The organism is Rickettsiales endosymbiont of Trichoplax sp. H2 (assembly GCF_009690945.1).
Lineage (GTDB): Bacteria > Pseudomonadota > Alphaproteobacteria > Rickettsiales > Midichloriaceae > Aquirickettsia > Aquirickettsia rohweri.
This window is the reverse complement of the sequence record NZ_NPHZ01000001.1, coordinates 289,358-347,028: the sequence shown is the minus strand read 5'-3', so window position 1 is coordinate 347,028 and position 57,671 is coordinate 289,358. Positions and strand designations below refer to the sequence as shown.

Here is a 57,671-nt window from a genome sequence, read left to right as displayed (position 1 = left end):
TAGATCATCAAAAATGCAATTAATTAGCAGCAATCAATCTAAAATTCCTGTGATGGTTTTGGGTACTGAGTATAGTGGAATTATGAGTGGTGGTAAAAAAGAAGGATATTTAAAGTTATTCTACTTACCTCAACAAGCAAAAATTGATGATAATGCAATAGTTGTGACATCTGGAGAAGGTGGATATATGCCATATGGTATTTATGTAGGTAAAATAAAAAAAATTAATGGACAATTTTTTGTTAAAACATGTTTAAAATGTGAAAATTCTTTTAGATTAGTTAGTGTGTTAAAACCTGAAGAAAATTTTGCTAATGCAAAAATTAAAAACTAAAATAATAATCAGTAAATATGAACTAGAAGTTTTTATTGGCATTTCTCAAGAAGAAAGGACACATAAACAAAAAATCATATTAATAATAGAAATTTTTTTTACAGAGGTGCCACAAGCTATTAATTCTGACAACATTAAAGATACAATATGCTATTATAACTTATGTAATAAATTAAAGCAGTTTAATAACAAGGTTTACTGCACTATAGAGTTTCTTGCTCAACAAATATTTGAATTGCTAAATAATATAATATATCCTAATAGTTTAAGGTTAGAAGTAAAAAAATTTCCAATGATTGAAAATCTTAAAGGAGATATTAGCTTTGTAATTGAAAATTGTGATAAATAACCATTTTATGAAAAGTAAGTTTATAATCATTATAATCATAACAATTTTATTTATTATATTTTTTAAAAAAGATATAGGTCCAATTGCACTAGACAATGATAAATTACTTTATACAATATATACAGTATTAGTTTTATCTGCATTAATAATTGCTATATTTAACTCTAAAACTTTATTTAAACAGCTTATAAAAGCTGCTGAAGCTTGGGTAATTATTATAGGCGTACTATTAATAGGATTTAGTTATAAAAGCGAATTAGTAAGGATTTATAATAGGGTTTATGCTAATTTAATACCAGGTAATTATGTCAAAGACAATAAAAAGACCGTTATTGTTTATGCAAATCAATATGGTCATTATTATGTTAATTCTATAACTCAAGGAGCTAATATTAAATATCTAATTGATACTGGGGCAACCACAGTATCATTAACCAGAGCAGATGCAGAAAAAATAGGAATTGATATTAATAAATTAAACTACACTCAAAAAGTTTCAACAGCAAATGGTATTGTATTATCTGCTCCAGTAAAATTGGATTATATTCAGATTAATGATATTATAGTTGAAGATATTAGGGCTTCAGTTAGCCAAGACAATGGCTTAGAAAAATCACTACTTGGAATGAGTTTTTTGAATAAATTAAATTCTTTTGAAGTTTCTGATGACTCATTAAAAATGATTGGAGAATAAGCATTAATAAATAGCTATTTAGTGGGGGTAACAATGTGTGTAAAAAAATTTAATAGACTTTTAATATATTTACTTTATTTTGCTGTATTATTATTTTTATTTAATTTATTAAGAGTTATGGTAAACGATGATATCCAACCACCAATAGCAAAGAAGGATCAAAGTATTTCTAAAAATTTTAATGATGAAAAAATTGATTTTTATTCTTGGTTAAGGGATGAAAATTACCCTAAAGTTAATAATAATGAAATATTAGACTATCTTAAATTTGAAAATAATTATTCTAAATATGAGTTATCTAGGTATTCAGATTTAATTGATAAAATATACAATGAAGTTAAAGATAGGATAAATGAAGAAGATGAAACAGTACCAATTAAAATAGATGATTATTACTATTATTCATATATTAGTAAGGACATGGATTATTGGGTGCATTCAAGAAAATACAAATCACTAGAAAATAAAGAAGAAATATTAATAGATGAAAATAAATTAGCTCAAGACCATGATTATTGTAATGTTAAAGGTATTAAAATTAGTCCAGATCATAAATTAATTGCATATGCAGTAGATTATAAAGGTAATGAAGAATATGAAATAAAAGTAAAAAATATAAAACAAGATAAATTGTTAAATGATTATATTCCAAATACATTTGGTGAATTGGTTTGGCATGAAAATAATAAAGGATTTTTCTATATTCCAACTGGTGAAAATTGGAGAGCTAAAAAAGTATTATTTCATAAATTAGGAACTAGTTATGAAAAAGATATATTAGTTTATGAGGAAAAAGATATAACTTTTAGTGTTAATATTTACAAAAGTAATAGTAAAAAATATTTAATAATTGTTTCTGGAAATAATGAAGAAAATGAAGATTATTTTATTAATTTATCTAAAAATAATTTAGAACCCAAGCTTTTCTATAAAAGAAAAAGTGGTCATAAATATTTTATTAATGATCATAATAATAAATTCTTTATTATAACGAATGATAAAGGTAAAAATTTCAGAATTGCTGAGATTGATAAAGATAATATGAATAAACCATGGAAAGATTTTGTTGCTTATTCAAAAAGTAGATATATTAGAAACTTTGAACTGTACAATCAAAACATGGTTATTACATCTTCTAATAATCATAATGGCCTGCTAGATATTGAAATAATAAACTTAGAAAATGGATTTTCAAAAAAATTGGCTTTTCCTAATCAAAGCTATCATGTTGATGTTATTTTTACTACCTATGATGCAGATGGTTTTAGATTTAATTATAGTTCGCTATCTACGCCACTTACTATAAAAGAGTATAATTTTAAATCAGGAAAAGAAAAAATATTAAAAGTTGACAAAATTCCTTCAGGATTTGATTTAAATAATTATAAAGTTAAGAGATTATATGCAAAAGCCAGAGATGGCAAAAAAGTTCCCATCTCATTAATTTATAAAAAAGATAAATTTAAATTAGGATCAGATAATCCTTTGTATCTATATGGATATGGGTCATATGGAATATCAATCCCACAGACATTTAGAAAAAATATATTTTCATTAGTTGATAGGGGATTTGTTTATGCCATTGCTCATGTTAGAGGTGGTGATGACTTAGGATATGAATGGTATGAATCTGCTAAATTTCTAAATAAAAAGAATACTTTTTATGATTTTATTGATTCTGCAAAATATTTAATAACTAATAAATACGTAAAAAAAGGAAATATCACTATTATGGGAGGAAGTGCAGGAGGTATATTAGTTGGATTTTGTGCAAATGAAGAACCAGAATTATTTAATACTGTTGTTGCACATGTTCCTTTCGTAGATGTACTTAATACAATGCTTGATGAAAGCTTACCACTTACACCAGGAGAATTTAAAGAATGGGGAAATCCTAAAGAAAAAGAATATTATGATTATATAAAAAGTTATTCTCCATATGATAATGTTAAAAAGCAAAATTATCCCCATTTTTTTATAACAGCAGGATTGAGCGATCCAAGGGTAACATATTGGGAACCTGCAAAATGGGTAGCAAAATTAAGAGAATATAAAACAGATAAAAATAAAATATTGTTTAAAATTAATATGGATGCAGGACATGCTGGCAAAACAGGAAGATATACACATTTAAAAGAAATTGCTGAAGAATATGCTTTTGTAATTGAAAAAGCAAAGTAATTTAATAAAAAATTTTTATTTAGTTGCATGAAGTTAGAGTTTTGTTAGAATCTCTTATTATTATATGAACAACCCGATATTGACTAATAATATCCAATTGCGATGGAAAGTTTTAATAGATACTTTAACAATCTAACAATCATTGACGTTTCAATAGTCCTTATACATTTTTTTATTTGTATAATGATTGGTTTTTATCACTGGAGAAAAATTAAGACAGATGTAGATTTTTATTCACTTAATTTTGGTAAATCATTACCAACAATTTTAATATGTACTATTTTCGCAACAGCAATTGGTGGTGGCACTATTATGGGGTATGTAAATGAAATTTATAAAAATTCTATAATATTAATCTTTATCATTACTCAACCACTTTACTGGATCATTACAAGTAAAGTGCTTTTATCTGGCATTGATAGAATAAAAGATTGCAAAACTTTAACACAAATAATGAATAAAATTTTTGGCAGATCTGGAAAAATGATAGGGCTTTATACTGTTTTACTAGAAAGTATAGGGGCATCATCAATGCAAATTATTGCATTTGGTCTTATATGTGAATATTTTTTTCAACTTAATTTTTTAAGTGGCATTTTAATTGGAATTGTAGTTATTAATATATATTCACTTTTAGGTGGATTAAGAGGTGTTATAACTATAGATATAATGCAATTTTTAATTTTTTTCATAGTAATACCAGCTTCATATGTAGTTATGATTAAAAATTCAAATTTTGATGACAATTTTATAAACACAATTTCATTTTCAAAATTTAATGTAGAATTGAATTTTATTATTATAATTACCTTATTAATTCAATCATTATTACCTGATTTCGCACCACCATTAACTCAGAGATATATGATGCTTGCACATGATAAAAATGCACTTAAGCTTGTTTTTAAAAAACTATTTATGATTGCAACTCCATTTATGTTTTCTTTATGCTTAATAGCATATTTAATTATAATTAATTCTGGAGATAAAATATTATCAGCTAATGTTGTGTTCAATTATATTGATTGGTTACCTTTAGGTATAAAAGGGCTTATGATATCAGGTTTGTTTGCAGTGGTTATGTCTACAGCCGATTCTTTTATTAATGCCACCAGTGATATTATAATTAATGATTTTTTAAAACAGTATTTACCCAAAACAAAACCAAAACATTTGTTATTACTTACAAGAATTATAATTATTTTGCTTTCATTGTTCTCATTTTTATTCATAATATATAAAGATGAATTACTTTATTTGGTGTTTATACTTAAAGGATTTGGAACTAATACACTAATTATTCCATTATCGGCTGTATTATTAGGGTTTAATATAACAAAAAAACAGTTTCTATTAAGTTTTTCTTTAAGTGCTTCTTTTATAATTTGCAATATTTTATTTTTAAAAGAATATGCATATACTATTTCCTTATCAGGATTTTTAGGAAGTTTTTTAGGGTTGTTTCTTAACAAAAAATTCTTTGACTATATTAAAAAAATAAATAAATTACATCTTTGGTTTTATAAAAAGATTGTAAATATGATTTCTAATATTAACGGATTTTATTCAAAATATAAGTTTACTAAAAGCAATAGAGTATACAATCCAATAAAGAATGTTAAATCTGTTATTCCACCAAATTTTAGTATATTTATTTTATCTTACTATTTTGTTTTTTCTCTATATATAGATAGTGATAGTAGTTACTTGCCTTATCTTATGATTATTGGATATGCATTAATATTACTTTTATTAATAAGAGATGTATTATTTACAGAGAAATTTTTAAATAAATATTCACATATATTTTTTTACTTTTGCATTACATTTTGTCTTCCTTTTTTATCTAGTTATATGCTGTTTTATTATGTAGACTCTAAACAAGGTGACTATATATGGGTGATTAACTCATTACTTACTACTTTTTTATTATATCAATTTTTAAATGCTAGTGCATTTTTAATAAGCATGAGCATTGGTTTTCTATGTGGTTGTGCACTTTATATGTATGAACACCAATCAATTAATTTTGGATATCCTGCCAAATTGGTTTTTTATGTATATCTATCTTTTTTGTTTATTTCACAAATTATTGCCAGAGATAAAGAAAAAGAATTAAAAATGAAAGAAGATATTCAAGATGATAAATTTAAGATGGTACAAACTTTTGGTGAAATGATGGCCCATGAATTAAAAAACCCTGTTACGTTATTAAAAACTCAAGCTGAAATGTTTCAGATGATTATAGATAATACAAAAAAAATGAATGATAAAGAAACTGAAAAATATGTTATAAATTCTGATGATTATCAAAGCTTTAATTTTGGTAATAAAATATCTTTAGAAGTTTCTCAACACGGAATTAACACTATAGATAATCTTTTAACTTCACTAAGAGGACCGAGTAAAGGACATACTAGCACTGTAACCTTGATAAGCACTATAATTAATGCAGCAATAAAAGAATGTTCTTTAGCATATCCTGAAGCTCAAGACATACAATTAGACTTAGAAGATTTTCAGATTAAATATAATTTTCATAATTTAAAGCATGTAATAATAAACTTAATTAAAAATGCATATGCTCACAATGGAAGGAATGTAAAAATAGAGATAAAAAGTAATGATAATGTATTATGTTTTATTGATTATGGAATAGGTATTAGTGAAAAGGTTATAAACAAAATTTTTGATAAATTTTTCACTAACAACAGAAATGGCACAGGCCTTGGACTTTCATATTGTAAATTAATTATGTCTGATATTAATGGTTCCATTAAATGTGAATCTATAGAAGGAAAATATACTAAATTTATTCTTAAATTTCCTAAAGTTAATTATTAAGCGTTTTCCTGGATTGCCACGGATGTTTACAACATCCTCGCAATGACTGTTGCTAAATTTGTCATCACGAGGTAGTAATGTAATTCCGACTGTGGTGATCCAGGAATATCGACTCATTCACGTTTGGAGAGGCATGAAGCTATTTCTGATAATCTATAATTATATAAAAAACACTTGAAGTTGACGTTGTATAGGGTTACCTATACAGTTAAGGCGTTTTTAAAACGTTATTTAACAAAAACGGAGGTTATCATGACAAAATTTTATACTACAGCTTTAATAGCTTTAACATTAACTGTTCTTACTTTTAGCAATGTATTTGCAACTGGTGGATGGTAAAATAATTTAACAAAAAACGGAGGTTATCATGACAAAATTTTATACTACAGCTTTAATAGCTTTAACATTAACTGTTCTTACTTTTAGCAATGTATTTGCGACTGGTGGATGGTAAAATAATTTAACAAAAAACGGAGGTTATTATGATAAAATCTAGTTTTTTGTTGTTTATAAATAAGAATTCTGCTTGTACTTTAAGTTTGTGAAGAAAATTGAGTTAAGTGATAAACTATAATAATTTCGTGAGGGGTAATTTTATACTATAGGTTATCACTAAAGTTTTCTTAATCTTTGCAAAATTGTAGAAGTATTAATGGATTATGGGATTAAGTCGCTTAAAATAGCACTTATTAATGGTGAGAAAAAATATCATGTTCTAACCAACCTAATAAATCAAGTTTTGTTTTAGTTGGTAAAAACTTAAAACATTCATCAGCTATTTCCATTTTATTTTCTCTAAGCAATAAAATAGACATTTTATCTCGTAATTGATGTAAATATTTAACATCTTGTGCAGCATAGTTAAGCTGCTTTTTATTTAAATTTAAAGCACCCCAATCTGATGATTGTTGCTGTTTTGAAATTTTAACTTCAAGTAATTCACTGCATAATTCCAATAAACTATGATGGTGAGTGTAAGTTCTACAAAGTTTGGATGCTATTTTTGTACAAAAAATATTTTCAATTTCTATTTCTAGATATTTTTGAATTATGGCTACATCAAATCTTGCATAATGAAAAATTTTAACTCTTGTTTTATCAGTTAAAAATTTTTTTAAATTTGGAGAATTAAAATTTCTATTTTTAAAATGAATTAAATGTATTGCATTTAACTCATCAGCTAATTGTAATACGCATAGCCTATCCCTATGGTTATTTAAGCCCATAGCTTCTGTATCAATTGCAAGGTCGCCTTTTAAATCTAAATCACTTGGAATATCATCAATATGATATTTGTAATTATATTGCATTTTAACCTTGTTTAGCCTTAAATTTTGGATTTTTCTTATTTATAACGTATAGCTTACCTTTTCTTTTGATAAGCTTGCAATTTAAATCTCTTTTCTTTGCTGATTTTAATGATGACAATACTTTCATTTTACTTTTTTTAAACTTCTATTTTGAAATAAATAATATTTTTTAGCATTATTTACAAGCTTTTTATAGACAAAAAGCTTTTATAATTATAAAAAATTAACTTAATTAGGTTTTATTTTAATATACTTTTTATTTTTTAAATGAATTTAGGGGTTTTTCATAAAAAGGCCGGTTCCTTTAAGTTAAAGGATTTAATAAAAGATGTAGAGGTTGTTGATGAAGTTATTGGAGACGATAATATATTAGTTTCTAATATCACAACACTTAAAAAAGCAACAAATAAAGATATTACATTTTTTCATAATTCAAAATATATTAATGACTTAAAAGAAACAAAAGCCGCTTTTTGTATTCTTAGAGAAGATCATAAATCGTATGCTCCAAAATCAATGGGATTAATTATAACAAAAAACCCACAATTAGTTTTTGCAAAAATTATTGATAAATTTTATCCTGAGCCTAAAATTCAACCCTGTATTTCACAATCAGCTTTTATTGCATCATCTGCTAAAATTGGTAAAAATTGTTGCATTTGTCATGGAGCAGTAATTGGTGAAGGAGCTATTATTGGTGATGAAGTTTATATTGGTTATAACTCAGTGATTGGTGATGGAGTAATCGTAGAAGATAATTCTTCTATTCAATCTGGTTGCACTATCGCTTTTACAAAAATTGGCAAAAATTGTAAAGTATATACTGGAGTTAAGATTGGTCAAGATGGATTTGGTTTTGTGCCAGGAGGCCCAAAAGTTAGACAAGTTGGTGCTATTGAAATTGGTGATAATGTCGAAATTGGTGCAAATAGCTGTATTGATAGAGGCACATTAGAAAATACAGTTATAAAAGATAATTGCAAAATTGATAACTTAGTTCAAATTGGACATAATGTTATTATTGGTGAAAATACTATCATTGCAGCTCAAACCGGAATTTCTGGTAGTACAAAAATAGGTGATAATGTTTTAATTGGTGGTCAAGCAGGGATAGCAGGACACTTAAATATAGAAAACAAGGTAATGATTGCAGGCAAATCTGGGGTGATAAATGATCTTGAAGAAGGAGAAATAGTAGGTGGTTACCCTGCAATAAAAATAAATAATTGGCATAGGCAAAATATTTTTTTAAAAAATCAAATAATAAAAAGAAAAATATAAATCATGAAAACTATTTTAGATATTTCAGAAATAAAAAAGATAATTCCTCATAGATATCCTTTTTTATTATTAGATAAAGTTTTAGAATTAAACCCTAATAAAAACCTCATTGCTTTAAAAAATGTTACTGTAAATGAAGATTTTTTCAATGGTCACTTTCCCCAAAAACCTGTTATGCCTGGAGTTTTAATCGTTGAATCTATGGCACAAGCAGCAGCAGTTTTTGCAGCAAAAAGTGTTAATCAAAATAGTGAAGCTACCAATCAGATAATATATTTAATATCTATTGAAAAAGCACATTTTAGAAAACCTGTTGTTCCAGGTGATAGTATGTATATTCATATTAAACAAGTTCAAGCAAGAAGAAATATTTGGAAAATGTCTGGCGAAGCTAAAGTTGATAATGATAAAGTTGCAGATGCTATTTTTTCTGCAATGTTAGTTAAAGAATAAAAATAAATAAGATGATTCATAAAACAGCTATCATTCAAAAAGGAGCTAAAATTCATTCTAATGTAGAAATAGGCCCATATTGTTGTATAGGGCATAATGTAGAATTAGCCGAAGGAGTAAAATTGCATGCTCATGTATGTATTGATGGAATCACATATATTGGAGAAAACACTGAAATTTTTCCTTTTGCATCTATAGGATATAACCCTCAAGATCTTAAATATAGCGGTGAAAATTCTAAAGTAATAATTGGGAAAAATAATATTATTAGAGAGTATTGCACCATTAATACAGGTACAAAGCATGGAAATATGAAAACAGTTATAGGAAATAACTGCTTATTAATGATTAGCTCACATATTGCTCATGACTGTATAGTAGGTGATAATGTTATACTTGCTAATAATGCAACCCTTGGCGGACATGTTATAATTGATGATAACGCTATTATTGGAGGACTTTCTGCTATTCACCAGTTTGTTAGAGTTGGAAAATTTGCAATTGTTGGTGGAGTTAGTGCGGTTGTTGAAAATGTTGTACCATTTGCAAGTGTTTCAGGGGACAGAGCAAAAATAATTGGAATTAATATAATTGGTATGAAAAGAAATAATTATAGCAAATCCTCTATTATTAAGGTCAAAAAAGTTTTTAAAGAAATTTTTAGCAAAAATAATAATATAAATTTTAATGAAAAAATTAAAGCAGTAGAAAATAATCATATAGATAATGAATCGTTAGAAATAATTAAATTTTTAAAAGATGATAATAAAAGGGGATTCTGTATGCCAAATAAAAATTGGTTATTAGATGAATAAAATAAACTCAATAGGAATTATCGCTGGACAAGGCTTATTGCCTAAAATAATTTATGATGAATGCTTAAATAAAGGAATAAAAGTAAAAATTATAGGTTTAAAAGGTGAAACAAATGAAAAAATCTTTAAAGGAATTAATTACGATTTATTCCATCCCTATAGCATAAGTAATATTTTTAATTACTTACAATCTAATAATTTAAAAAATATAGTAATTGCCGGAAAAGTTAAAAGAATTCATTTATCTAAATTAATTTTTGATAAAATTGGTTTTAAAATATTTACACAAATAATAAAAAGTGGATTTAATGATAATAGTATATATTCAATAATTATAAAATTTTTTGAAAATCATGGATTTAAAATTATATCTCCCAATACTATAGCAAAAGATATTTTAGTAAAAAGTGGAGTAATGACAAATTGTGAAATTCCTAAAAAACAAAAAGAAGATATTGAAAAGGGTGTGGACATTTTAAAAGGAATTATAAAATATGATATAGGACAAGCTATGATTATTAATAATGGTTTGGTCTTAGGTGTAGAAGCTGTTGAAGGTACTAATGAATTAATTAAAAGATGTTTCAAGTATAAAGATCAAGAGATTGGGGGTATTTTGATAAAATTATGCAAACCTCATCAAGATAAAAGACTAGATTTACCATGTATTGGGCCGGATACAATAAAAAATATTGCAAAATACTCTTATAAGGGTATAGTCGTTGAAGCAAAAAAATCAATTATTATTGCAAGCGAAACTACAATAAAGCTTGCTAATGAAAACAAAATTTTTATTTATGGAGTTTAAAGTATGTTTGATTCAATTGATGAAATAATTGAAGAAGCTAAATTAGGTAAGCCCTTTATTATTACAGATGATGAAGATAGAGAAAATGAAGGAGATATCATTTTTCCTGCACAGTTTATTACAGAAGAACTAATTAGATTAATGATAATGCATGCAAGAGGCTTAATTTGTGTTGCAATAAACCAAAATATTGCTGATAAATTTGATTTAAAGTTACATCCACGAAGAAATGTAGCTAAATTTGAAACAGCTTTTACATATTCTATTGATTCTAAAAAAGGTGGTTCTACAGGAATGTCAGCATATGATAAAACAAATACAATACGAAATTTAGTAAATGAAGGTTCTACAGTTGATGATTTTAAAGTTCCTGGACATGTATTTCCAGTCATTGCCAGAGATAAAGGCGTACTTGAAAGAAGGGGACATACTGAAGCTGCTATTGACATTGCAAAACTAGCAAATCTAAAACCAATAATGGTTATTTGTGAAATTATAAATGATGATGGAACTATGGCTAGACAAAATGATTTAATAAAATTTTCAAAAAAGCATGGTATGAAAATTTCTAGTGTAGAAAAGTTAGTTGATTATATTCAAAATAAAAATTAATGAATAAAAAATCAAAAAGTATTATAATAGCATTTGATGGAACTGCAGCATCTGGAAAAGGTACAGTTGCCAAATCACTTGCTGAAAAGCTTAGATATGATTATCTCGATACAGGTTTAATGTTTAGAAAAGTAGCATATTTTTCTATTAAAAATAAAGTTAATTTATCAAATATAGAAAAAATTTGTGAATTAATTTATAGAATTGATTTTGCAAAGCCAATCCCATTATCTGAAATTTATTCTGATGAAGTTAGCGATTTAAGCTCTAAAATAGCAGAATTTAACATTATTAGAGAAAAATTATTAAATATTCAAAGAGAATTTGCTAAAGGTAAAAATGGGATTGTAGTTGATGGGCGGGATATTGGTACTGTTGTTTTTCCAAATGCAGATTTTAAGTTTTTTTTTGATGCAAATATTGAAGAAAGAGCTAGAAGACGCTATAAACAGTTGCAAAAAATGGGAAAAAGTATTAAACTGCAAAAAGTACTTGAGTATCTTAAAATTAGAGACAAAAGGGATATAGAGCGTAAAAGTGCTCCATTGCTTAAAGCTGACGATTCGATGCTAATTGATACTACCCAAATGACCATCGAAGAAAGTTTAAATATAATATTAAATAAATTAAAATTTAAATAACCATATGAATATAGAAAATATACCAAATTTTTCACAAGAAGATTTTTCTCAACTTTTAGAACAAAGTTTGCATAATCAACCAAAAGAAGGTGCGATTGTTAAAGGTAAAATAGTTAATGTATCTGGTGATACCGTTTATATTGATGTAGGTCTTAAAAGCGAGGGTAGAGTATCAATTAATGAATTTACTAATAAGGATTTAAAAATAGGTGATGAAGTTGATATATACATTGACAGATTTGAAGGTAAAAATGGATGTACACAATTAAGTAGAGAAAAAGTAGCTAAAGAATTAGCATGGAATAAATTTGAAGAATTAAATGCAAGTGACAGTAGTATCAATGGTAAAATTATTGGCAAAGTTAATAAAGGAGGATTTGCGGTTGACATTGAAGGTATTTTAGCATTTTTACCAGGTAGTCAGTTAGATATTAGACCTGTAAAAGATCCCTCTATATTAATGAATGTAGATCAACCTTTTAAAATTTTAAAAATTGATAGAGAACAAGGTAATGTTGTCGTTTCTAGGAGAGCTATACTTGAAGAATCAAGGAAAGAAGCAAAAAATGAATTATTGTCTGGAATAAAAGAAGGAATGACATTTAATGGAGTTGTTAAAAATATAACAAACTATGGTGCTTTTATTGACTTAGGTGATATTGATGGACTATTACATATAACAGATATTTCATGGGATAAAATATCTCATCCTTCTGAAAAGATATCTCTTGGACAAGAACTTAAGGTAGTGGTTACAAAATATAACCCTGAAGCACAAAGAGTATCTTTAGGATTAAAACAACTTACAGAGAATCCTTGGGAAGGTTTAGAAAAAAAATATGCAGTTGGAACTAAACATAAAGGTAAAGTCTTAAGTATTTCAGATTATGGTGCTTTTATTGAATTAGAAAAATCTATTGAAGGATTGGTTTATTTAAATGAAATTGATTGGAATACAAAAAACACTCACCCAATTAAATTAGTTAATATTGGTGATGAAGTTGAAACTATAGTTTTAGATATAGATATTAATAAACACAGGATAAGTTTAAGTATTAAACAATGTACCAACAATCCATGGAAAAGTTTTGCTGATAATTATCCTATTGGAACAAAAGTTAAAGCAATAGTAAAAAAGATTGTGGACTTTGGTTTATTTGTTAACATTATAGAAAATGGTAAAGAAAACGATTTAGATTTATTAGTGCCAGCTGTTGAGATTAATTGGGACGATAATCCTAAAAACGCTTTAAAAAGCTTTAAAATTGGTGATGAAATACAAGGTGTAGTTTTAAATTCTGATTTAGAAAGAGAAAGAGTAACCATAAGTATTAAACAATTTGAAGAAAATAATTATAAAGAAGTTACTGATAAGCTAATAAAGGCCGAAGTTGTAACTTGTAAAGTTACAGAAGTTACAGATGAAGGACTTTATGTTGAAGCACCTGAAAATGTCAAAGGTTTTATAAAGAAATTTGATTTATCAAAGCATAAAGATCAACAAAAACCAGATAGATTTACTGTAGGTGATAAAATTGATGCTAAAGTTATATCATATGATAAAAATAAAAAAATATTAAATTTTTCTGTGAAAGTTCTTGAAATTGCTGAAGAGAAAAAAGCAATTGCAGAATATGGTTCTGTTGATAGTGGTGCTAGTTTAGGTGATATACTAGGTGCTGCAATTGAAAAACAAGAAAAAGATAATAAAAAAGATAATAAATAACAATACTTCAATATGTTTAAATTTATATTTTTAACGCTTTGGAACATATTGATATCCACATTAGTATGTCTTGTTATTATTAAATTTTTACTTCATTCAGCTGTACAAAATGAATTTAATAATTTTAAAGAAAATTTAGAAACTAAAGCTCAAAACAAGTATAAAGAAATTAAACAAAAGCACCTATCTAAAAGTAATTTTAAAAGTTTAAAGAAAAAAATCTTTGATTAAAATCAAATATGTTTAATATATAGTGCTAATATTTTAAAAATTAATCATATAAAACTATTAAAAAAAATTATTTAGTGCTATTATTCCTTTCTAAATTTTTAAATATTATTAGTAATGCAAAGTAAGTTACTTAACAATAATAATATAAGGGTTAAAGTTTCCGATGATGAAGCAAAAAAAGCCGTAAAAACCTTGCTAGAATGGATTGGTGAAAATCCAGATAGAGAGGGTTTATCTGATACTCCTCAAAGAGTCATTGATAGTTATAAAGAATATTTTTCAGGTTATCTAGAAGATCCTGCAAATATTTTAAAAAAAACATTTACTGAAACTTCTGGATATCAAGATATGGTGCTTTTAAAAGATATTAATTTTTACTCTCATTGTGAGCATCATATTGCTCCTATAAAAGGAGTTGCACATATTGCTTATTATCCTAATACTAAAGTAGTTGGAATAAGTAAATTAGCTAGAATAGTTGAAATTTATTCAAAACGTCTTCAGATACAAGAAAGACTTACTTCAGAAATTGCTAATACAATTAATTATACTCTTAAACCAAAGGGTGTTGCTGTAATAATAGAAGCAAGTCATAGCTGTATTAATAATAGAGGAATTAATCAAAAATTAGCTAAAATGAAGACTCATGCTTTAATTGGTTGCTTTAGAAATGATCCTGAAATAAGTAGAAGATTCTTTCAATTAATCTCATAATTAACATTGCATAACCGATATTTGTTATTGTATTGAAATCTAGTTTTATTATGATAGACTTATACCTGTGGGTGTAATAAATAATACTGTAAAATTTATCAGTTATTTACATAAACAAACAAAAATAACAGACTAAATAAAGAGGTAATATGCCAGTAGAATTGGACAATTTCAAAGCAAGCTTTCATGAGAAGCCAATATCTCAAGGTTTAGACGAGGCAGAGGTATCAAAATTTTTAGGTGAGTTATATTCAAGTAGTAAATCAGTGCAACTTCATAAAGATTCATCAAAAGAAGAAATAAGAATATTTAGACAACAAGCAAAAGAGTTATATAAAAAAGGAAGAGACTTAGGTTTAGTAAATTTAATTGAGTTAAAAGGAAAATTTGATGCACTCAAGGATGGTGATGTGCAACAAGATGGATTTCATAATATTCAAGTTGCATTAGATAGTGAAAAAGGCAAACCACTTGACTCCAAGTTTAATGATTATCCTTTTTTATGTGGAGAGGGTACTCTTACAAACATGCAGAGTATACTGCAACAACTTGTACTTAATTCCGCTACTGTTGATGACATGCTAACATTAACAAAAAAGCAGATGATTGAACAATTTGTTACTGAATTTTACATAAAAAATAAAGATTTTCTTGAAAAAATGGAAGGTATGCATAGTCATGAAATTTATGAAGTACACAACATAAGTTCTCTTTTAAATAAAGTTGCAGATGATTATGGATTAATAAAAAAAACAAAACAAGATGACCAATATTTGCAAGAATATATAAATGATGATGTACAAGCATTTCTTAAAAGCTATGTAGAAAGGCAATTAAACTCTGAACATTCTGGAGAAATTTTAATTGATCTTACAGCAGATAGAATTATGTCTGATTTGCCTAAATTTAAAGTTGGCAATGATGCAGCATTTACTCAAAGAATAGATGAATTTATTCAAAATCTTGACTTATTAGATATTGATGAAGATACATATCAGATAAAAGGATATAAAGAAGATGCATTACAAATTATCAAAGATACATTAGCAATACATTTGCACGACAAAGGAACAATATTAAATCCAGAAATTGATTTTTTGAGAGCCAAAGTTGGTTTTTTTGATTCACAATCACAAGAAGTACAAGGACAGAAAATATTAGATTATGTAAAAAGTAAAGGTATTGAGGAAAAAATTCTACTATATGCTTTAGATAAAGGCCATGAAATAGGTGGAATAGATCCAGTTAAATGGGCAATTGATAATGATCTTAGAATAAATGGTCAAAAAGCTATTGAATGGGCATTAGAAAATGACTTACAAATTGATGGAAAACCTGCTTTTTCATATGCAATTGAAGATCTTAATGTAAATCAAAATCGACTTTTAAAACATATGCTTGATAACGATTTAAAAATATCAAATAAACCAGCTTTTCTTTGTGCTATTGAAGATTTTAGCAAATCTAAACAAGAAGTTTTTGATTATCTAGTAAATAATAACCTAAATATAAATGGAGTAAATCCAGTATTGTGGGCTGCAGAACAAGATTTAAAAATAGATGGAATGGACCCAGTATTATACTGCCTGCAAAATGATTTAAAAATAGACGGTCAAAAAGCTATTGAATGGGCTGTTAAAAATGATTTAGAAATTGATGGAAAGCCTGCATTTTTATATGCAATTAAAGATTTAGGACAAAATAAAGATAAATTAGTTAAATGGGCTGTTAAAAATGATATTAAAATTCGAGGTGAATCTGCTATAAAATTAACAGTAAAACATGATGAAATAATTGATGGAAAGCCTGCATTTTTATATGCAGTTGAAGATTTGGGAAAAAATGAAGAAAGTGTTTTAAAATATGCTATTAAAAATGATGTAACTATAGGTGGGGTGCCAGCTTTAGAATGGGCTTTTATAAATGATAAAACTATTGGTGGCAAACAGGCAATGGAATTTGCAACAACAAATAATGTTAATGTTAGTGGTGCAAGTGTTATGGATTGGATTGATAAAAATGCCGATAGATTACTTGCTGCAAAAGATGGCATAAATAGAGAAGTAGTTGGTAAGCATACTAGAAGAATATCAGAACAAAGCAACACAACTAAAACAATTTCAGTAAGCATGTAGCGTTAGTTATTTTTATTATCATTCCTCCACTTACATCCATTAGCTAAAGCTTTTTTTATCTTTACTAACACATTCTTATAGTCTAAATCTGCTAAATTGCATACCATTTTAAATTCATCAACATATAAATCATCTAATAACCACCTTATGGCATCAATTTTTTGCTTTTTAGCAAATTTCTTTTTTGAATTGCTTGATGCATCCATAAGTGCTTGAGTGATAACAGCTCTCCAAATACTCTTATAGGCATATATTTCTTTTAAGTGATATAAATGTATTTCATTGTTTTCTAGAGTACAATTATTTAAAATGTTATGAAAAATGCTCATGTCTTATATATCGTAATATTAATTATTTAATTTAATTTATCTAATCATAATAAATATATAATATTCTGTATTTTGTGCAAGTATCAAACATCAAAATAATAGAAAAATAGCAATAATTAAGTAATGAAAATACAATATTGTAAAATTATATATTCATCATTAAGTTGTAATAATTTTATATTTTATTTAACAAGTATATAAGTATTTTTATACAATTACATACTAACTGCAATTTATAGTGGCATTACGATTAAGTATTTAAGCGCAATCTTATTTTTAAGTTTATTGTAAAATAAAATGTGTTATCATTTTGTTAATGATAAATATACGCTCTTAATTATATGCAAAAAGATCACATAAAACAAAATTCAATAATATTGCAAGATATTATTAAAACTATTAAAGATAAGTATATTATTAACTTTACGAAGAAATTTTTAGAAGAGCTTTCGGATGAAAATTTATCTACTGTAAAACCAGATATAATAAGTAAAGCATGTAAAGATGCATATAAAATTATAAAAGAAAAATTTAAAGGTAAATTTATTGTAGATATTGATGTTGAAAATGAAGATTCTGATTATGCGATTTTAACTATTGTCTGCTATGATGCTCCATTTATAATTGATTCAATTAATAATGAACTACAAACTCACGATATAGACATTAATCTTCTTACTCATAAAGTTATTGATCAGAAAAATTATGTTGATTACAAATTTACACATTTAAAAAAAGATAAAGTTGCTGCATTACAATTTTATATTTCCAACTGGTTTGATAATAATTTTTATAAATCATTAAAAACAAAGATTATAGCTATACTTGAATGCACATATATAGCTGTTAATGATTGGAAAGAAATGAAAAAATCATTATCGTGTTGCATTAAAAATTTAAAAGATAATCTCAAATTAAATAAAATTGGCGAATTAAATCAAGAACATATAAATTTTCTAGAATTTCTTATAGACGATAATTTTATCTTTTTAGGTTATTGTTATTCAAAATTAGATAAAAATAATACTTTAAAAGTTGATGAGATTAATAATTTAGGCTTAATAAAGCAAGATAAATATTATCCTGAAATAAATATTTTAAATAATTATAAATTTGGCAATTGTGTAATAACTATCCGCAAATCAGATATTAAAACTAAGGTTCATAGGCGTGCTTTTATGCTCTGTATATCGGTCAAAAATTATGATTCTAATGGGAAATGTAATTCCGTTCATACACTTTTTGGATTTTTAATAACAAAAGTTTATTACATGAGTGTTTTAAATATCCCACTCATACGGGATAAAATTCATTTTGTTATTAACAAATACGGATATCCACATGATAGTTATAATGCAAAAGAGCTAGTTACTGCACTTGAAGATTTTCCAAGAAGTGAATTATTACAAATAAGCAAAAAAGATTTATATGAAATTGCTTCAGGAATAGTATCTTTAACTATTAATCCTAGAATTAAATTATTTCTTAGAGAAGATAAGGGAAAAAGATATATTAGTGCATTAATATTTATACCAAAAACAAAATTTAATACCCAAATAAGAAAAAGAATTGAGAATATTTTATGTAGTCAGTTTAACGGATTTATTGCAAAGCATTATGTCAAAATTGGAGAAGGTTCACTTACTAGATTACAGTTAATAATTAATTTGCCAGAGAGGAAAATACCAGATTATAATATCAATAGGATAGAAAAGCTTATTACTAGTGCTATCAATGTTTGGGAAGATGATTTAAAGGATTCTTTAAATCTTAATTTAAGTAGAAAGGAAGCTGATAAACTATTTAAAAAATATCAAGATGCATTTGACGTAAAATATACCAATAGCTTTTCAATAGAGCAATCTATACATGATATTAGGGCTATTGAGGAAGCTTTATTAAAAAACAAAGTTACTTTTAAAATCTACAATTCAGCGAAAAGTAGTAAAAGCTTAATTCAAATTAAGATTTTTTCACTAGATAATGAACTTCATCTATCAACAATCTTTCCAATAATTGATAATTTAGGATTACACATAATTGATGTAGAAACTTTTGAAGCTAAAATTAATAATTTAGGAATAGAAAAAACCGTATTTATCCATTATTTCAGAACAAAACCAAAAGTAGGTGAATTTGAGTTTAATAATTCTTTACAATGTAATCTCGAAGAAGGGTTAGAAAAAATTTGGAATAATATAATAGAAGATGATATTTTTAATAATTTAATTTTTTATGCAGAGCTTAATTATAGAGAAGCTTCTTTGTTAAGGGCTTATACTAAATATTTAAAACAAATTAAATTTGAATTTAGCTTTGATTATGTACTCAATACTCTAGTAAAGTATTTTGATATAACTAAAAATTTAATGAATTTATTCAATATAAGGTTCAATCCTGATTTAAATTATGTAAAAACAGCAGAAAGCAAGATAATCAATGAATTAAACAATAAACTTTCTAAAATATCTGTATTTATAGAGGATAAAATTTTAAGTACTTTCTTAAAGCTAATATTGGCTACAAAAAGAACAAACTTTTTTGTAATTGATAAAAATACTGGTAGATACAAAGATTATATTTCTATAAAAATTAATTCAAAAGAAATTGAAGAAATGCCTCTTCCAAAACCAGAAGTTGATACATTTGTATATTCTTCACAATTTGAAGCTATTCATCTTAGGGGTGCTAAAATTGCCAGAGGAGGAATTAGATGGACTGATAGAACAGAAGATTTTAGAAAAGTTGTTTTAGACTTAATGAAAGCTCAAATGACTAAAAATTCACTAATTGTTCCTTCTGGATGCAAAGGTGCCTTTGTTATTAAACATGCTCCTAAAGATAAGGAAAACTTTCTTAAAGTAGGAGTTAAGTGTTATAAAAATTTTTTAAGGGGGATATTAGATATTACTGATAATATAGTTAATAAAAAAATAATATGTCCAAAAAATGTTATTAGACATGATGAGGCTGATCCTTACTTTGTAGTTGCAGCAGATAAAGGGACAGCAACTTTCTCTGATTATGCAAATGAAATTTCAAAAGAATATAATTTTTGGCTTGGAGATGCTTTTGCATCCGGAGGCTCTGATGGATACGATCATAAAAAAATGGGCATTACTGCTAAAGGTGCATGGATATGTGCCAAAAATCACTTTAGTGCTTTAAATGTAAATTTAGATAAAGACGTTATTAGCGTTGTCGGAATTGGTGATATGTCTGGAGATGTATTTGGGAATGGCATGCTATTGTCAAAAAATTTAAAACTTATTGCAGCTTTTAACCATATCCATATATTTATTGATCCTAACCCTGATTGCTTAACTAGTTATAAAGAAAGATTAAGGTTATTTAAAAATCCTAATCTTAAGTGGTCTGATTATGATAAAAGTTTAATATCAAAGGGAGGTGGTGTTTATCAAAGGTCAGTGAAGGAAATTATGCTTTCTCCTGAAGCAAGAAATGCTTTAGGCATAATAGCTGATAAATTACCACCATCTCAATTGATTAGTGCTATATTAAAAGCACCTGTTGATTTATTATGGAATGGAGGTATAGGAACTTATGTTAAAGATGAATTTGAAGATAATTCAACAATAGGGGATAAAGCAAATGATAATTTGAGAATTTTAGGTAAAAGTTTAAGATGCAAAGTTGTCGGAGAAGGTGGTAATTTAGGATTTACACAAAAAGGTAGAATTGAATATTCTAAAAGAGGTGGGAGAATTAATACAGATTTTATTGATAATTCTGCTGGAGTTGATTGTTCAGATCATGAAGTAAATATAAAAATTGCTTTACAACATGAGCTACAGCAAAAAAATATTTCACTAGAAGATAGAAATAAAATTTTAATTCAATTAACAAATGATATTGAAAAATTGGTATTAAAAGATAATCATGATCAATCTATTTTATTAAATATGGAGAACTACTCCAATATTAATAATTTAAAAGATTACTCATGGTTAATTAGTTGTCTTGAAGAAAAAGGCGAGTTACAAAGAGAAATTGAAAGCCTACCAAGTAATGAAGATATAACAAAATTAGGGCTTGAAAATAAATCTCTAACAAGACCAGAAATAACAGTTTTAGTAGCTTACTCTAAAAATTCTATTGCCAAGATATTAACATCTTATGATTTTACTAAAGATAAGTTTTTTCAAGATATGTTGCTTTCTTATTTTCCAAATTACTTACAACAAAATTTTAAAAAATCTTTATTGCTGCACAAACTTTCTAATGAAATAATTATTACAATTATATCTAATGAATTTGTAAATACATTAGGATGCACAACATTCCATTTACTTGCTTCAGAAAAAGGGTTCCACCCAATCAATATAATAAAATCCTTTTACCTATTAATGGAAAGTACAGATATAAAAAGTATTTTAAATAAAATAAATAGTGCTTCAACATATATATCTGTAGATTCAAGATATAAATTGCTTAATAGAATACAATCTTTAATTAAAAGTAGTATAAATTGGATTTTAATAAATTATAATGAAATTGATAATATTGAATCTATAATTCAAATTAATAAAAAATGTTTGATAAAACTATATCAAATTTTTGATACTGATTCATATTTAAAAAATACAATTATAAAAAGACAAGTTAAAAAGATTAATGGATATATTATTGAAGTCAAAAAATCTAAAAATCTTATCTCAAACATTGCTTATTTTAGCCTTATCAACTCTTTTTATGATATAATAACAATTAACAAATCCTCAAAAATTGATCTTAATACAATATCAAAAGTATATTTTAAAATTAGGGAAAGATTATATATTGACCAAATTTTAGAATTATTAAGTAAACGTGATAATTTCAATCATATTGAAAAATTAGCTTATGATTATGTTGAAAATGAATTGAGAAAAATTACTATCGAAGTTGTATTTGAGCAGCTCAAAGATTATGAAAATGTAGATAAATTAAGTTTTATTAAAGATCATAATAAATTAAATAGTTTTGATAGCTTTATAAATAAAGTGCTACTTGAAAATGAAGATAATAAGTTTGTTGCTGTTCAAGTAATAATAAATAAATTAAAGACATTAATTAATGCTTAAAAATGAAAAAGGCATTAATAATTTATAATATTCAACACGCTCTATATAATATAACGCTTCCTAAGATTATTATTAAAATTATTGGGTTAGAAAAAAAAATTGTATTGCTATGTAAAGATAAAGATGAAATGAATGTTTTAGACAATCTCTTGTGGACATTCTCTCAGCTGTCATTTATCCCACATTCAACAGAAGAAGATGACTTTAATACAGACTTACAAGATATACTTATTGTAACTAAACTTAATAAATCTATAGTAAATAATAGGTCCATAGTTATTTTATGCCCAGAATTAATAATAAATAAAGATGTTAATGCTATAAATGAAGTTTTTTTAATAACAGCTGAAAATATAGATCTTAAAACCCTTAAAAATCATATACTTACTAGTAATATTGAAGAAAGATCAATAAAGTTATTTATACAAAATATTAATAATTCATGGAAATTAAATTAATTTATTCTAATTTTAAATTTAATTAGCAAAAATATAGCATCAAATGCTAAATATTTGAAAAAAATTAAAAATAATTGTTGCATAGTTGTTGTTTTTACTGGTAGAAAGATTTTATAATTAAGTAATTTAATTTTATAACGGAGAACAAAATGAATAAAAACGAATTTTTAGATATATTATCAAAAGATTTAGATTGTACAAAAACGAAAGCAAATACTATTTTAAATTCAGTTTTTAAATGCATAGCACATTCACTTAAAGATTCTAATGAATTAAGATTTATTGGATTTGGATCGTTTAAAGCAAAGCATACTGAAGCAAAAGAAGTTAAAACTCCAAGAGGCACAATTGCAAAAGTTCCAGCCCAGAAAAGAGTAAGCTTTTCAGTAGGTTCAGAGTTTAAAGCAATTGTTAACAATAAGTAATTATTTTTAATATTATCATTTTATTTTACTAAAATGAAAAATTTAATCATTAAAAATGTCTGGAAGTATTAATAAAGTTATATTAGTTGGTAATGTTGGCAATGAGCCAGAAATTAGAGTTTCTCAATCTGGAGGTAACGAAATTGCCAATTTATCAATAGCTACTAGTGAAAGATGGAAAGATAAAACTTCAGGTGAGCAAAAAGAAAAAACTGATTGGCACAGGATAGTTGTTTTTGCTCCTGGGCTTGTTAATATTGTTAAGAATTATGTTAAAAAAGGAAGTAAACTTTATGTAGAAGGAAAACTGCAGACAAGAGAATATACAGATCAAGAGGGCAATAAAAAATATACTACTGAGGTAATTTTAAGCCAATTTAATAGCACTATTATGCTTATGGATTCTAAAGCTGGAGACCAAGCCAGTACAAATAAAATTGCTTTTGACAACAAAAATAGCACTCCTAGTGTTAATGATGATTATGATGCTGAAGAAATTAAAGATGAAATACCATTTTAACTTCATGACTTCATGAAATTATATTTTTTTATTCAATATTGAAGTTTGGCCAGAGACTTTAAGGTAGTAAAATTAAACAGCTATAGTAAGTGATTTTTATACAGTATATTTTAGCTAATATATTCTCTCAGAGGATAAGCTTATGAATATAAACAACAACTGATTGAGAATTATTCTAATAAAATCTAGTTCACCATTTTACTCACTTTTTAAAATTTAAAACTTTTCAGCTTTTTTATCGCAAAGTGTTGAGTATTTTTAATTTTAAATCTTAACAATAACAGCTTAAAATTATCTTATAATATAAAAACCCTATATTTTATGCTGAATCTTACTTTATTAATATCATATTAATCAAAATTATTTACTAGTACTTTACTCGCAATAAATTGTTTGTTTTAATAATACTAAAATCTCTAAAAATTTAACATGCACTTAAAATTGGATAATGAAAATATTTACTATAAAGAAGAGGGTAAAGCAGAAAAAATTTTTGTTATGATTCATAATGCAGGTGGCAATCACAAATTTTTTCAGGAGCAAATAAAAATATTTAGTAATATTGGTAAAGTTTTTGCAATAGATTTACCAGGCCATGGCCTAACATCTGCAATGGATAAACAATATTCAATACTAAAATATGCAAAAATTATTATAAAATTTATCAAAAAGTTAAATCTTAATAATATTTGTCTTATAGGTTTAAATAACGGGGCAAATATTGGAATAGAAATTATAAACAATAATGGAGATGAGTTTATTGATGAATTAATTTTAATTGATCCACCATTATTTATGAAAGAAAATTTTATTTTAGAGATTGAGGAATTTATTGATAAATTAAATGCTCCAAATATTGAACATTTTATTGAAGATTTAACAAGCTTACTGTTTATTAAAGCTCCAAATGATATAAAATTAATTGCTAAGCAAAGTTTTAAAAGTGTTTCAGTGAGAATTTTAATTTCAATTTTTAAAGATCTGATTAATTGGAATAAAAATTGTAATGAAAAGCTTCTTGCAATTAATATACCAACATTGTGTATTGTAACAGATGAACATCATTGCTCATATAATAAGATAAATAATTTAAATAATAATTTTGAAATTGGAAAAGTTGTTGGTTCAAAATGTTGGGCAACATTAGAAGTACCTGAACAAATAAATGCAATGATATTAAGATTTCTAGAACTTCAAAATCTTCTAATATCACATATATTAAAAAAGCAAAAATAAATATTTATAGGAATATAATAGAGTAGGGGTACTTTAATATTTTGTTTTTACAATAATTTGATAATTCTATATCTTCACATAACTATGAAAAAATATTATCTAAAAATAATTTTTTAAAATTTTTGTGTGAATCAATTCTAGTAATAAGGTTGATATATATACTTTTTTTCTAAAATTCAGTCTCTAAATTAAAATTTAAAGTAAATTCTCTTTTAATTAATAAATATTTACATATAATCTACTAAAAAAGGTTTTTTTTAAAAAAAATATGTATAAAAAATTAGTTCTACTATCGTTTTTAGTATTAACATTAACTGGATGTAGCAAAAAAACAATGTCAAGTTTAGGCTTAAGTAAAGGTTCTCCTGATGAATTTACAATTATCCCTAATCAGCCTTTAACAGTGCCTCCTATGTTTCAATTAAAAGACCCTAATTTATTAGATAGCAATGCTAATAGTCAAAATGATCAGACTACAAAAAATATAAATGATAAAAATCTTTTATCTAAAGAAGATAAAAAGTTTCTAAGTAAATTTTGATACACGTCCTTTTGAATTAAATAAATCAGACACAAAGAACAGTACTCCTACTGCAGATGAATTATTAAAAACACAAGGTTATATAAAAGAGCAAAAAAGCAAGAGGAAATTACCATCTAAAAAGTAATAATTTTTTTAAGCCATTTTGGTGTTTTTCTATACTTAAGTAAAAACTTATCTATACTAAACTCACTTGGCTGAAATAGTGCGTATGAAAAGATAATTGCTGACCATAATATAGGATAATTCCATCCAGTACCAGAAGAGCTAACCCAAGCAAATTTATACCCAAATTTTAAACCAATATATGTAGTTACCATTAAGTATAAAGTTAAAATTATTGATCCAATTCTAGTTAAAAACCCACAGCTTAAAGTAAGACTACAAAAAAACTCGATTATACCTGTCGATACAACTATAATATTAGCTAATATTATTCCCAAGTTATGAAAATTATCTATTTCTTTAGATCTTATCATGGTTCCTTCAAATAATTTTTCACAAAAATAAGGAATAAAATCATATCCTAATAATATCCTTATGAAAATGCTTAACTAATAAAGATGATAATCACTATTTTCAAACCCTAGTTTGTATATTTGATTTATACTAGATTTTGCTATAAGCATAAATTGAATGACCTTTATAAAAAATATTAACGTCATTATATAAACTGGCATCTTAAATCCAATAATGCTACATAGCCTTAAATTGATAACAAGTGTAAATCCCCCTAATAAAAAAGAAGGCACAGGTATTTTTAGCTCTAAAACAATAAAAATAATTGTAAGTAATGAAAAAGTTAAAACATTATAACCAAATGTTTCTACTATAAAACCTGCATTATTTATTTCATAAAATTGAAAAAAAAAGCTTGCAATCATCAAGCACAATTGTAAAAAAATAAATGTTTTAAAGTCTACTACTTTCATTTACAGCTTTTATGTAGATTTGTATAAAGTATATTATTATTAAAAATTATTTCCAAGGTAAATTCTTCTTATTTGTTTGTTTTTGATTATATTCTTACTATCATCACATGCAATTACACTACCATTATACAATATGTATGCTCTATCAACTAAAGCAAGTGCTTCCTTAACGTTATGATCAGTAATTAAAATTCCTATTTTTTGCTTCTTTAAATTTTTAATTAAATCTATTATATTTTCAATTGCGATTGGATCTATTCCTGCCAATGGCTCATCGAGTAAAATATATTTTGGCTTCATTGCTACACACCTTGCAATCTCCAACCTTCTTCTTTCACCCCCAGATAAAGAAATTGCATGCGAAAATTTTAGATGATCTATAGAAAATTCAGCAAGTAATTCTTCCAATCTTTGTTCTCTTTTTGTTTTATCTTTTTCTATTATTTCTAAAACAGTCATCAGGTTTTCTTGAACCGTCATATTTCTAAAAATTGATATTTCTTGTGGTAAATACGAAATACCTAATTTTGCACGATATGATAAAGATAAACTTGTTATATCAACTCCATTAAAAAATACTTTTCCTACATCAGGTTTTATTAAACCAGAAATAATATAAAATGATGTTGATTTTCCTGCACCATTAGGACCTAGCAAACCTACAATCTCTGAGTTGCTAACAGATATTGTTACATCATTAACAATTTTCTTTTTAGAATACGTTTTAAATAAATTTTCAGCTACTAACATCTTTGTTTATTTTAAATTTTGCTTTAACTCTTTTATTTTTACTTTTATCTTTTAAATCAGAACTTAATTTAGAAATTTTATTGTTAAAATTATATGTAAATAAATCCCCTATAATTTCATTATCATGGTTATTTATATATTTAACATTATTAATAATTTTTAAAATATTATCCTTTTTTTTATATTCAGCTTTATCTCCCAATATAATTTTATTACCTATTTGAAATTTTACATTGTTTAAAAAAACGATTTGTTCTATTTCATTGCTTTGAGTTGTAATTAATAATTTATTACTAAAAACTTTAACTTTATTTTGCTGTAAAATAACATTACCAATAAATTCTGCAGTTTTAGCATTTGTATTAACATTTAAATTATTAGATTCAATATTAATTTCTCCATTGTTTAAATTAAATGCATAGGAATTTAAATCTAATGTTACAAGTAATATGAATAATATAAAATTTAATCTTAGTATCATAATTTAAATAAATATAAAACAACAGGCAGCCTATAAGCTGGGTTCTGTAGATACTATAATGTATCTGATGGTTATTCATCTCGATTTAATGTTACCATTAAACTCTAGCAATCTACCCGTGTTTAAAACTTGGAATAAAGTTAAAAAAAACACTACTTGATCTTGCTTCTAGAGGGGTTTACCATGCATCTTTTATTACTAAAAGATCGGTAAGCTCTTACCTTACCATTTCACCCTTACCAATTTAACAGGCGGTATATTTTCTGCGGCACTTTCCCTAAAGTTACCTTTGCTGGGAGTTATCCAGCTCTATTATTCCATGAAGCCCAGACTTTCCTCTGTAAAAAACTATATTTACAGCAACCATCTAGCTACCTGATAGCTATAAATTAAAATAAATTAAGAAAAAAATCTACAATTAAGTTTGCAAAAAAGTGATTTTTAGAATAAACAATAGATATTCCAACGTTAATTAATTTGGACACTAAAAAATAACTAAATATTAAATTATATGTTTTCATCCTTATTAGGATTATTTTCATCCAATATGGCAATTGATCTTGGTACAGCAAATACATTAGTATATGTTCCAAATCAAGGAATAGTACTTAATGAACCATCAGTTGTTTCATTGCTACATGAAAAAGGTTCTTATATTCCATATGCATTTGGCAATGAGGCAAAAGCAATGTTGGGTAGGACTCCAGCAGATATCAAAGCCATTAGACCATTAAAAGATGGAGTAATTGCAGAATTTAAAGGTGCTGAAGAAATGATAAAATATTTTATTACTTCAGTACATAAAAAACGAAGTTTTTTTGCTAAACCAAAAGTAATTGTTTGTGTACCATATGGCTCCACTCCTGTAGAAAGAAGAGCTATACAAGATGCTGTAGAGAGTGCAGGAGCTAGAGAAGTTTATTTAATATACGAACCAATGGCTGCTGCAATTGGATCTAATCTTCCAGTTACCGAAGCTACAGGCTCTATGGTTGTTGACATAGGAGGCGGTACAACTGAAGTTGGTGTTATATCCTTAGGTGGTATTGTTTGCGCTCAATCAGTTAGAGTAGGTGGAGATACTCTAGATGAATCAATAATATCATATATAAGAAAAAATCATGGTCTTTATATAGGTGATTCAACTGCAGAAAGAATTAAAAAGGAAATTGGAACTGCTAAAAAACCAAATAAAAAAGATGAAAAAAGCATATCGATAAAAGGTAGAGATGCAGTAACTGGGATACCAAGAGAAATAGTATTAACAGAAACTATAATGGCTGAAAGCATATTTGACCCAATTGCACAAATTATAGATGCTGTTAAATTAGTGCTTGAAAAGGCACCGCCAGAGCTTTCTTCAGATATTGCCGATAATGGAATAATTATTACTGGTGGTGGTGCGCTTTTAAGAGATTTAGATAAAGTTATAAGTGAAACTACTGGTTTAAAGGTTCAAGTAGCTGATGAGCCTCTTCATTGTGTTGTACTTGGAACTGGTAGAGTTTTAGAAGATTTTTCTTATTTCAGACATGTATTATTTCAACAAGATTAAATGAATTCTAATATAAATTTTAAAAAATTAAATAAAGAACTAATATTTATTCCACTAGGAGGTTCTGGTGAAATAGGTATGAATTTAAATCTCTATCATTTCAATGGTAAATGGATAATTGTAGATTTAGGATTAGGATTTGCAGATTTAGATTTACCTGGAATAGATATTATTGTGCCCAATATTAATTTTATCATCAAGGAAATTAAAAAAGATATTTTAGGAATTGTGTTAACTCATGCTCATGAAGATCATATTGGAGCAATACAATATCTTTGGTCAGAGATTGGATGTCCAATTTATGCAACAAAATTTACATCTTTAATAGTCAAATCAAAATGTAAGGAATATGGTTTAACTCAAAATATGAAATTTAACGAAGTTGAATCTAATAATACATTTACATTAGAAAATTTTAAAATTTCTTTTATTCCAATAACACATTCTATACCTGAAATGAATGGGTTATTAATTGAAACTGAAAAAGGAAAAATATTTCATACAGGAGATTGGAAATTTGATAATGAACCAGTTATTGGAGAAGTAACTGATGAAGGAACACTTGAAAATATTGGCAAAAAAGGAATTTTGGCTTTAGTGGGAGATTCAACAAATATTTTTCATAAAGATCATTCTGTTTCAGAAGGTGAACTTGGCCGAAACTTAGAAAAATTACTTTGTACGCACACTGGCAAATTAATTATTATAACAACATTTGCTTCAAATGTGGCACGATTATTATCAATGGTTAATGCTGCTAAGAAAGCTAAAAGAAAGATAATTTTGCAAGGAAGATCATTATGGAAAATGTATCTAGCTGCTAAAGAAGCTGGTTATTTACAAGATACGATTATATATGATGAAAAGCATTTTAAAAAATTTAAGCGTAATGAAATAGTTGTTATTTGTACTGGTTGCCAAGGTGAATCATTAGCTATGACTACTAAAATAGCAGATAAAAAACACCCTCAAATCTCTTTACAAGAAGATGATGTAGTAATTTTTTCATCTAAAATTATCCCTGGAAATGAAAAAAATATATATAATTTATTTAATAAACTTGCTGAAATGAATGTTAATGTTTTAAATGAGGCAAATGAATTTGTGCATGTCTCAGGACATCCATCTGCTCAGGAAGTAAAAAAAATGTTTAAACTTATTCAGCCAAAAATAGCAATACCTGTTCATGGAGAAGCAATACATCTTAATGAACATTGTAGGGTAGCAAAAAATTTAGGAATTAAACAAGCATTAAGTGTTAGAAACGGTGATGTAATTATATTTGACAATGATGAAGCAAAAAAAATAGGTAAAGTTGAATCTGGATATTATATTATTGATGGAAATTTAATTTTAAATTCAGATAGTATTATAATAAAAAATAGAAAAACACTTAGAGATAATGGAGCTTTATTTATTTCTATGATAATAGATAAAAAGAAAAAAAATATTAATCACCTATATGTTGTTGCTCCAGGTATTTTAGAAGAAAACTTAGACCAAGATATATTGGATGAGCTAAAACTTGATATTTTTGATACATTTAAAGAAATATCAACTTTAGATAAAAATAAAATCAAAAATTCTATTGAATTCTCACTGAAGAAGCATATCAAAAAGCTTATAAATAAATCACCTTTAATAAATATCAATATATTTTTTATTTAGATTTTATGTTAGTAAAAATAGCAACAAGAAGTAGTCCTCTTGCTATTAATCAGGCAATTATAGTTGCCAATCAATTAAAATTTTATCATAAGCATTTAACTATTGAATTAATAAAATTAAAAACTCAAGGTGATATATTGCTTACTCATTCTTTATCTAAAATTGGAGGCAAAGGACTGTTTTTAAAAGAAATTGAACAAGCAGTAATAGATGGATATGCAGATATTGCAGTTCATTCTATGAAAGATGTACCTGCAGATGAAAATAAATTTTTAGAAATTAATTGTATATTAAGACGCTCTGACCCAAGAGATGCATTTATATCAACTAAATATAGATCATTTTTATTATTACCAAAAGGAGCATCTATTGGCACATCTTCTGTAAGAAGAAAAGGGCAAATTTTAGCTTTAAGGCCTGATTTGGTAGTTAAAAATATTAGAGGTAATATTAATACTAGGTTAAAAAAATTAAACTATAATGAAGTAGATTCTATAGTTTTAGCAGCTGCAGGATTAAAAAGAAATAATTTAACTCAGCATATCAATCACTATTTTGAAATCGATGAAATGTTACCAGCTATTGCTCAAGGTGCAATAGGCGTCCAAAATAAAATTAATGATGCTAAAATTATAAAACTTTTAGAACCTTTGAATCATAAAAAAACTCAAATAGCTATAAATACAGAAAGAGCATTTTTAAAATCATTTCTAGGTGATTGTTCTACTCCAATTGCATCTTATTGCACTATTTTTGGTGATAAATTAATGTTAAAATCTGGATATTTTAGTGAAAATGGAGATTTGCAATTTTATACTATTGAAGAAGGTAATGAAGGTATTGGAAATGATTTAGGAAAAAAATCTGCTGATAAAATAAAGAGAATGCTTTTTTATTAAAAATTTTATATTTGATGTATAAAATAAAGCTACCAATAATATAGATTGTGTGGTAGCTTTTAGCTTTATATTATAATTTATTAAAATGGGGTTTTTAACATGAACTATAAAGATATATCAATTTGTTTAGGGCTAGCATTAATACTTACTACAGCAAATTTACATGCTGCTCAAAATAATAATAATTTAAAGCAGGTTCAATCATCCGACCTAACAAATCAGAATAATACTAATTCTGATCAAGATGATAGTAGTGATACCACTAGTACTCAAAGTACTGATGATGATCAAAACCAGAATCAAAATACAGGTAATAATGTAATTGTTCAGGGTACTAACAATACAAACAACCAAATGAACAATGATACATCAACAACTCAATCATCTAATAAAAATAGTCAACAAATGACTAATCAACAAAATTATAGTACTGGCCAAACAAACACAACTATGAATAGTAAATAAGTAAATTTATATACTTTATTCAAAATAGCTTAATTATTATATCTAATAATTAAGCTATTTTTACATCTAGATAACAAAACTATTATTAATATAATTTCTACATATTTTTTTAGAAATTTATCTAGCTATTTTAAAACATACATGTTTAAAATAGCTTTTTTATATTATTAGTTTGCATGTGAAATATTTTATTGGTATAGCATGGTTTTTAGTTAGCTTAGCTATTAGCTGTATAAATGATATTATAGCGAAGTATATTTATGCCAATAATTTATCATCACTTGAAATTTCCTTTTACAGATTTCTTTTTGGAACTATAAGTTTTTTACCTGTTATTATATTTTATGGTTTAAAATCTATAAAAACTTCACATATAAAACTACATTTTTTAAGGGGAATTTTATTATCTTTAGCAATATTTTTATGGATCAGTGGATTACAATCTTCTCAAGTGGCAATAGCTACTACAATTAGTTTTACTATCCCTATATTTGTATTAATCTTAGCACCTTTAATTTTAAAAGAATCAGTATCATTTGTATTATGGATTGTAACATTTATTAGTATGATTGGAATATATATAACAATATCTCCACATAGCATAAAATTTACTTCTAACTCATATCTATTTGTTATTGCAGCAATACTTTTTGCTACACTTGACGTTATTAATAAAAAATATATTACAAAAGAAAAAATGCTTTGTATGTTATTTTACTCTTCCTTATTTACAACTATAATATTATTTATTCCATTGTTAAATGGCTTTAAAGTTCCTACAAGTAAAGATATTTTTTACTTTACTATATTGGGAATAGGCAGTAATTTAATCCTTTTTTGTATTCTTAAAGCTTTTGATACTGTTAAAGCATCAGTTCTTGCACCTTTAAGATATATAGAGTTAATATTTTCTATAATACTTGGATATTTTATTTTTAATGATATACCAAGTTATAATATGCTAATTGGAGCATCAATAATAATTCCAACTTCACTTTATGTTATACTTAAATTTAAATAATAATATAATTGTTATAAAAAGATATAGTATGTAGATATATTATTTATATAAAACTTTTTAAAAAAAACTTAATATAAATTCTGTACCTTTATTTTCATTAGAATAACATTTAATATCTCCATTCATAATTCCCATTGCTTTTTTACAAAAACTTAATCCTATTCCATGTCCACTCACTTTTGTACTATATGAAGTTTGATAATCACTAAATAAGTTTTTCAAGATCTCTGGTTTTATTCCATTTCCATTATCTTTAATATGTACTTCTCTATTCTCTTTATTTAAAAAAATTTCAATTTTTACATTATTTCCCGCATATTTAAAAGAATTATTTATTAAATTAGATATAATATGTTGCAATAATGTTGGTGATCCCAAAAATTTAAAATCTTTATGTATATTATCTTTATCTAAAAAATAAATATCTGATTTTTGTAATTTTATCATGTCATAGGCAGCTATTGCATTATTAATGCAATCAATTATAAAATAATCTCCCCAATCATCTGGCTTATAATTATCATTTATATTTATTGAGCTAAGCATAATATTAATGTCTTGAATTGCTTGATTATTATACTGCTTCATCTTATTAATATAATTCATTATACCTTCTTTATTACCTACTTTTAATCCTTTTTCTATTAATTCTAATCCCATATTATTAGCTGATAGTGGAGCATTTACATCATGTGCTATTGCTTTGCTTAATGTAGAAATCGTATTAATTTTCTCTTTTGTTATTTTTTCCATTATCTCTCTTTTTCCTGTTAAAAATAAGGATAAGAATATTATAGTCCAAATATATGAGATAATTGCAGCAACTGTATAATGTAATGGTGTTATCCAAATTATCTGCCCATGAAATATTTTATATATTATTAAAGCTGCAATACTGCCTATAAAGAATACAAATATAACCTCTAATTTTTCTAATAAAATAAAAGACCAAACAAGACCAACAAAACAATTAAATAGCCAATATATATCTCCTTTATTTAACAAAGTAGTGTATAATCCAAGAAAAGAAATACTAAAGCAAATACATATATACCAATATATAGCTGAGTATTTGTTTAAAAATTTTGGCCAATGTGTTTTAAGTAACAATGGTATAGATAAACAAAGTGCAACCCCTCTAAGGGTAATAGATTCTTTTGTTTGATATATATCATTACCTGTTATGCTTAAAGCTATGACAATAAAATTACTAACAAAAAGAAAAATTCCAAAAAGAAAATATGGACGCTCTAAATTTACTGACATTTCAATCCTTATTTCTTCAATATAAAAAAAACTAAATTATTATTACTTTGCTTAATTACATCTATTACCTTAAATCTACAAAAGCTTAATAATGTTTGTAAATAATTTTTTTTAAATTTTCTTGAATTAACTAAGTGATATTGGGCACCTTTTTCAATAGAAATTATATCATTACCAAGAGTAAAAGATTGAGATTTATTAGCTACTAACTTACCTTGCATCTTAGTATCATCACTACTTTCTACTATTTCACATAGATGAGAGAATAATTCTGGGTCAAAATTTTTAGATAATGTGCTTTTACCAAATACTCTCAACATATTAAGATAAAATTGATATACAGAATTATTTTTATAAGCATCATATATAACTTGCTTATTTTGTGTAGTGTCAAAACTGATTATAAAAACTGATGATTCACATAACAATACTCTTATACTATTTAATATACTAATATTTTCTTCGTTAGTTAAATTAGCTAAACATGTACCAAGCATAAACACACAAGATTTTGGTTCAACTGATAAATTATGTTTTTTTGTTATATCAAGACATATACCTTTAGCTTTTATATCTTTAAAATAAGAAGATACCACATTTGCTGCAGCATTTGCATATTCTTTATGACAGTCTATAGCATAGTATTTTTTTAGTTTATTTGAGTGACTTAAAAAAGGAATTGTTTTTTTTGATATTGCATATCTTGGGCCAGGTCCTATTTCATAAAAAATACTATAATCTTTTATAATGTCGGACATTATTTTTGAATTGTGAATTAATTCTATTTCACTTTTAGATACATAATATTTTTCCTCTTTTTCAAGAATTTGCTTATAGTAATCAACTTTTCCTAAATAACCATATTTAGTAAGATGACCTGTTTTTTTATAAGCAAATAAATCATAAAAATCTTTTAATATATTATCTTCCATTTTCTTCCTCTAAGTTTTAACTTTATTATTTTTATCAATTAGTTTATTGATTACTTTTATTATTTCTGTGCTTTCTGTATTTTTAAATAAAATCGCATCAAATACATTGAACCTATCATTCCCAACATATGGCAACTCCTTATCTTGAGTATATAAAACTGTTGGAATATCTTTAAACCTATTATCTAATTGCAATGTCTCAGCCAATTCCAAACCGTTAATTCCCAACATAATATAATCAATCCAAAATAAATCAATTTTTATATCATTAGTTTCAGAGAGAAATTTCAGCAAATCTTCACCACTATGGAACTGTGTTGTTAGGAACCCATTATTTTTGAAGATCTCACATACCATATTTGCTATAAAAATATTATCTTCTATAATAAAAATATGTTTTGACACCACTAATACTTTTAAAAACACTTGATTTACATTAAGTAAAATATTATGTAAAATCAAATAAAAATTTAGTAAAAATACATTTAAATATTTTAATTATTTTTAAAAATTCTAGCTTTATCTCTTTCCCAATCTCTTTGTTTTATTGCCTCTCTCTTATCGTGCTTTTTCTTCCCTTTAGCAAGTCCTAGTGATATTTTAGCTATATTTTTTTTGTTAAAATAGAGTGTTAAAGGTATTAAAGTATAGCCTTTACGTTTTATTAATCCTACTAACTTATTTATTTCTTTTTTATGTAATAGTAGCTTTCGTTGTCTTTTAGGATTATGTTTAAAAGATTTTGCTTTATTATATTCGGGAATATTAGCTCCTAAAATAAAAATTTCATTATCAATATTATTTGCATAAGATTCATTTATGCTTGCTTTAGAAAATCTTAGTGATTTAACTTCTGAACCCTTTAAAACAATACCTGCTTCAACTTTATCTTCAATTAGATATTCATGATAAGCTTTTTTATTTTGAGCAATAATTTGAATTTCATGTTTAATTTTATTCATGCGATATATTTTTTAGCAATATTATCAAATTCTTTAATTTCTTTAAGCAATTGATTTAAATCATTTATATGTAACATACAAGCACCATCACTAGGAGCACTATCTGGATTATCGTGAGTTTCAATAAATAACCCCGCAATGCCTATAGAAGTAGCAGCTCTTGCTAAAGGTTTTATAAACTGCCTTTGCCCACCACTTTGGTTACCAAGACCCCCAGGTTGTTGAACAGAATGAGTGGCATCAAAAATTACTGGATAACCAGTCTCTTTCATTATTTCCAAACCTCTCATATCATTTATTAAAGTATTATATCCAAATGAAACTCCACGTTCTGTTAATAAAATTTTTTCATTATCGTTTGAAACAATTTTATTAATTATATTCTGGACATCCCATGGAGCAAGAAATTGCCCCTTCTTAACATTAATTACTTTACCAGTATTTGCTGCTGCAATAAGTAAATCTGTTTGTCTACATAAAAATGCTGGTATTTGTAATATATCAATAACTTCTGATACTTGACTGCATTGTTCAGGTAAATGAACATCAGTAAGGATAGGGCAGTCAATTTCTTTTTTTATTTCTTCAAATATGGGGATTGATTCATCTAATCCTATACCTCTTTTAGCAGTTGCTGAAGTTCTATTTGCCTTATCAAATGAAGTTTTAAAAATCATGTTAATTGAGTTATCATCTGCTATTTTTTTAATATATCTAGCCATATAAAGTGCATGATCTCTAGATTCTAGTTGGCATGGTCCTGCAATTAAAGTAATTGGAAGATCATTGGAAATTTTAAAGTTATTATCTATATTGATTTGTTTACAGTTACTCATTTACTTTTTTAATGAACTTAGAATTTTTCATATTTATATGCTAAATTATCTATTAGCTCAATAATTTTAAAAGAATTTTATGGTAAAAATGCCTCATTGGCCAAAGCAATTTGGCAGAGATTATATTGATTTAGGACTAACAAGAATTAAATCCCTACTAAAAAAATTAGGTAATCCAGAAAAAAAAATACCTCCTGTAATTCATGTTGCAGGCACTAATGGTAAAGGATCAACAATAGCATTTTTAAAATCTATTTTAAATAGTGCAGGGTACAAGGTTCATCAATATACGTCTCCACATTTATTAAACTTTAACGAAAGAATAGTAATTTCTGATAATAAAATAACTGATAACCAGCTTTACGAGGTTATAGAAGAGTGTAGATTTAATGCTAAAGGATTGGATTTGACTTTTTTTGAAGCTACAACAGGCGCTGCATTTTTAGCTTTCTCCAAATATCATGCAGATATTGTATTATTAGAAACTGGCTTAGGAGGAAGGTATGATGCAACAAATATTATGGAAAATACATTAATGAGCATTATAACGCCAATATCATATGATCATATGGAGTACTTGGGCAATAATTTATTAAATATAGCTAGTGAAAAAGCAGGCATAATAAAAAATTATTCAAAATGTATTATTAGTTGGCAAGAGACTAAAGTATTAAATTACCTAATTAATGAATGTAATAAGATTGGAGCAAAAACCATCGCTTGTCAAAAAGATTGGAATTTCAAAAAAATAGAGCAGGGGTTTCAACTCCTTGATCTAGTTAATGATAAAATTATTGATTTTCCAATGCCTAATTTAATAGGTATACATCAAATAATTAATGCTTCAACAGCAATATGTGCTGCAAGAAATTTAAATGGAAATTTTACAATAAACTTTAATAACTTAAAGCAAGGTATTATAAGTGCTAATTGGCCATCAAGAATGGAAAAAGTGCAAAATGGGACGATCCTATCCCTATTACCTAAAAATAGCGAAATATGGCTTGATGGCGCCCATAATGAGCTAGGCGCACAAATGATAGCTGCCACAATTGATACTTTTATTAAAATGCCTACATTTTTAATTAATGCAAGAACTAGAAATAGAGATATAAAAGGTTTTTTGCTGCCATTTAAGGATAAAGTAGAATATGTATTAGCCGTACCAGTTGAATGGGAACCAGACAGTGAAAATCCTGAAAAAATAAAAAATATTGCACATAACATTGGTATAAAATCAATTGAATGTAAATCTCTTAAAGAAGCCTTGCAGTTGTGCAATAAACTAAGCAAAGGCAATTCTATACGTGTTATTATTTGTGGATCATTATATTTGACTGCAGATTTAAAAAAATTATTTTAGGATAAAAAGATCCTATTATAATAAACTTTAGAATGAGTTTGGTAGAAAAATAACGCGATATAAATCTTACATCGCATTAGCACTAAATTAATTAACTTTAAATATCCTGTATCTCTGAGTCGCCATTTACATAATTTGATAATGTATCAAATAAGTAATTCATACCTTTTGCAATATATTGCGACCAAGTTACTGGCTCATCACCTAGAGTTTCATCAATACTATCAAAATCAATTGTAATTGGTTGATCAACTTCTGCACCAACTTGAAAAGTCATAGGAGTTTGAGTTTTATCAACACTTGCTTTTTTATAGGAACTAAGAGCTTCTTGCATAGCTTTTTCTAAGTATTCTTCTTTCAAATAGTACGCATTACCATTTTTACTTTTTAAATTACTATCAACAAGATCATCGTTAAAAAATATATTAACTTTATTAAACAACACTTTTTCACTATGCTCATGCACTAATATTTCATTAAATAAAGCATAATTACTTCCTCCAGCTTCCAGCATACCACCTTCATTTTTTTCCATCAAAGCAATATATTTTATTAAATCTATATTATTTACTTTATTTAACTTTTTGTAAGTATCCTCATAACCATAAGGGGCTAATCCACCTACTACATTTTTTTCAAAAATTGATTTTAGATCATCCGCTGTGGCCTTAGTACTACTATGACCTATTTTTATTATGTTTTAAAATAGTTTATTTCCTAGATGCTTTTTTTCTTTCATGAGGGCATAAAATGGCCTTTCTCAGTCTAATATTCTTTGGAGTTACCTCTATAAGTTCATCGTCTTTGATATAAGATAAAGTTTCTTCAAGTGTAAATGCTCTATATGGGGTTAGCTTTATACTTTCATCTGTTCCAGAAGCTCTCATATTAGTAAGCTGCTTGCCTTTAACTGGATTAACTTCTAGATCATTATCTCTATTGTGCTCGCCTATTATCATCCCTTCATAGATTTTAATCTTTGGTGTTACAAATAAATCACCTCTATCTTCTAAATTCCATAAAGCATACGCAACTGTTTCACCATTAGAATTTGAAATTAAAGCGCCACTTCTTCTTGATATAATTTCTCCTTTATATTCTTGATAAGAATGAAATATTCTATTGATAGTACCAGTACCTCTTGTATCATTGCGAAATTCATTTTGATAACCAATTAAACCACGAGATGGAACATGAAAAATTAATCTAATTTTACCACCACTTGATGGCTTCATTTCTTTTAACTCTGCTTTTCTAAGTGAAAGCTTTTCAATTACTATGCCACTGTGTGTCTCATCAACATCTATTACAACTTCTTCAATAGGCTCTAGTTTTTTACCAAATTCATCATCTATAAATAAAACTCGTGGCCTTGATACTGACATTTCAAATCCTTCTCTACGCATATTTTCTATAAGAACTCCTAATTGAAGCTCACCTCTACCACCAATCTCAAAATTTTCTCCATTATCTGAAATTTTTAAAGTTATAGTTATATTACTTTCTGCTTCTTTTTGAAGTCTATCTAAAATTATTCTTGAAGTAACTTTTGAACCCTCAAGACCAGCTAAAGGAGAATTGTTAACGCTCATTGTAATAGCCATAGTTGGCGGATCAATAGGGGTAGATTGTATAGGGATTTTTATAGTATTATTACATATTGTATCTGCTACAGAAGTTTTTTCTATACCAGAAATTGCCACAATATCTCCCGCTTCTGCAACTTCGATTGGTATTCTTTCTATTCCTTTAAATCCAAAAAGTTTTGTAAGCTTTGTGTTTTCAATAATATTTCCATTTAAATCAAGTGATTTCACACTGTCACCAACTTTAGCAGACCCTGAATATACCTTTCCAATTAAAATTCTTCCAACATATGGATCTGAAGTCAATATACTTGCTAACATTGAAAAAGGTGCTAATTTATCTACATTTGGCTCCGAAACATGATCTTTTATTATGGAAAACAATGGTTTTAAATCTTTACCTATTTCATTTTCTTCAGAAGCCCAACCATTTCTTCCAACGGCATATAAAATTGGAAAATCTAATTGCTCTTCAGTTGCATCTAGTGAGCAAAATAAATCAAATACTTCATCTAAAACTTCATCAATACGACTATCAGACCTATCAACTTTATTTATAACTACAATAGGCTTTAATCCAATAGATAAAGCTTTTGATAATACAAATTTTGTTTGTGGCATTGCTCCTTCTGATGCATCAACTAATAATATAGCACCATCAACCATTGACAGAACTCTTTCTACTTCTCCTCCAAAATCTGCATGACCTGGAGTATCTATTATATTATATTTAATATCTCCATAATTCATAGATGTACATTTAGCAAGAATTGTAATTCCTCTTTCACGCTCTAAATCATTACAATCCATTATTCTTTTTTCAACATCTTGATTTTCTCTAAATGTTCCACTTTGCTGAAGCATATTATCAATCAGTGTGGTTTTACCATGATCAACATGTGCAATAATTGCAATATTACGAATTTGAGCCATTAATTGTTATATAAAATAAACACATAATAAGTGGTTATTAATATATAATAATATTAAAATCGTCAAGTAAAAGTGGATATGAAATAAAAGTGGATGTGAAACAGTAACTTTTTATAAAACAATTAATCCATAGGTGTTGCAATTTTGTAATTTGCAGCTCCTTCTTTTCTTAATAAGGTGATAGTAATTCTTCTATTAATTGAAGAATATGGATTATCTTGGTCAATTAAATCTGTATCTGCTCTAGCAATAAGAGAATGAATTCTTTCAGGAGAAATGCCCTTTATTAGCAAGTATCTTCTAGCAGAATCAGCTCTATCTGAGGAAAGTTCCCAATCACCATATTTTACAAGCGGACTCTGATTTGATTTATCAGTATATCCACTAATTTGGATAAGATTAGGAGAAAATTTTATAAATTTTATAATATTATCAAGTAGGTTTTTTGCATAGTCAGTTAGTTCTGAGCTTCCTATTTGAAAAAGTGGATGTTTGTCTTGATCATTAATTGTTATTTCTAAACCATTTAAGGTGTTTTTATAAGAAATATTTTGCTGTATACCTTGACTATCTTGAATTAAATTATCTATCTGAGACTCTATTTTTGAAAAAATCTTATTATTTATCTCTGCAACATTAATTTTTTCACCTTCTTTCTTCACATCCACAATATCACCAACACGCTCAACTCCATATTGAATACCAATTTTATTGTTATATTGATAATCATTATCTTTATTTTTAACTTCTTTTTGTAAAAAACTTAATGTAGGTATAAAATACTGAGCTACAGTTTGTAATTTTTTATTTGGAGTTGCACTTAACAACCATAAAAGCAAAAAAAATGCCATAAGCGCAGTAACGAAATCTGCGTAAGCTAATTTCCATGAACCACCATGATAATCATTTCGATTATTAAACCTCTTTTTTCTTATAATTCTAGTTTGTAATTTATTTTTTTGCATTTATTATTTGCTTGTAGTTCTTTTTTCAATTTCTAATTCAACTTCCTCAAAAGTTGGCTTATGAGCTTTAGGAATTCCTTGTCTTGCAAATTCAATAGATACCGATGGTGGATATCCACTTATATGCGCTACTATACCAGACTTTATGCATTCCAAAAATTTTATCTCATCTTCTTTATATTTTGATATAAAGTATCCTATTGGATTCACCAAACCATATGCTGAAAAAGCACCAATAAATGTACCTACTAAAGCTGAAGCAATTTTAGGCCCCAATACACTTGGATCAGAACCAACTGAAGCCATGGCTGTTATAACTCCAAGAACAGCAGCAACAATTCCTAAAGCAGGAAGTGAATCTCCAACTCTAATTAAAGATTGTGAAATAGCATGCACATGATGTTTTCTGCTTTCAATGTCATTTTCCATCATATTTTCTAATTCCATTTGATCTTCAAAACCAAGAACTACTACCCTAAAATAATCACAAAAAAACTCTTTAGCATCTTTTTCTTTATGCATTATTGGATAAGAATTAAAAAGCTCACTTTTTTCCGTATTATCAATATGATTTTCTAATTCTACTAAACCATTAGAGTGCGAAAATTTAAAAAAACTAAACATAAATGATAAAAGCTCAAGGTATTCTTTTTTTGAATGAGGTGATTTCTTATTTAATTTTTTTAATGAAGCAAGCATTTCCTTTATTACATTTGGAGGATTGGAAATAATATAACTTCCAATTGCAGCACCAATAATAATAATCCACTCAGATGGTTTAAATAATACTTCAATATTTCCACCTATAGCTAAATACCCTATAAAAACAGAACTTAGCAGACAAACCAACCCTATATAAAACATTTATTAATATTTTTATAAATTTATTTATATTAAAGTTAAATTAAATTATATCTAAATCAAGTAATTATTTTGATATTTCTAAATTAATGATGTTAATATTACATTAAACTTTAAAAATTTGTATTTAAGTAGTGTATATGAAAAAGTTTTCTAGGATAAAAAAATCATCATATAGTGTATTTACTATTTTTGTTTTTTTATTAATTTTCTCATGTTTTTTAGGGTTTACATTTTATTTTATAAACTCTGTTTTTAATAATAAAACTAATAGTGAAGGTCAAAATACTTTCATAGATAATAAAATAAAACATAAACAAAACATAGACTCAGAAAAATTAGCTAAAGATTATGCAGATAAATTGACTTTAGAAAGTAGTCCTAAAATAGCAATACTAATAGTTGGACTTGGTATTAATAATGAAGTAACAAACCAAGCAATAAATAAACTTCCTCAATCTATTTCTTTAGGCTTTTCCTCTTATTTAAATAATTTTGATTATTTAAATAATATTAATAGAGATATATTTATGAACATTCCTATGGAAACTTATGATTATTTTTTTCATGATAGTGGCCCTTATTCTTTAATATGTAATTTAGGAGAAAAAGAGAATTCTAAAAGATTGGATTTTATTTTATCAAAAGCTAATCTTTTTAAAGGTGTCTATACTGAACTATATGAGTCTTTTACAGATGAAATTGATGACCTTAATTTTTTACTTAAAAAAGTTAATCCAACAAATAAGTTGATATTATATAATGATCCTAAAGAAGTAAAACCATTTATGGATCTTGCTACAAAATATAAAATAAACGATAGAATTTTAAAAGCCAATATAATAATTGGTAATTCTTTATCAAAAAATCAACTTATTACTAAACTTGAATATTTAAAAGAAATTTCTAGTGCTAAAGGATATTCTGTAGGAATTATCAAAGCTAGTTCTTATAATATTGATATTCTTAATAATTGGGTTAAAGAAGTTGATAAAAGCCTAAAATTTAATATAGTAAATATAACAACGTTAGTTAATAAAATTAATAAATAACTAAAATAGATAGTACTAACAAAAATGGCAATTAAATGAAGTATTATGGTTTTTATTTTTTAATTTCTCTACTATTAGGAATATCACTTAGTTTTGCATTTTATCCAATTTCAGCATTTCCTTTTATAATTTCAGTAGGCTTTTTTTCAATAATTTTAAAAAAATATAACAGCAATATAATACTTTTTTTTAATGGACTACTATTTGGATATGGATTTTATGTAATACAAACTTATTGGATACCATTTTCAATTTATAAAGCTAATATTAATTTAGAATGGGCAGTTCCTATTTTATCAACTATAGTTCCTATTCCATTTGCTATCGCAATAGGAATATTAGCAATATGCTCAAAATATGTACGGCATAATAATGTTATATACTCAATAAATTTTGCATTTTTATGGGTAATTTTTGAGTATTTAAGATGTGAAATGTTTTTTCCTTTTTCCTGGGGATTGCTTGGTTATTCATCAATATCTATGCCATGGTTTAAAAATATTTTATCTTTTGTTGGCTCATATGGAGCCAGCTTTATGATTATAGTCTTCTCTCTAAGTTTGTTTTCGAAAAATAAATTATTTATTTTATTTAATATAATTATGTTTTTATTTATAAGTGTAGTAGGTGAAATTAGAAAAGAAAACAAACAATATGAACTAGATGATAAAGAAGTAATAAATATAAGAATTATCCAACCTAATATACAAGATTTTCATTTTGGAAATTCCGAGAAACAAACTTATATATTTGAAAAATTATCTAAATTAACATTATCTAAAGGATTTAAAAACATTAACTATGTTTTTTGGCCTGAATCAGCGTTTCCATATACAATTTTTAAAGATTCTAATTGGTTACAAACACTTAAAAATTTTGTGCCTCACAATAATGACGGAAAATCAGCCTTAATATTTGGAACAGATAGAATAGAGCAATTGGATAAAGAAGTTTTAAGTTATAATTCAATAATTAGCATAGATGGTAATGGTAAAATTTTAGGTCATTACGACAAAAGAATTCTAGTTCCTTTTGGAGAATATATGCCAATAAAAACTGCTAATAAAATTATTCATAAAATCGCTAATTCACCAGGAATAGAAGATTTTTCTACAGGTAAAAAAGGTAATATAATAAATTTAGACAATAATATTAGTTTTTTACCTTTAATTTGCTCTGAATCAACCCTTGATAAAAAACATCTTTCACTCTCTTCATTTAACAAATATAGGTTTATCTTAAATGTTACTAATGATGCATGGTTTGAGGATACATTTGGCCCTTATCAACACTTTATAATTTCTAACATTAAAGCTATTGAATATGGTTTGCCAGTTATTAGAGTCGCAAATACTGGTTTATCAGGGATAATTGATGCATATGGAGATATAGTAAAAACTACACATTTAAGCAGAGAAGCAGTAATTGATGGTATAATTCCACCTAAATTAAGAAAACCAACTCTTTTTTATAAGATACATGAATATATTATACCAGCAATATTTACCCTATATGTTATTTTTTTAGCCTTAGTATACATTTTTAGGTCTAACTTAACTAGAAATGACTAATAGCTTAGGCGAATTATCTATTTATATTCATTGGCCTTTTTGTAAAACTAAGTGTCCTTATTGTGATTTCAATAGCCATGAATCATCAAAAATTGACTATGATCAATGGTCACATGCATATATCAAAGAAATTGATTTTAATAAAGATTTAATTAAGGGTAAAAAAATTAACTCAATATTTTTTGGTGGAGGAACTCCATCTTTAATGAATCCTAAAATAGTTAAAGTAATTTTAGAAAAAATCAATTATTTAGCTATTATTTCTGATAATACAGAGATAACATTAGAAGCTAATCCTAATTCTATAGATAGAGATAGATTTTTAGATTTTAAATCTGCAGGAATTAACAGAATTTCAATTGGTATACAAAGCTTAAGAACTAAGAATTTAAAATTTTTAGGACGCTCTCATTCTAATAAAGATGGATTAAAAGCAATTGAATTAGCAAAAGATATTTTTAATAATTACTCTTTTGATCTAATATATTGTTTACCAAATCAAAGTATAGAAGAGTGGGAAAATGAATTAAATGCTGCAATTAAATATGTTGATTATCATATTTCATGCTACCAATTAACAATAGAAAAGGGCACCCAATTTTATAATGATTTTAAATCCAATACTTTTACTATGGCAACTGAGAATACTTCAGCTCAGATGTATGAATCTACCTACAATATATTAAAATCTAAAGGAATGATCCAATATGAAATATCTAATTTTTCAAAACCTGAATACAAATGCAAGCATAATATGGTATATTGGCTTCTTAAGGATTATATAGGGCTTGGTCCAGGTGCTCATGGAAGATATAAGCTTAACGATCAAATACATTCAACAATCAATTATTATAATCCTACAAAATGGATTGAATATTTGGTTATTAAAAATCAAAAGCCTATTCAATCTAAAAAAAAATTAAGTGACAATGAGCAATTAATAGATACTTTAAATATGGGGTTAAGATTAAATAGAGGATTGCACATATCAAAAATTCCAAATAAAAAATCTCTCAAACAACTAGTTAAACATGGATTAATCAAAGAAATCAATAACAATTTTATAACTTGCACATTAAAGGGAAGATTATTACTAAATAGTGTGATTGAAATACTATTAAATGATACTTATTAGTCATATATTCATCCTGACTCCATAACAGATGTTGACAAATTAATAAATCCCTCTTATACCTTTGTTAATAAAATCAAAATTTACTATTACAAGTGGGAACAGGGAGTTTAAAAATCTGTGAATATATCTGGATTGATGGAAATTCTCCTGTAAAACAGCTCCGCTCTAAATCCAAAGTTATATTTTTACCTAAGAACCCAAATATTGATTCATTTCCACATTGGAATTTTGATGGTTCATCTACTATGCAGGCCACAGGAAAAGATTCAGATTGTATATAAAACCTGTAAATTTCACCAATAATCCTATTTGTCAGAAGGGTGGCTATCTAGTATTATGCGAGGTGTTAAATCCTGATGGATCTGAACATAAATCAAATTCTCGTGCTAAATTGAGAAAAATCTTAAATTCAGGAGGAGCAGAACATCAACCATGGATAGGTTTTGAACAAGAATATACAATGTTTAAACATAATGTGCCTCTTGGATGGCTAGAACACGGATATCCAGCTCCACAAGGACCATATTATTGTGGCGTAGGTTCAGAACAAATTTTTGGTAGAGAACTTGCAATAGAGCATGCAAATTTTTGTATCGAAGCAAACCTAATATTTTATGGTATGAACGCAGAAGTTATGCCAGGTCAATGGGAATTTCAAACAGGATATCGTGGTTTCAATGAAGAAGCTACTGATGCTCTAACAGTAGCAGATCACACATGGATTGCACGTTGGCTTTTACATCGTATTAGTGAAAAATATAATATTCATATTTCTTTAGATCCTAAACCAGTAAAAGGTGATTGGAATGGAGCTGGTATGCATACTAATTTTTCAACAAAAAATATGCGTAACCCAAATATAGGTAAAAAAACAATAGATGAAGCTATAGAACGTTTAAGCCAAAAACATATTGAACACATTGCTGTTTATGGAGACAAACTAGAGGAGCGGTTAACTGGCAAGCACGAAACTGCAAACATCAATAATTTTTCACATGGAGATGCAAATCGTAGCTGTTCAATAAGAATACCTCGTTCAGTTGCACTAAAGGGATATGGTTATATAGAAGATAGAAGACCAGGAGCAAATGCAGATCCATATGCAGTAGCCACTCAATTAATCTCAACTATCTGCAATAACTTGGCATAAATAATTCCTAATACTAAATAAGAATTCTAAGACCAACACTCATAACATGTATCTTATGTTTCGATTCAATATTTTGACTTATTGGTAAATTTTTATCCTTTTTATGTTTAATTTTACCTAAATTATAATATTTATAGCCTAAATCTATAAATGATGAATTTGTTACTTTCATTGAAGTACCAATCGTAAAGCTATATGCAAAAGAATCATTTGTGTTTTTATGATTATATCTTTGATATATAGGAATTGCAGATGAATGCCCCCCCATATCACTTAAATACATACTAGCAGTATTTTTACTAAAACCAGCACCTAAACCAGTGTAAATATTAAAAGTTTTATTATCTAGAAAATCATAATATAAATTTCCCATAATAATAGTACTATTAACATTAAAATTACTCTCGAATAAAGCAGATTTATAAGAAAATTTAGCGTCATTTAATTTAAATAATGTAATATCACTTCTAAATTTATTATCAAATTTATATCCTACGCCAATACCATAAAATTGCCCCTTTTTTAACCTACTATTTTCATAATCATCAGATAATTTATCATAATAAGGAATACCATAATCTACTTTAATATACGTATCATTTGCCCATGAAAATTGCTTTAAGGAAAATAATATTATAATACCAAATAAAAAATTAATTTTTGAAATTTTAGTCATGATTATAGTTCCATATGTTGCTTTCATCACCACAAGGGTTCAATATATCCTTATTAAAATTTTCAATTAAATCCTTATTTGTACACATACTTTTCAATTCATATTCTTCTATTGAATTATCTGTATTTTTCACTTTAATTATTGCTTCACTTCTAACAATGCCTTCTTTTTGCCAAATACAAAGCAAACCTTTCAATGAACTTTCTTCCCATATTAATTTAGTATCACTATATCTAGTAGAAAACCAACTTGATATAAAATGGTCTATTAATTTATCAAAAAAAGACTTATGGCTAGTTGCACCATCATAATAATTTTGATATCTTTCATGCATTAAATCACACGACGCCTTGTATCCTTCCATTTTATTTTGCTTTGCTTCTAACAACTTTACTTTATAATTTTCTTTCTCTGTTTCCAATCTTGATATTTTATCGCTAAGTTCAACTATTCTTTCTTCTTTATTGCTAAGTAATTCATTAGAACTACTTAAATTTCCCTTGCATTCATTAAAATCAACTGTAAGAGTTTTATTTCTAGCATCTAAAATTGCTTTACTCTCTTTTAATGGTAAAATTTCCGCTTCCTGATCATTTACTTTTTGAGTTAATTCTTCTATTTTTTGCTTCAGCGTTTCACTTTTATCATTAATTTTCTTTAAGTCATTTTGACATTCTTCTAAAGCAATTCTTTTATCAGAAAGCTCTTTACTTAAGCTTATATTAGTATTTGTTAATATATCTTTATCTTCAGTTGTCTTTGTTAAATTTGAGCTGCAATGGTTTAGCTCAATTCTTACATTACTCAATTCATTTTCTAAACGTGTAACCTCACTTTTTAAATTATCTTCTACTTTCTTACATCCTTTTCCTAAATTTTCTTGACAAATTTTTATATCCGATTCTAGTAGAGCTAATCTTGTAGAAATATCTTCTTTTTCTTGAGAAATTTTATCAAAATTAGCTTGAAGCTCTTCTAATTTATTTTTAGTATCTGAATCCTTACTAACTAATTCTTGTTTTTCTTCTTCACATTTATCTTTTTGTTGTTTTTTCAATTCAAGATCACTTTGAAGATCCTGATAGCTATCTTCTAATACATCTTTCTCATCTTTAATTCTTTTATTTTCATCTACCTTTGATTGAAGAGAATTATGACAATCTGTATTATTAGCATCTAATTCTTGTAAATTAACTCTTAATTCGTTAATTTGGGCTGTTATATTATCTTTATGATCATTGCAATCTTGTAGTTCCCTACTTTTTGTATTTAATAAAACAGTACTTCTAGATAACTCAGTTTCAATATCATCTATTTGAGACTGGAAATCTTGAGCTTTTTTTTCTGAATCTGACCTATAATTTGTAAAAGATAATAATAAGGCATTTTTATCTCCTACACACAATTTATAATTATTGCTATGCAAATTACTTTGCTTTTTTAATTGCTCAATTTCATCTGGATTAGTGCTAGAATATTCATTACATATATCACAAGTTCTATCTATAAATCGATCATAATTTTTTTGTACATTACCTTTATTATGATACCCCATGATATTTGTTTATTTAAAGTTTATATACATAAATATAAGTTACTCATTTTTTTGTGAAGATGTCAAGTTATAATTTTATATACCTTTAGTATTTTGTCTTTTTACTATCTCTTCTTGTCTTTGCTCTTGAAAACTTTCAGCATATGTACGCTTATTACTTATTTTCGATTTCTTAAGTGCTCCTTGTCTGCGATCTTCAATATCATCAGTAAATTTGCGTTTTTCTTTTGGCTTATTCTTTCCTTCTAAAATCATATTGTTAACTTGTTCAATTAACTCATCTACATCTATATTTGCAGTATGAAAAACTTTATCTACGGCAGTAATCACCTCATTATATTTTCGCATAATTGAAACCCGGAACTAGAGAAAAGATAATTCTTTCAAATTTTTCAAGATTATCATCATACATGCCATTAAGAAATTCATATTTAACTCCGAGTTTTACAAAAAATATTGAATTAGGTGAAAAAAGAGCCTGAAATTTTTGCAAATTAGTATCATATAATTGACTTAACTCATTGAACTCTACTCCTTGACTATAAATCATTTGTTCAATATTTATCAAATCCTCAAACTTTCTAAAATCATCATCATATAATTGGCTCAATTCATTAAATGTTGCATCTGTTTTATTAAGTACTTTTATTATATATTGAAATTTTTGTTTATCAGCATCATATAACTGGCTACATTGAATATATGTCATGTCAGTTAAATGGTGTGCATATACTAAAGTTTTAAACTTTGATAGGTCATTATCATATAACTGACTTAATTCGTTAAATGATACACCTGCCTCATAGGTATCTACTATTAAACCTGAAGTCAAATTCTGGAATTTCTGGAAATTAGTATCATATAGTTGGCTTAGCTCACTAAATGTTGCTCCATGAATACAAGGCATTTTAATAGAATCTGATGTCAAAGCTTTGAATTTCTGGAGATTAACATCATATAATTCACATAATTCATCAAAATCTTGCTCACTAAAGTTCATATCTTGCACTGTATAAAACTTTATAACTCTATCAGATAATAAGGCTAAACACTTAGTTAAATCCGCTTCAGCAATAGATAGTAATTTATCAGGAATTTTTGCATCAGGCATTTCCTGTTTTATTTCTTTAATCAATGAGGATACTATACTCCTCCTTATAGCAACTATATCCATATAATATTGAAACAACAGAATACTGAATCTTCTACCATTACTATATTACCATCTTTAAATTTAAACGATACATTTTCTAAATATCCGTTTTTATCTAAAAAATCTGCCATTATGATTTCTAATGTTTTTAGATAATTTGATTTATATCCAATAATATCTAAGTAATATATTCCCTGTAGTTCTTGATCTTCAGTTTGACAATTAATATCAAGTAATTGATATTCTATTATTTCTAAAACTCTCTGATCTACATATGGTCTGAAAACATTTTGAAAAATCTCTATCATTTGATACTTATTATATCGATCTTCCGAGCTTCCCATATCAAATTTTCTTCTGATACTATCTTCATCTTGTAGTTGAAGTGCAACTTTATTTACCATAATTACTAGCATTCCATTTGCTGCTAATTTTGATGAAAATAATGAATCTATGTATTCACGATATTTGCCAGTGGCTATTAATTGGTTTATACCCTGATTATTTGCATACATATCCGGAGGAGGGGATAAGTTAGTTGTATTCTTGCTTTATTGAAGTAATTAATTGATTGACATAATGTACTTCATTACCAGGTCTATATCCTGCTTGACCCTGAAACTGCCTTAAAAATTCTCTAGTTGCACCTACTATAAATTCATATTTAGCATTATAGATCAATTTTGAACCACCATCTATTGACATAGACAAGTTTTGTAGGTTAGTATATCCACCCTCATTGCAAATAAATGCAGAATTATTTATCAATCCTGAAAAAGTTTTTTCTACATCTATTCCTTTCCTCTTTGCATCAAGCAATTGGAAATATATATGTTCTGCTAACTCCTTAATAGAATCATTAGTCGTTCTTGTAGCACCTACAGAAGTCCATTGAGTTAAATATGCATTTAATTCTCTAAATTTTTGATTTCCTGATATCTCAACAAGTTTTTCTATTAATCTTTCTGATTGTAGCTTAAAAGGGCATGTATCCCACTCAGCTTGGGTGTTTTCCTGTGGATATTGAGAATTTTCACTAGTATATATAATTTTACTACTATATAATTCTGAAAAATCTTTTTCTATGTCTTGAAGTCCTTCGCTTATACCTAGAACTTTTAATTTATCGGTAGCCTTCATTTTTAAAATATTACCACTCACACTATACAAAATAAACTTACAATATATTCAATCAGTCATCAATATAATATTTATTTTCCATAATATATATTATCATGCTAGCGATAGATCAAATAATATGGAGGTACATCTTATGAGTAATACTTAGACTTAGTTATATACGTTAATAAAGAATCAATATTTGGTTCAAGATTAACTACTATGGACCAATGTCATCTTAATGAACAGGCTTGTCCACTTATCTTTCCTAAAGTAGATTTTCTGTTTCGCAAAATTTAAGAAATCAACTACAGAAAATAAAGGCACATCATGATGAATATTATCAAAGAATACTTTTTTGAGGGTGCTAATGATGAATTACAATATGGTTCAAAACCATATACCCCCCTCTTCATTTTAATACTACTGGTGAATTAGATCAACCTCATCCAACAACTTTTGAATGAATTTACTTTGCCCGACTCTTTATTTTTAGCCCTCTATATCTTGAAGGCTTTTGAAATTCACCATCCCAAAATCCAAATTTATTAGCTCTTGCATATTCCTCTTCTTTAACAAAACTTTTATCATATTCTGAATACGCATAAGCATAACCAAATCTCACCATCTCTTTATTTAAATTTATCTGATTAACAAAGCAGTAAGCCAGCTGTCTCTTATATTTATCTGTCCCTTCATTTGTACATCTAACTTTATCTCCACCAATTAAATGCTTTAACATATATCTTGATATCTGACCACATGGTATTTTTATTCTAACTTTACCAGTATTTGCTATACATTCTTGTTTGATCTCAGGGGCATCTATTCCCTGCATCCTTATCCTTTTACCATCTATAATCAAAGTATCTCCGTCAACTACCTTAATATCAGCGATGGCATAAATTATGTGTAAATTAGAAAACAAAATTACCACAAATATTTTACTAATCATGCACACTGATTCACCACATATATTAGTAACTCAGTCTAATGTATATAGTAATTTTTACAAGATTATTTTACTTTTAATAAAAATTGAAAGACTTTAGAAACGTAATGTAACGTTATAACTTTTTACTACTTAAATAACTTTATTTTAAAGATTTACTAATTGTTATAATTTTTATTGGTTAACAAAATTTTTCTTTTGTCAATACCTTTACAAAATTTCAAATCTAATCTTAAATAATTACAATTAAAATACCTTTCTACCAATTCTCCCCATTCAAAAATCAATAATCCATTATTTAAAGCTTCCTCAACCCCCACATTAAATAATTCTTCCAGAGATTTAATTCTATATAAGTCAAAATGGTATATTCTATGATACTTTGTATTATATATATGCTGTAAATTAAAGTTGGACTTGTTACTTCATTACTGTCACCCCCTAAAGTTTTAATAATATGCTTTGTTAAAGTTGTTTTACCTGCTCCAAGATCACCAAATAAAAGTAAAACTTTTGTACCCTTAAGCTCTTGCACAATCATCTCAGCAACCTTATTTATATCTTTTAAATGATAAAATAACTCCTTTTGACTCATGGATTTAATAAATTAAATGTAATGTTCTACTGCTTTATAACATAAAATTTACAATAAAAGCTTGAAAAAAATTATTTCATATATAATATCTTCTCATAAATCTAATTGGGGTGTCGCCAAGCGGTAAGGCAACGGTTTTTGATACCGTCATGCGGAGGTTCGAATCCTCCCATCCCAGCCACTCAAATGGATATTATTTCAATATTATAAAAATTTTTGATAAATTTAAGCAACTTTTTTTAATATACATTATAAAAAAACATTGCCAACAATAATCAGTGTGATACTATTTCTCTTATTATAACTTAAATGTAGTGGGTACGATGTTATTAAATTTAAAAAAGTTTTTAATTATATTTTTAGTAGTTTTTTCAGTTAGCTCTTTTCATAGTATTAGTTCATTCGCAGCAGAGACAACTCCGGGGTCAACAACTCCTCCTAAAGGAAAAGATACCGAAGATGCTGGACAAGGAGTAGCTAATGTTTTATGTAATGTAATAAAAGTCGCTAAAGGTGCAACAGGTAAGACCATTGCTACTTTAGTAATTATTTCCATGGCAATTGGACTATTTTTAGGAAAAATTACATGGGGTGTAGCTATTGCTGTTGCAGTTGGAATGGGAATACTATTCGGAGCAGATAATGTAGTACAATTTATATCAGGTGGTTCAGGACAAATTTGCAAAGATGATTCTTCTTCAACGTCATAAATAATAGTCTATTAATAAGACTAAATCTCAAAAGCCATGCACTTATATAAAGTGTGTGGTTTTTTTAATCTTTCTTATTTCTTAAAAAAGTTGGAATCTCAAAAATACTGCTTGAAGATTTTATTTTATTAAAATCTTTTTTATTAACAACTTCTTCCTTATCACTTGAATTATTATTAAGTTCTTTTTCATCATGTTTTTTATATTCATGATTATTTTTATTAAGATTAAAATAAAATGAATTCTGCTTTGGTATATAATTTTCATCTTTCTCATCAACACTATCATCTGAACTTAATTTATCATCATTATTGCTTGTATTTAAGTGTTTTACTTGCATTGGAGAATCTTTTTTATTCTCTATAATACTTTCTTCCTGATTATCAATAAATTGCTCTTTATTAGTTACCTCAACTTTAATTTCTTTACTAGGTTCTTTATTTGTAATAGAAATATCACCCAATTTATTTACTAAATTATTATCAATAATTTTCACAGTTTTTGCATCTATACCTGTTGCTACAACAGAAACTCTTAATTTACCTTCTAAATCAACATCAAAAGCTGAACCAAAAATAATATTTGCATTTGGATCCACTTCTTCCTTAATCCTATTTGCAGCTTCATCAACTTCAAACAATGTCATATCCATTCCTCCAGTAATATTTATCAGCACACCTCTTGCACCTTTCATAGAAGAATGATCTAGCAAAGGATTAGATATTGCAGCTTCAGAAGCTTTCACTGCCCTATTTTCTCCTTCAGCTTCACCAGTTCCCATCATTGCCTTACCTTTCTCATTCATAACAGCATGAATATCAGCAAAATCTAAATTTATTAAGCCAGGCTTTGTTATCAAATCAGTAATACCTTTAACACCAGCATGCAATACTTCATCTGCCATTTTAAATGCATCAGCAAAAGTTGTTTTTTCGTTTGCTAACCTAAAAAGATTTTGATTTGGTATAATAATAAGTGTATCTACAGATTTTTGAAGTTCATCTAAGCCCTCTTCTGCAACTTTCATTCTTCTAGCACCTTCAAAATGGAAGGGTTTAGTTACTACCCCTACAGTAAGAATATTTCTCTCTTTTGCTAATTTTGCAACAATTGGAGCACCTCCAGTACCTGTGCCACCACCCATTCCAGCAGTAATAAAAACCAAATTATACTTATCCAAAGCTTCTGTTATCTCGCTTGACGACTCCTCGGCTGCAATCGCACCAACTTTTGGGTCAGATCCAGCTCCTAGTCCTTTTGTAGAATTAACACCAAATTTAATTTTATTTGTTGCAAGCGAATTATCTAGTGCTTGAGCATCTGTATTTGCAACAAAGAAATCTACACCTTCTAAATTTGCAGAAATCATATTATTGACAGCATTTACACCTCCTCCACCAACTCCAAAAACCGCAATTTTAGGTGATAATTGACTTTCAGTTGGAATACTTATTTTTAAACTCATTTGTAAAATTTATTTATAAAATTATCCTTTTTAACAAGTAAAATAATACATTAACTAATTATTTGCAATTCTTTCTTGTTAAAACTACAAATACAAATAAATAGTCTAAATGTTAATTATTATAGATCCCATTACATTATTATTTTTAATCTTTTCAAAAGCTTGACTAGCGTTATCTAAACCAAATTCATCAGAAATTTCAACTTTAATCCTACCAGCTTTAATCATGGAAAATAACTCATCTGAACTTAATACTCTTTCCATTTTATTACTTTTATAATCAAATATTGATGGAAAAGTTATATATAAAGATTTTTCAGCAATTTTATTTGAGTCTATGTTAGTGATTGTTTTTGATTGAGGACCATAACAAACTAAAATGCCCATTTTTGTTATACATTTTATATTTCCTTCAAAGGTATCATTACCTAACGAATCATATATTGCATTTACCCCATATCCCTTTGTAAATTCCATTATTTCTTGTACCCAGTTTTCAGATTTATAATTAATAACTTTTTTACAACCACATTTCAAAGCAAAATTATTTTTACTATCATCATCAACACTGCCAATCACAACAGCACCTAAACTATCAGCCCATTGTGCAAGAATATAACCAATCCCTGAGGTAACGTTATGAATTAAAATTATTATATTTGAATTAACTATAAAAACTCTTTTTAAAAGTGAATGTGCCATCATTCCTGAATAATATGACGCACCAGCAATTTTATCATAAATTTCTTCAGGCACTGAAATTAAATCAGTATAATCTACAACAGTGTTTTCCTGAAAAGATCCATTATTTTTTGTCATATAAACTACAGAATCTCCAGATTTAAAACCAGTTATATTAGATCCAATTTCAATAATTTCACCACTTGCACTGTATCCTGGAATTACATATGGCTTATCAGCAGGAATATTAATAAATACATCATCTTGATTAATTCCCGAAGCAATGTTTTTAACTAATACCTGTCCTTCTTTAGGGTTTTGCTTTTCTAAATTTTCTATTTGGTATTCTTGATTATCACCTAACCTAATTAATTTTATAGCTTTAGACATTGTATACTTTTATAATTTTAGCTTATCTACAATCTTATTATAACTATAAATATTTGCAACATTTCCAAGTGTAGTTATAGTAATATTGTTATTAGATATGATTTTTTTTGCTACTTTTTGAAGAGATTGAAAATTTACATTATCTATTTTTTCTAAGACTTCCTCATTACTAATATACCTTCCAAACATAGCAAAATTATTGCATAATTTCTTTGCTCTTGCAGTAGTACTTTCCATAGACATTAATAAACTAGATTTAATTTGGGCTTTT

General features: G+C 26.6%; 59 protein-coding genes, 1 tRNA gene, 1 other RNA gene and 1 pseudogene (2 of these 62 running past the window's edge). 34 read left to right on the top strand and 28 right to left on the bottom strand.

The window, feature by feature from the left end; genetic code table 11:
• The 5 genes from mreC to h2es_RS01850 form a co-directional block, all read left to right on the top strand.
• Positions 1-334, top strand: the final stretch of a protein-coding gene (gene mreC, locus h2es_RS01870; RefSeq protein WP_154510876.1) for a rod shape-determining protein MreC. Its footprint begins 518 nt before the window's first position; the window shows 334 of its 852 coding nt (coding positions 519-852); its start codon lies off the left edge, out of view; it ends in the stop codon at positions 332-334.
• Positions 315-683, top strand: coding sequence for a dihydroneopterin aldolase (locus tag h2es_RS01865; RefSeq protein ID WP_154510874.1), 369 nt, complete (start codon positions 315-317; stop codon positions 681-683). The genes mreC and h2es_RS01865 overlap by 20 nt, the downstream gene beginning before the upstream one ends.
• 7 nt (positions 684-690) lie before the next feature.
• Positions 691-1,377, top strand: a complete 687-nt coding sequence (locus tag h2es_RS01860; RefSeq protein WP_154510872.1) for a retropepsin-like aspartic protease family protein — start codon at positions 691-693, stop codon at positions 1,375-1,377.
• Between the two features lie 33 nt (positions 1,378-1,410).
• Positions 1,411-3,558 carry a S9 family peptidase gene (locus tag h2es_RS01855; protein ID WP_154510870.1) on the top strand — a complete coding sequence of 716 codons (2,148 nt, stop codon included), beginning with the start codon at positions 1,411-1,413 and terminating at the stop codon, positions 3,556-3,558.
• 102 nt (positions 3,559-3,660) lie between these two features.
• Positions 3,661-6,402 carry a sodium:solute symporter family transporter gene (locus h2es_RS01850; RefSeq protein ID WP_154510868.1) on the top strand — a complete coding sequence of 914 codons (2,742 nt, stop codon included), beginning with the start codon at positions 3,661-3,663 and terminating at the stop codon, positions 6,400-6,402.
• Positions 6,403-7,091: 689 nt separating this feature from the next.
• On the opposite strand, the gene h2es_RS01845 is transcribed toward h2es_RS01850, so the two are convergent.
• Positions 7,092-7,712: a ribonuclease D gene (locus h2es_RS01845; protein ID WP_154510866.1), complete on the bottom strand. Its 621-nt coding sequence runs from the start codon at positions 7,710-7,712 to the stop codon at positions 7,092-7,094.
• A gap of 1 nt (position 7,713) precedes the next feature.
• Positions 7,714-7,839 (bottom strand): type B 50S ribosomal protein L36, encoded by a 126-nt coding sequence (gene ykgO, locus h2es_RS01840; RefSeq protein WP_126044791.1) that lies wholly within the window; start codon positions 7,837-7,839, stop codon positions 7,714-7,716.
• Positions 7,840-7,979: 140 nt separating this feature from the next.
• Here ykgO and lpxD point away from each other — a divergent pair, with 140 nt between their 5' ends.
• The 10 genes from lpxD to h2es_RS01790 all read left to right on the top strand — a co-directional run bounded on the left by lpxD (position 7,980) and on the right by h2es_RS01790 (position 17,128).
• On the top strand, positions 7,980-8,993 hold the full coding sequence (gene lpxD / locus h2es_RS01835) for a UDP-3-O-(3-hydroxymyristoyl)glucosamine N-acyltransferase (protein WP_126044792.1): 1,014 nt from the start codon (positions 7,980-7,982) through the stop codon (positions 8,991-8,993).
• 3 nt (positions 8,994-8,996) lie between these two features.
• Positions 8,997-9,446 carry a 3-hydroxyacyl-ACP dehydratase FabZ gene (gene fabZ, locus h2es_RS01830; RefSeq protein ID WP_154510864.1) on the top strand — a complete coding sequence of 150 codons (450 nt, stop codon included), beginning with the start codon at positions 8,997-8,999 and terminating at the stop codon, positions 9,444-9,446.
• 11 nt (positions 9,447-9,457) lie between these two features.
• Positions 9,458-10,261 carry an acyl-ACP--UDP-N-acetylglucosamine O-acyltransferase gene (lpxA, locus tag h2es_RS01825; protein WP_154510862.1) on the top strand — a complete coding sequence of 268 codons (804 nt, stop codon included), beginning with the start codon at positions 9,458-9,460 and terminating at the stop codon, positions 10,259-10,261.
• Complete coding sequence (locus h2es_RS01820) at positions 10,254-11,069, top strand: LpxI family protein (protein ID WP_154510860.1); 816 nt, start codon at positions 10,254-10,256, stop codon at positions 11,067-11,069. Before lpxA ends, h2es_RS01820 begins: the two co-directional genes overlap by 8 nt.
• Positions 11,070-11,072: 3 nt before the next feature.
• Positions 11,073-11,681 (top strand): 3,4-dihydroxy-2-butanone-4-phosphate synthase, encoded by a 609-nt coding sequence (gene ribB / locus h2es_RS01815; protein ID WP_126044796.1) that lies wholly within the window; start codon positions 11,073-11,075, stop codon positions 11,679-11,681.
• The gene (cmk, locus tag h2es_RS01810) at positions 11,681-12,322 is read left to right on the top strand and encodes a (d)CMP kinase (protein WP_154510858.1); all 642 of its coding nucleotides are present in this window, start codon (positions 11,681-11,683) and stop codon (positions 12,320-12,322) included. The genes ribB and cmk overlap by 1 nt, the downstream gene beginning before the upstream one ends.
• A gap of 4 nt (positions 12,323-12,326) precedes the next feature.
• A complete protein-coding gene (locus tag h2es_RS01805; RefSeq protein ID WP_154510856.1) occupies positions 12,327-14,048 on the top strand; it encodes a 30S ribosomal protein S1 in 1,722 nt (573 codons plus the stop codon).
• 12 nt (positions 14,049-14,060) lie between these two features.
• Positions 14,061-14,279: a hypothetical protein gene (locus h2es_RS01800; protein WP_154510854.1), complete on the top strand. Its 219-nt coding sequence runs from the start codon at positions 14,061-14,063 to the stop codon at positions 14,277-14,279.
• A gap of 114 nt (positions 14,280-14,393) precedes the next feature.
• Positions 14,394-14,993 carry a GTP cyclohydrolase I FolE gene (gene folE / locus h2es_RS01795; protein WP_154510852.1) on the top strand — a complete coding sequence of 200 codons (600 nt, stop codon included), beginning with the start codon at positions 14,394-14,396 and terminating at the stop codon, positions 14,991-14,993.
• A gap of 149 nt (positions 14,994-15,142) precedes the next feature.
• On the top strand, positions 15,143-17,128 hold the full coding sequence (locus h2es_RS01790; protein ID WP_154510850.1) for a hypothetical protein: 1,986 nt from the start codon (positions 15,143-15,145) through the stop codon (positions 17,126-17,128).
• Positions 17,129-17,130: 2 nt separating this feature from the next.
• Here h2es_RS01790 and h2es_RS01785 read toward each other — a convergent pair whose 3' ends face one another.
• Complete coding sequence (locus h2es_RS01785; protein WP_154510848.1) at positions 17,131-17,457, bottom strand: hypothetical protein; 327 nt, start codon at positions 17,455-17,457, stop codon at positions 17,131-17,133.
• 341 nt (positions 17,458-17,798) lie between these two features.
• On the opposite strand from h2es_RS01785, the gene h2es_RS01780 reads away from it, so the two are divergent.
• The 6 genes from h2es_RS01780 to h2es_RS01755 all read left to right on the top strand — a co-directional run bounded on the left by h2es_RS01780 (position 17,799) and on the right by h2es_RS01755 (position 25,721).
• Complete coding sequence (locus h2es_RS01780) at positions 17,799-22,541, top strand: NAD-glutamate dehydrogenase domain-containing protein (protein ID WP_154510846.1); 4,743 nt, start codon at positions 17,799-17,801, stop codon at positions 22,539-22,541.
• 2 nt (positions 22,542-22,543) lie between these two features.
• Complete coding sequence (locus tag h2es_RS01775; RefSeq protein ID WP_154510844.1) at positions 22,544-22,999, top strand: DNA polymerase III subunit chi; 456 nt, start codon at positions 22,544-22,546, stop codon at positions 22,997-22,999.
• Positions 23,000-23,133: 134 nt separating this feature from the next.
• On the top strand, positions 23,134-23,424 hold the full coding sequence (locus h2es_RS01770; RefSeq protein ID WP_326844995.1) for an HU family DNA-binding protein: 291 nt from the start codon (positions 23,134-23,136) through the stop codon (positions 23,422-23,424).
• Between the two features lie 55 nt (positions 23,425-23,479).
• The gene (gene ssb, locus h2es_RS01765) at positions 23,480-23,944 is read left to right on the top strand and encodes a single-stranded DNA-binding protein (RefSeq protein ID WP_154510840.1); all 465 of its coding nucleotides are present in this window, start codon (positions 23,480-23,482) and stop codon (positions 23,942-23,944) included.
• Positions 23,945-24,373: 429 nt separating this feature from the next.
• Positions 24,374-25,180: an alpha/beta fold hydrolase gene (locus h2es_RS01760; protein ID WP_154510838.1), complete on the top strand. Its 807-nt coding sequence runs from the start codon at positions 24,374-24,376 to the stop codon at positions 25,178-25,180.
• A gap of 268 nt (positions 25,181-25,448) precedes the next feature.
• Complete coding sequence (locus tag h2es_RS01755) at positions 25,449-25,721, top strand: DUF3035 domain-containing protein (RefSeq protein ID WP_154510836.1); 273 nt, start codon at positions 25,449-25,451, stop codon at positions 25,719-25,721.
• 116 nt (positions 25,722-25,837) lie between these two features.
• On the opposite strand, the gene h2es_RS01750 is transcribed toward h2es_RS01755, so the two are convergent.
• The 5 genes from h2es_RS01750 to rnpB all read right to left on the bottom strand — a co-directional run bounded on the left by h2es_RS01750 (position 25,838) and on the right by rnpB (position 28,263).
• Complete coding sequence (locus h2es_RS01750; protein ID WP_326844994.1) at positions 25,838-26,257, bottom strand: DoxX family protein; 420 nt, start codon at positions 26,255-26,257, stop codon at positions 25,838-25,840.
• A gap of 18 nt (positions 26,258-26,275) precedes the next feature.
• On the bottom strand, positions 26,276-26,653 hold the full coding sequence (locus tag h2es_RS01745; protein ID WP_154510832.1) for a hypothetical protein: 378 nt from the start codon (positions 26,651-26,653) through the stop codon (positions 26,276-26,278).
• A gap of 39 nt (positions 26,654-26,692) precedes the next feature.
• Positions 26,693-27,403 carry an LPS export ABC transporter ATP-binding protein gene (lptB, locus tag h2es_RS01740; protein ID WP_126044910.1) on the bottom strand — a complete coding sequence of 237 codons (711 nt, stop codon included), beginning with the start codon at positions 27,401-27,403 and terminating at the stop codon, positions 26,693-26,695.
• Entirely contained in the window at positions 27,390-27,884 is a 495-nt protein-coding gene (locus h2es_RS01735) for an LptA/OstA family protein (protein ID WP_154510830.1), read from the bottom strand. The genes lptB and h2es_RS01735 overlap by 14 nt, the downstream gene beginning before the upstream one ends.
• 17 nt (positions 27,885-27,901) lie before the next feature.
• Positions 27,902-28,263: RNase P RNA component class A (gene rnpB, locus h2es_RS01730), an RNA gene on the bottom strand.
• Between the two features lie 132 nt (positions 28,264-28,395).
• On the opposite strand from rnpB, the gene h2es_RS01725 reads away from it, so the two are divergent.
• The 5 genes from h2es_RS01725 to h2es_RS01705 all read left to right on the top strand — a co-directional run bounded on the left by h2es_RS01725 (position 28,396) and on the right by h2es_RS01705 (position 33,492).
• Positions 28,396-29,439 (top strand): rod shape-determining protein, encoded by a 1,044-nt coding sequence (locus h2es_RS01725; RefSeq protein WP_126044912.1) that lies wholly within the window; start codon positions 28,396-28,398, stop codon positions 29,437-29,439.
• Entirely contained in the window at positions 29,440-31,107 is a 1,668-nt protein-coding gene (locus tag h2es_RS01720; protein WP_154510828.1) for a ribonuclease J, read from the top strand.
• A gap of 5 nt (positions 31,108-31,112) precedes the next feature.
• Entirely contained in the window at positions 31,113-32,006 is an 894-nt protein-coding gene (gene hemC, locus h2es_RS01715; protein ID WP_154510826.1) for a hydroxymethylbilane synthase, read from the top strand.
• A gap of 99 nt (positions 32,007-32,105) precedes the next feature.
• Positions 32,106-32,471: a hypothetical protein gene (locus h2es_RS01710; RefSeq protein WP_154510824.1), complete on the top strand. Its 366-nt coding sequence runs from the start codon at positions 32,106-32,108 to the stop codon at positions 32,469-32,471.
• Between the two features lie 178 nt (positions 32,472-32,649).
• Positions 32,650-33,492, top strand: coding sequence for a DMT family transporter (locus tag h2es_RS01705; RefSeq protein WP_195909948.1), 843 nt, complete (start codon positions 32,650-32,652; stop codon positions 33,490-33,492).
• A 57-nt stretch (positions 33,493-33,549) separates the two neighbouring features.
• On the opposite strand, the gene h2es_RS01700 is transcribed toward h2es_RS01705, so the two are convergent.
• The 5 genes from h2es_RS01700 to kdsA form a co-directional block, all read right to left on the bottom strand.
• On the bottom strand, positions 33,550-34,758 hold the full coding sequence (locus tag h2es_RS01700) for a sensor histidine kinase (RefSeq protein ID WP_154510820.1): 1,209 nt from the start codon (positions 34,756-34,758) through the stop codon (positions 33,550-33,552).
• An 8-nt stretch (positions 34,759-34,766) separates the two neighbouring features.
• On the bottom strand, positions 34,767-35,690 hold the full coding sequence (locus h2es_RS01695) for an L-histidine N(alpha)-methyltransferase (protein WP_154510818.1): 924 nt from the start codon (positions 35,688-35,690) through the stop codon (positions 34,767-34,769).
• A 9-nt stretch (positions 35,691-35,699) separates the two neighbouring features.
• On the bottom strand, positions 35,700-36,095 hold the full coding sequence (locus tag h2es_RS01690) for a response regulator (RefSeq protein ID WP_153183772.1): 396 nt from the start codon (positions 36,093-36,095) through the stop codon (positions 35,700-35,702).
• 89 nt (positions 36,096-36,184) lie between these two features.
• Positions 36,185-36,652: an SsrA-binding protein SmpB gene (gene smpB / locus h2es_RS01685; RefSeq protein ID WP_126045144.1), complete on the bottom strand. Its 468-nt coding sequence runs from the start codon at positions 36,650-36,652 to the stop codon at positions 36,185-36,187.
• Positions 36,649-37,488 carry a 3-deoxy-8-phosphooctulonate synthase gene (kdsA, locus tag h2es_RS01680; RefSeq protein ID WP_126045143.1) on the bottom strand — a complete coding sequence of 280 codons (840 nt, stop codon included), beginning with the start codon at positions 37,486-37,488 and terminating at the stop codon, positions 36,649-36,651. The genes smpB and kdsA overlap by 4 nt, the downstream gene beginning before the upstream one ends.
• Before the next feature lie 79 nt (positions 37,489-37,567).
• Here kdsA and h2es_RS01675 point away from each other — a divergent pair, with 79 nt between their 5' ends.
• Positions 37,568-38,851: a bifunctional folylpolyglutamate synthase/dihydrofolate synthase gene (locus h2es_RS01675; RefSeq protein WP_154510815.1), complete on the top strand. Its 1,284-nt coding sequence runs from the start codon at positions 37,568-37,570 to the stop codon at positions 38,849-38,851.
• Positions 38,852-38,948: 97 nt separating this feature from the next.
• Here the strand turns inward: h2es_RS01675 and h2es_RS01670 are convergent, their stop codons facing one another.
• The 4 genes from h2es_RS01670 to motA form a co-directional block, all read right to left on the bottom strand.
• Positions 38,949-39,386, bottom strand: coding sequence for a hypothetical protein (locus h2es_RS01670; RefSeq protein ID WP_154510813.1), 438 nt, complete (start codon positions 39,384-39,386; stop codon positions 38,949-38,951).
• Positions 39,387-39,561: 175 nt separating this feature from the next.
• A complete protein-coding gene (gene typA / locus h2es_RS01665) occupies positions 39,562-41,370 on the bottom strand; it encodes a translational GTPase TypA (RefSeq protein ID WP_154510811.1) in 1,809 nt (602 codons plus the stop codon).
• A gap of 122 nt (positions 41,371-41,492) precedes the next feature.
• Positions 41,493-42,335: a flagellar motor protein MotB gene (locus h2es_RS01660; protein ID WP_154510809.1), complete on the bottom strand. Its 843-nt coding sequence runs from the start codon at positions 42,333-42,335 to the stop codon at positions 41,493-41,495.
• Between the two features lie 3 nt (positions 42,336-42,338).
• Positions 42,339-43,199 carry a flagellar motor stator protein MotA gene (gene motA / locus h2es_RS01655; protein WP_154510807.1) on the bottom strand — a complete coding sequence of 287 codons (861 nt, stop codon included), beginning with the start codon at positions 43,197-43,199 and terminating at the stop codon, positions 42,339-42,341.
• A 137-nt stretch (positions 43,200-43,336) separates the two neighbouring features.
• On the opposite strand from motA, the gene h2es_RS01650 reads away from it, so the two are divergent.
• The 5 genes from h2es_RS01650 to h2es_RS01635 all read left to right on the top strand — a co-directional run bounded on the left by h2es_RS01650 (position 43,337) and on the right by h2es_RS01635 (position 48,104).
• Complete coding sequence (locus tag h2es_RS01650; RefSeq protein ID WP_154510805.1) at positions 43,337-44,248, top strand: divergent polysaccharide deacetylase family protein; 912 nt, start codon at positions 43,337-43,339, stop codon at positions 44,246-44,248.
• Positions 44,249-44,283: 35 nt separating this feature from the next.
• Entirely contained in the window at positions 44,284-45,819 is a 1,536-nt protein-coding gene (gene lnt, locus h2es_RS01645; protein ID WP_154510803.1) for an apolipoprotein N-acyltransferase, read from the top strand.
• Positions 45,812-46,954 (top strand): radical SAM family heme chaperone HemW, encoded by a 1,143-nt coding sequence (hemW, locus tag h2es_RS01640; protein WP_154510800.1) that lies wholly within the window; start codon positions 45,812-45,814, stop codon positions 46,952-46,954. The genes lnt and hemW overlap by 8 nt, the downstream gene beginning before the upstream one ends.
• 92 nt (positions 46,955-47,046) lie before the next feature.
• Positions 47,047-47,235 (top strand): hypothetical protein, encoded by a 189-nt coding sequence (locus h2es_RS07870; protein WP_326844984.1) that lies wholly within the window; start codon positions 47,047-47,049, stop codon positions 47,233-47,235.
• Positions 47,226-48,104, top strand: a complete 879-nt coding sequence (locus tag h2es_RS01635) for a glutamine synthetase (protein WP_230204227.1) — start codon at positions 47,226-47,228, stop codon at positions 48,102-48,104. Before h2es_RS07870 ends, h2es_RS01635 begins: the two co-directional genes overlap by 10 nt.
• A 13-nt stretch (positions 48,105-48,117) precedes the next feature.
• On the opposite strand, the gene h2es_RS01630 is transcribed toward h2es_RS01635, so the two are convergent.
• From h2es_RS01630 to tsaE, 8 genes and pseudogenes are all read right to left on the bottom strand, one after another.
• Positions 48,118-48,780 carry an outer membrane protein gene (locus h2es_RS01630; RefSeq protein ID WP_195909947.1) on the bottom strand — a complete coding sequence of 221 codons (663 nt, stop codon included), beginning with the start codon at positions 48,778-48,780 and terminating at the stop codon, positions 48,118-48,120.
• The gene (locus h2es_RS01625; protein WP_154510796.1) at positions 48,773-50,335 is read right to left on the bottom strand and encodes a coiled-coil domain-containing protein; all 1,563 of its coding nucleotides are present in this window, start codon (positions 50,333-50,335) and stop codon (positions 48,773-48,775) included. Before h2es_RS01625 ends, h2es_RS01630 begins: the two co-directional genes overlap by 8 nt.
• 75 nt (positions 50,336-50,410) lie before the next feature.
• A complete protein-coding gene (locus tag h2es_RS01620; protein ID WP_154510794.1) occupies positions 50,411-50,683 on the bottom strand; it encodes a hypothetical protein in 273 nt (90 codons plus the stop codon).
• Positions 50,670-51,470, bottom strand: a complete 801-nt coding sequence (locus tag h2es_RS01615; protein WP_154510792.1) for a hypothetical protein — start codon at positions 51,468-51,470, stop codon at positions 50,670-50,672. The genes h2es_RS01620 and h2es_RS01615 overlap by 14 nt, the downstream gene beginning before the upstream one ends.
• A gap of 29 nt (positions 51,471-51,499) precedes the next feature.
• Positions 51,500-52,003: a hypothetical protein gene (locus h2es_RS01610; protein ID WP_154510790.1), complete on the bottom strand. Its 504-nt coding sequence runs from the start codon at positions 52,001-52,003 to the stop codon at positions 51,500-51,502.
• 19 nt (positions 52,004-52,022) lie between these two features.
• Entirely contained in the window at positions 52,023-52,628 is a 606-nt protein-coding gene (locus h2es_RS01605) for a hypothetical protein (RefSeq protein ID WP_154510788.1), read from the bottom strand.
• Positions 52,629-53,076: 448 nt separating this feature from the next.
• Positions 53,077-53,562 (bottom strand): thermonuclease family protein, encoded by a 486-nt coding sequence (locus h2es_RS01600; protein WP_154510786.1) that lies wholly within the window; start codon positions 53,560-53,562, stop codon positions 53,077-53,079.
• A gap of 155 nt (positions 53,563-53,717) precedes the next feature.
• Positions 53,718-54,100, bottom strand: a pseudogene (tsaE, locus tag h2es_RS07905) (tRNA (adenosine(37)-N6)-threonylcarbamoyltransferase complex ATPase subunit type 1 TsaE).
• 160 nt (positions 54,101-54,260) lie between these two features.
• On the opposite strand from tsaE, the gene h2es_RS01590 reads away from it, so the two are divergent.
• A tRNA-Gln gene (locus h2es_RS01590) sits at positions 54,261-54,335 on the top strand.
• Positions 54,336-54,477: 142 nt separating this feature from the next.
• Entirely contained in the window at positions 54,478-54,864 is a 387-nt protein-coding gene (locus tag h2es_RS01585) for a TrbC/VirB2 family protein (RefSeq protein WP_154510784.1), read from the top strand.
• Between the two features lie 64 nt (positions 54,865-54,928).
• Here the strand turns inward: h2es_RS01585 and ftsZ are convergent, their stop codons facing one another.
• The 3 genes from ftsZ to h2es_RS01570 all read right to left on the bottom strand — a co-directional run.
• The gene (gene ftsZ, locus h2es_RS01580; protein WP_154510782.1) at positions 54,929-56,329 is read right to left on the bottom strand and encodes a cell division protein FtsZ; all 1,401 of its coding nucleotides are present in this window, start codon (positions 56,327-56,329) and stop codon (positions 54,929-54,931) included.
• A gap of 105 nt (positions 56,330-56,434) precedes the next feature.
• Positions 56,435-57,400: a zinc-binding dehydrogenase gene (locus h2es_RS01575; RefSeq protein WP_154510780.1), complete on the bottom strand. Its 966-nt coding sequence runs from the start codon at positions 57,398-57,400 to the stop codon at positions 56,435-56,437.
• 9 nt (positions 57,401-57,409) lie between these two features.
• Positions 57,410-57,671 carry the final stretch of a M16 family metallopeptidase gene (locus tag h2es_RS01570; RefSeq protein WP_154510778.1) on the bottom strand. 1,004 nt of this gene lie beyond the right edge of the window, so 262 of the gene's 1,266 nt are visible here — the last part of the coding sequence; the start codon falls outside the window, past its right edge; its stop codon occupies positions 57,410-57,412.

What these genes read in the sequence shown, in the direction of transcription:
- h2es_RS01780 (WP_154510846.1), top strand. Translation starts at nt 17,799, where the DNA reads ATGCAAAAAGATCACATAAAACAAAATTCAATAATATTGCAAGATATT.
- ftsZ (WP_154510782.1), bottom strand. Translation starts at nt 56,329, where the DNA reads ATGAGTTTAAAAATAAGTATTCCAACTGAAAGTCAATTATCACCTAAA.
- h2es_RS01805 (WP_154510856.1), top strand. Translation starts at nt 12,327, where the DNA reads ATGAATATAGAAAATATACCAAATTTTTCACAAGAAGATTTTTCTCAA.
- h2es_RS01660 (WP_154510809.1), bottom strand. Translation starts at nt 42,335, where the DNA reads ATGCAAAAAAATAAATTACAAACTAGAATTATAAGAAAAAAGAGGTTT.
- h2es_RS01865 (WP_154510874.1), top strand. Translation starts at nt 315, where the DNA reads ATGCAAAAATTAAAAACTAAAATAATAATCAGTAAATATGAACTAGAA.
- h2es_RS01755 (WP_154510836.1), top strand. Translation starts at nt 25,449, where the DNA reads ATGTATAAAAAATTAGTTCTACTATCGTTTTTAGTATTAACATTAACT.
- h2es_RS01605 (WP_154510788.1), bottom strand. Translation starts at nt 52,628, where the DNA reads ATGAAGGCTACCGATAAATTAAAAGTTCTAGGTATAAGCGAAGGACTT.
- h2es_RS01845 (WP_154510866.1), bottom strand. Translation starts at nt 7,712, where the DNA reads ATGCAATATAATTACAAATATCATATTGATGATATTCCAAGTGATTTA.
- lpxD (WP_126044792.1), top strand. Translation starts at nt 7,980, where the DNA reads ATGAATTTAGGGGTTTTTCATAAAAAGGCCGGTTCCTTTAAGTTAAAG.
- smpB (WP_126045144.1), bottom strand. Translation starts at nt 36,652, where the DNA reads ATGAATAAAATTAAACATGAAATTCAAATTATTGCTCAAAATAAAAAA.
- h2es_RS01650 (WP_154510805.1), top strand. Translation starts at nt 43,337, where the DNA reads ATGAAAAAGTTTTCTAGGATAAAAAAATCATCATATAGTGTATTTACT.
- h2es_RS01800 (WP_154510854.1), top strand. Translation starts at nt 14,061, where the DNA reads ATGTTTAAATTTATATTTTTAACGCTTTGGAACATATTGATATCCACA.
- h2es_RS01785 (WP_154510848.1), bottom strand. Translation starts at nt 17,457, where the DNA reads ATGAGCATTTTTCATAACATTTTAAATAATTGTACTCTAGAAAACAAT.
- h2es_RS01670 (WP_154510813.1), bottom strand. Translation starts at nt 39,386, where the DNA reads ATGGAAAAAAATGAAGGTGGTATGCTGGAAGCTGGAGGAAGTAATTAT.
- h2es_RS01745 (WP_154510832.1), bottom strand. Translation starts at nt 26,653, where the DNA reads ATGAAAGTAGTAGACTTTAAAACATTTATTTTTTTACAATTGTGCTTG.
- typA (WP_154510811.1), bottom strand. Translation starts at nt 41,370, where the DNA reads ATGGCTCAAATTCGTAATATTGCAATTATTGCACATGTTGATCATGGT.
- h2es_RS01575 (WP_154510780.1), bottom strand. Translation starts at nt 57,400, where the DNA reads ATGTCTAAAGCTATAAAATTAATTAGGTTAGGTGATAATCAAGAATAC.
- h2es_RS01775 (WP_154510844.1), top strand. Translation starts at nt 22,544, where the DNA reads ATGAAAAAGGCATTAATAATTTATAATATTCAACACGCTCTATATAAT.
- h2es_RS01850 (WP_154510868.1), top strand. Translation starts at nt 3,661, where the DNA reads ATGGAAAGTTTTAATAGATACTTTAACAATCTAACAATCATTGACGTT.
- ribB (WP_126044796.1), top strand. Translation starts at nt 11,073, where the DNA reads ATGTTTGATTCAATTGATGAAATAATTGAAGAAGCTAAATTAGGTAAG.
- h2es_RS01790 (WP_154510850.1), top strand. Translation starts at nt 15,143, where the DNA reads ATGCCAGTAGAATTGGACAATTTCAAAGCAAGCTTTCATGAGAAGCCA.
- h2es_RS01855 (WP_154510870.1), top strand. Translation starts at nt 1,411, where the DNA reads ATGTGTGTAAAAAAATTTAATAGACTTTTAATATATTTACTTTATTTT.
- fabZ (WP_154510864.1), top strand. Translation starts at nt 8,997, where the DNA reads ATGAAAACTATTTTAGATATTTCAGAAATAAAAAAGATAATTCCTCAT.
- kdsA (WP_126045143.1), bottom strand. Translation starts at nt 37,488, where the DNA reads ATGAGTAACTGTAAACAAATCAATATAGATAATAACTTTAAAATTTCC.
- lpxA (WP_154510862.1), top strand. Translation starts at nt 9,458, where the DNA reads ATGATTCATAAAACAGCTATCATTCAAAAAGGAGCTAAAATTCATTCT.
- h2es_RS01585 (WP_154510784.1), top strand. Translation starts at nt 54,478, where the DNA reads ATGTTATTAAATTTAAAAAAGTTTTTAATTATATTTTTAGTAGTTTTT.
- hemC (WP_154510826.1), top strand. Translation starts at nt 31,113, where the DNA reads ATGTTAGTAAAAATAGCAACAAGAAGTAGTCCTCTTGCTATTAATCAG.
- h2es_RS01700 (WP_154510820.1), bottom strand. Translation starts at nt 34,758, where the DNA reads ATGTCAGTAAATTTAGAGCGTCCATATTTTCTTTTTGGAATTTTTCTT.
- h2es_RS01610 (WP_154510790.1), bottom strand. Translation starts at nt 52,003, where the DNA reads ATGTATGCAAATAATCAGGGTATAAACCAATTAATAGCCACTGGCAAA.
- h2es_RS01735 (WP_154510830.1), bottom strand. Translation starts at nt 27,884, where the DNA reads ATGATACTAAGATTAAATTTTATATTATTCATATTACTTGTAACATTA.
- h2es_RS01860 (WP_154510872.1), top strand. Translation starts at nt 691, where the DNA reads ATGAAAAGTAAGTTTATAATCATTATAATCATAACAATTTTATTTATT.
- cmk (WP_154510858.1), top strand. Translation starts at nt 11,681, where the DNA reads ATGAATAAAAAATCAAAAAGTATTATAATAGCATTTGATGGAACTGCA.
- h2es_RS01600 (WP_154510786.1), bottom strand. Translation starts at nt 53,562, where the DNA reads ATGATTAGTAAAATATTTGTGGTAATTTTGTTTTCTAATTTACACATA.
- h2es_RS01630 (WP_195909947.1), bottom strand. Translation starts at nt 48,780, where the DNA reads ATGACTAAAATTTCAAAAATTAATTTTTTATTTGGTATTATAATATTA.
- lptB (WP_126044910.1), bottom strand. Translation starts at nt 27,403, where the DNA reads ATGTTAGTAGCTGAAAATTTATTTAAAACGTATTCTAAAAAGAAAATT.
- lnt (WP_154510803.1), top strand. Translation starts at nt 44,284, where the DNA reads ATGAAGTATTATGGTTTTTATTTTTTAATTTCTCTACTATTAGGAATA.
- h2es_RS01820 (WP_154510860.1), top strand. Translation starts at nt 10,254, where the DNA reads ATGAATAAAATAAACTCAATAGGAATTATCGCTGGACAAGGCTTATTG.
- h2es_RS01675 (WP_154510815.1), top strand. Translation starts at nt 37,568, where the DNA reads ATGGTAAAAATGCCTCATTGGCCAAAGCAATTTGGCAGAGATTATATT.
- h2es_RS01760 (WP_154510838.1), top strand. Translation starts at nt 24,374, where the DNA reads ATGCACTTAAAATTGGATAATGAAAATATTTACTATAAAGAAGAGGGT.
- h2es_RS01625 (WP_154510796.1), bottom strand. Translation starts at nt 50,335, where the DNA reads ATGGGGTATCATAATAAAGGTAATGTACAAAAAAATTATGATCGATTT.
- hemW (WP_154510800.1), top strand. Translation starts at nt 45,812, where the DNA reads ATGACTAATAGCTTAGGCGAATTATCTATTTATATTCATTGGCCTTTT.
- h2es_RS01710 (WP_154510824.1), top strand. Translation starts at nt 32,106, where the DNA reads ATGAACTATAAAGATATATCAATTTGTTTAGGGCTAGCATTAATACTT.
- folE (WP_154510852.1), top strand. Translation starts at nt 14,394, where the DNA reads ATGCAAAGTAAGTTACTTAACAATAATAATATAAGGGTTAAAGTTTCC.
- ssb (WP_154510840.1), top strand. Translation starts at nt 23,480, where the DNA reads ATGTCTGGAAGTATTAATAAAGTTATATTAGTTGGTAATGTTGGCAAT.
- h2es_RS01720 (WP_154510828.1), top strand. Translation starts at nt 29,440, where the DNA reads ATGAATTCTAATATAAATTTTAAAAAATTAAATAAAGAACTAATATTT.
- h2es_RS01695 (WP_154510818.1), bottom strand. Translation starts at nt 35,690, where the DNA reads ATGGAAGATAATATATTAAAAGATTTTTATGATTTATTTGCTTATAAA.
- h2es_RS01725 (WP_126044912.1), top strand. Translation starts at nt 28,396, where the DNA reads ATGTTTTCATCCTTATTAGGATTATTTTCATCCAATATGGCAATTGAT.
- h2es_RS01620 (WP_154510794.1), bottom strand. Translation starts at nt 50,683, where the DNA reads ATGCGAAAATATAATGAGGTGATTACTGCCGTAGATAAAGTTTTTCAT.
- ykgO (WP_126044791.1), bottom strand. Translation starts at nt 7,839, where the DNA reads ATGAAAGTATTGTCATCATTAAAATCAGCAAAGAAAAGAGATTTAAAT.
- motA (WP_154510807.1), bottom strand. Translation starts at nt 43,199, where the DNA reads ATGTTTTATATAGGGTTGGTTTGTCTGCTAAGTTCTGTTTTTATAGGG.